Origin of the sequence: Planococcus chinensis, assembly GCF_042681545.1 — a bacterium.
GTDB lineage: Bacteria > Bacillota > Bacilli > Bacillales_A > Planococcaceae > Planococcus > Planococcus chinensis.
Genome location: NZ_JBHUFW010000004.1, coordinates 518,151 through 575,514, shown reverse-complemented (window position 1 = coordinate 575,514; position 57,364 = coordinate 518,151). Strand labels below are relative to the sequence as shown.

Sequence of the window (57,364 nt, the reverse complement as noted above, 5' to 3'; positions counted from 1 at the left end):
AATTTTTTCAAAAAACATCATCTGTCCATACTCTTGCCCATCGCTTTCGGTTTATATTTTCTCGCGTTCCAGAACGCTGCGACGTTTTGGTATATGTATACTTTTTCGCTGCTGGTGCTCATGTCTTTTTCCATGTTGTTCATCAAAATCTACGATGAGATGCCGACTTGGAAATCGCTCATCTACGGGCTGGGCTACGGAACGCTGATCTATGCCATCATAACTGGCGGCTATCAGGCCATCCGGTTCCTACCGTTCGATGCCGGAAGTTCAGTCAGCCGTTTGCTGAAAACGTTCGCTCCCACATCCATCTGGCATTTTCTGCTTTTGATGTTCGTGATAGTTCCTGGAGAGGAGATTTTCTGGCGTGGCTACATTCAGCAGAAATTGAAAAAGTATATGTCTGGCCCCATGGCTGTATTGGCCTCCTCAGTGCTGTTCGGCCTTGCTTTGGGATTGGGGGGATTTGTTTCCGGCTCCTTCGCGGCAGTGGCATCGGGCATTATCCTCGGCTTCCTGTATGAATGGAAAAGAAGCATGCCCCTTCTGATCGTTGCCCATTTGGTGATGATTGTTCTGCTATTTTTAATTAAGCCCTTATCGGGGTGAAATGAAACGTGTTAAGCTAGTTGTGCGTCAACTATAGGAAAGGGAGGTAATATTATGAAAAAGAATTTATTTTTAGCGGCAATCCTGTTTTCCGCCGGCGCTGTACTAGCTGCTTGCGGTACTGCTGAAACATCGGAAGAAAACAACAACTCGACAGCAGGTGAACAAACTGCAGAAGAAACGCCGGCAACAGAGACCGAAACGCCTGAAGAGCCGGCTGAAGAAACCGAGGCGCCTGAAGAACCTGCTACTACGGAAGAGACCGAGGAAACTGAAGAACCGGCAGAACAACCTGCTGAAACAACTACAGAAGAACCATCAAAGGCCGAAACGGAAGGCACGCTGACGCCAAGCGATGAACAGCCATACCAAATCAAGGTCGTCCGGGGCTATGAATTGACTTCAGAAGAACCCGGAAAAGATTCGCTTTTCCTGTCAGAGGACTCGGGCGTGTTTATGCGCATTGAAACTTTCTCTAAAGAGGACATTTCTTTCGACCAGGCAGCCGCTGTCATGAAAGAGACCGTACAAGCGTCAAATCCTGAAGCGGAAATTTCAGAAACAGCCGGCCCAGAAGGTGCTGCGTTCTTGAATTCGGCCGCCTACGAGGTCCCTTCTGCTGAAGGCAAAGTGACCGGCATCGTTTTCGAAAAAGAGGACATCATCGCTCGCCTGACCATTTTTGACAGCACGGAAGCAACGGCTACCGAAGACTTTATCGACATGGCCAAGACCATCGAACCGAAAGAATAAAATAAAGAGGCATGCAGGAAAAATTCCTGCATGCCTCTTTTTCACTCTTTTGTTTCAATAAGATAAATCTTTGATGGAAAGGCCCAGTTTTTTCATCAATTCGATGGCCTGGTCCTTCTCTTCCGGGGTCAGTGCATTCGTCAATTCATGCAGGTTCTGTTCGTGCTCCGGAAAGATTTTGCCCATAAATTCTTTGCCGTCTGCTGAAATCTCCGCATAGGTCACTCTGCGGTCAGTCGGGCAATTGACGCGGGTAATGAAGCCCCGCTTTTCCAGTTTGTCGATGACATAAGTGATCGAGCCGCTGGCCAAAAGGATTTTTCCGCCAATTTTCTGCAAGGGCTGCTTCCCTTTATGGTAAAGAAGCTCCAGCACTGCAAATTCAGTCGGATTGATGCCGTGGGCCTGGAAAAAATGGTTGGTCTGTTCCGTGATCGCTTTATGGGCGCGGGACAGCACAATAAAAAGCTTCAGCGATTGTTTGATATCTTCGTTCATAGTATCCACTCATTTCCAAATTAAAGATCTGCTATTTTCAATTATAGTCCTTTTGAATGAAAAAGGCACAAAAGATTGATTGTCCACCTTTAAAATGAACGATTATTAATGTTTTCCGGCCGTTTTAAAGCAGCATGGAGCTTTGCCACTCCGATGCACATTTTCTTAAGCAGAAAAGGATTTGGCCGCTTATCCGATGATTACACGCTCTTTCGGGTAATGGAATTTTGTCGGGTCCGTTTTTCCGCCTATGGTGAACAGGAATGAAATCAATCCCACCCGTCCGATGAACATCAGCACCATGATGACAACCTTGCCGAAGCTCGAAAGATCATCCGTTATGCCGAGCGACATCCCGCACGTTCCAAACGCCGAAGTAATTTCAAAAAGGATGGCGACTGCCGATGCATGCGGTTCGGAAATGATTAAAGCCATCGTTGCGGCTAGGACCATAAAACCCGCCAAAATGATGACGGCAAACGCCCGGAATACATCGATCAGCTCGATTTCCCGGCTGAAGATCTGGATGCTGTTCTTTCCGCGGGCAAAATTGATCAAGAACAGGACCGCTATCGCAAAGGTCGTCGTCCGGATGCCGCCGCCCACCGAGCTTGGAGAAGCGCCGATGAACATGAGGGCGCTCAGGAACACTTCTGTCGCTTCGCTAAAAGCGGTGATATCCATTGTCGTTAATCCTCCTGAACGCGAGGACACCGAGTGGAACAGCGAAGCAAAGAATTTCTCATGCCACGACATGCCCTTAAGCGAATTGGTGCTTTCCAGCGCCAAATTCCCGATGGTGCCAATCAGCAGCAGAATTCCGAACGTCGACGTCGTGATTTTCGTGAACAGCGAAAACCGGAAATTCTTGTTTTTGTTCGAAAGAAACTCTTTCAACTCGATCAGCACCGGAAAACCGATAGCACCGAGGATGATGAGGATCATGTTGATGATCTGGACGAAATAATCATTAAAATATGGCGCCAACGAGTTGCCTGTAATGTCGAATCCGCCATTCGTGGTGGCAGAAATCGAAGCAAACACTCCATGCAGCAGCGCTTCACTAAATGTATCGTAGTATTGGGTAAAGTAAACGGTCAGGATGATAGCTCCTACCAGTTCAATCAGCAAAAGAATTTTAATAATGTCTCGAATCAATTTTACGACACCCGACATATTGAACTGGTTATGATCAACCATGATCAGCTGCCGTTCACGCAGTCCGATCCGCTTTCCTACCAATAGCCAGAAAAAAGTGCCGATTGACATAATGCCGATTCCTCCAAGCTGAAGGATGACCATCAGCATGACAATTCCAAATACGGTATAGGTTTCTGAAACGTTGATAACGGTTAATCCTGTAACACTTACTGCACTGATTGCAGTGAATAAGGTATCAATATAGGATAGTTCCACGCCGGTCTGATGCACTTTAGGGAGCCTCAAAAGCAAAAAGGAAATAGCAATTGCGACAAAATAATAAGAGACAATTGCTTGCGCTGGTGTTAGATTGCGGATCTTTTGAAAAGATTGGTTCATGGAGCTCATTTCCTTTCGGCCTTCTGTTCTCTACTTATTCTATGAAAAGAAAATGTAAAAAGAAAGGGGCAATTCTATTTCTTTCAAAATCCAATGGAAAAAGGGCAGAAATATCACTTCTGCCCTTTTTTGCTGTTGCTGTTCTTTTTTTGTGAATCCTTGAGTTTTTTCTTCTGTTCTGGGGTTTTGCGGTTTTTCGTCGTTCCCTGTACCGGTGTTTTTTTCTTTGTTTCCGGCGGTTTTACTTTCTTCTCTTTCTTAGGTGGATTCACTTTCTTTTCCTTAACAGGTGGTGGTGTTTTTTCAGCTTTCGGCTTTGTTTTTTCAGAGTTCGCTTTAACTTTCGGCGTTGCTTTTTTCGCTTTCGGTTCTGCGGCCTGCGGGGCTGCTTTGGCAGGAGGTTGTACTTTTTTCCCTGCTGCAGGCGGATTCGCTTTCCGCTCCGATTTTGGCAGGTCCGCCTTCTTTTCCTGCTTTGGAGGATTCACCGGATTTGCGTTCACGCTGCCATCCAATTTTTTCTGCTGGCCAGGTGGCATAGTTTCCTTATCCTTTTTCACATCAGCATCCGCTTTTTTCTGTTGTCCGGGCGGTGCTGCAGGCTTAGGGTCCTCAGGATGGACATGTCCGGTAGGCGTTCCAAACCCTTTCGTTTTTAGCGTTCCCGTATTTTCTTCAACAGCTACAGGAGTGAACTTTTGAACTTTCTGGCCAACCGGCACATTTTCCTGAACCGACTTTTTCCATTGTTGATGCGTTGCTTTTTTCAGATGGATGTCGACGTTTTTTTTAACAGCGGCCACTGCCACCGCCAGTACTGCTTGCTCGACGGGCAGTTTCTCCGATCCCTCGACCTCGCCGGGAACTGTGGTAATGGTCACTTCTTCCGTTGTCGAACCGGCAGCCAAGTCAATTGAGCGCGCCAGGATTTCATCAAGGGATTCACCCTCCCAATCGCCCAGCTTCTCGATCATCCTCTTTCCGTCATCATTTAAATGCCGGACAGAAATCACTTCTATATCTTCATCAATCCCCAGCTCGATTCCCGGATTTGCTTCCAATTGGATGTAGGCATACGCCTCTTCTGACGGCATCATTGTCGAGAACAGGAGCATGAATGCCACAGCTAATGCAGCGGCAGGTGCCACGAGTTTCGCCCAGTGCATGCCAAAGCCGCGGGAGGCGGGTTCAAAATACCCTTCTTCGCCAACATCCGTCGCATTGACCGGTTTCCCTTCCAAAAAACGGCCATCTTCCAGGAGGAAAATGGAGCGGCTATTTTTCTTTTTAACACATATGCCTTTCTGCATTTTCATCAAATCAACCGCTCCTTTAAATAATCTTTCAAATAATGCAGCTCACTATTGATCAATAGAGCAACAGCAATAATAAATTTCCGATTCCGTTCAATGGTCTTCCGGGAAACGTCCACCATTTTTTCAATATCCTTGATCGGCAGCTTCTTCTTTTCCATCAAATACTGCAGGTACTCGTCCGTCTCAGCAACAAGCAAGGCAATCTGCATGCAGGATTTCCGGGAATCTTCATGCCCCGGGGAAACTTTCACCAAGGTCTCAAAGCTTAAATCAAAGGAAGAAAGCATTTCTTCATAAATCGCGATTTCCTCTCGGCGCATTACTGTCTGCTGTTCTATAGTAAAACTCTTGATAGCTTCTGAATCTTCGATCCACCCATTTCCTTCTTCTTCCTCAATAACGGAATTGAACGGGTGGCTGAATTCGTTTCGCTGGCTTTCCTTACGGATAAAATCGATGATCCGCCTGCGGATGATCATATGGGCAAATGTCAGGAACGAAGCATTCTTGCCCTTTTCATAGCTTTTGACCGCTTCGTGAAAAGCTGACATCGCAATGCTGAATTCATCATCATGGTCGTCTATGTACCGTTTACAGACTTGGGAAGCAGCTTTTTTCATGAACGGCGCGTAAGAATGCAGCAAGTTATTCAACGCATTAGTGTCGCCTTGTTGGGCAAGCAAAGCCAATTCTTCTGCTGAATACTTCTCATTCCGACCGAATAAGCCGCTTAATGCAGCAATTAACACACCGTTCACCTCTTCTCAACTTCTAGCTACATCTGATTGTAACGGCAGAAATTGTAAAAGAAAAGGTATAAAAGATATTACTTTATAGGTATTCGGCCTTCGCAGACTTTTTATGTCCGTATTTCCAAATTCTTTCACAAAAAAAATAAAGCCCCCAAAGGGAGCTTCATTTTTCACTCTGTTTCTTCTTCTTTTTTGTTTTGGCGCACTCCAAGAAGCGCTCCAACTACAACGATACCGATGAGCACTGTCCAGAAGGTCAATGTCCAAGGAGTCGAGTGCGGGAAATCATGCGGCAAGACATGGACATTTTCGTGAGATAATGTCATGACGAGGAGTTTAACCCCTACCCAGCCGACGATAACGAATGCTGCTGTTTCGAGCTGCGGGTATTTCTCCAATAGCTGAACAAATTTATGTGCAGCAAAACGCATAATGATGACACCGATCAAACCGCCGGCAAGCATGACGAAGAACTGTCCGGAGTTGATGCCGCCAATGTCGTCCATTCCGAATACGTTCAAATGCGGCAAGGTTACAGCAAGTGCAACAGCTGCCAGCATTGAGTCGATGGCAAACGCAATATCCGCCAATTCAACTTTCAAAACGGTCATCCAGAAACCAGAACCTTTTTTCTCGACTTTCTCACCTTTGTCATCAAGAATATGATCGCTGTCGCCTTTTCGCTGATCATAAATGCTCTTAATGGAAATGAACAAGAGATAAGCCGCCCCCAGCGCCTGGATCTGCCAGATGTTGACGAGCAAAGTAATCATGAATAGGGCGGCGAAACGGAAAATAAAAGCCCCTAATAAACCGTAGAACAATGCTTTCTTCTGTTGATCTTTCGGCAAATGTTTGACCATGACGGCCATTACGACTGCGTTATCCGCAGCGAGCAACCCTTCAAGCCCGACTAGTACTAGCAGGACCCAAGCGTACTCCAATAAAACTGCTTCCATTCTTTCTCCTCCTAATTTTTGCCAGCAAAAAAGACCCCTGCCTAATAAAAGGCAAAGGTCTCGCTAAGCAATTTAAATTGCTATCATAACCGATGGTTACTAACCATGTATTGACGATTATGAAATAGGTTTCCCTACAGCTACTCCCCCTTGACTGAAAGTCAAAGTGTATTGAGTTGTATTGCTATTATAGCATTATTTCTATTGAAGTAAAACATTAGCGTATGGCGATATGGTATTTTTTGTCCTTTTTATGTTCTTCATAGAAACGGACCATTGCAGGCATCGACTCCAGAAAATCGGCGCATTGGATGCCGCTCCCTCTAAGCAGTTCTTGCGCGGTAGAGGTATCGAAAGACGCCTGCCATGTCAGGTAATCCAAAGTTTCTTTTTCGACCCCTAAAAATTTCCGGACAGCAGGTACCGACAATGAAATCTCCGCTGCTTTATGAGGCAAGCGGGATTTGGGGAATTTACCGGTCATCTCAGCCACCATCTTGCGGTATACTTCCTCGACCGGATGAGGCTTTGGATCCGTCAAATGGAGCGTTTTTCCTGCAGCTTCAGGAAGCGTGCTGATATACATGCTGGCATCCAAAATATAATCGATTGGCACTACATTGATGAACGAAACTGAACTCCCCAAATAAGGGATAAATGGCAGCTTTCGCACCCGGTCGATCATATTTAGGAAAAAATACGGACCATCGAACTTTATCGTTTTCCCTGTTTTGGAATCACCTCGTACAATGCCCGGCCGGATGATCGTCAACGGCACCTTGCTCTTGAGCCCATTCACCAGCACTTCCGCTTCATACTTTGTTTCTTCATAAAAATTCTTGAATTGATCCGGCCGGATCAATTCATTTTCGTAGAGCGTCCCTTCCCTTTTACCCGCTACATACGCTGTGCTGAAATACATATAGCGCTGCAAGCCGGGGATCGTCTCGATAAAATCGTTGACATGTCCCGTGCCTTCGACATTCACTTTCCAAGCGATAGCGCGCGGCACAGCCAAATCATAGATGGCTGCCAGGTGCCAGAAGACGACGCTTTGCTGTTTACGGATAAACTCGGCATCCGCAGCGCTAAGCCCTAAACCGCTTTTTGTTATATCACCGGCCATCAGCCGAATCGGGCCGCATCCGCTTTCGTTCTGGATCTTCTCTACTTCTTTTTGCGCCTTTTCCATTTCGCTTGGCAAAACGATTGCTGAAACGGAGGACCCCTCTGCAATCGACCGCCGGATCAGTTGGCTTGCGATAAAGCCTGGAAAACCGGTAAAAATGCTTTCTCTCATCTTTAAACACCCCTTTCACTCATTATACATAATATTCCAACAAAATTCACAAAAGAAAAAGATGAGCCACTGGCTCATCTTTTGGACAATCTTCTCGTCTTTCGGTCGAATAAACTATAGACAATCGGCACGATATACAACGACAGGAATGTGGAACTGATCAAGCCGCCGATAACGGTGATGCCCATCGGCTGGTTGATTTCTGTCCCTTCGCCAATCCCCAAAGCCAGCGGCAAGAGTCCGAGGATGGTCGTCAGTGCGGTCATGAGGATCGGCCGCAGACGGTCCCGGACAGAAGTCACGATTGCATCATACGAATCCATGCCCGCAGCTTTTCTCTGGTTGATGTAGTCAACCAGAACAATCCCGTTGTTGACTACGATCCCGACCAGGACAAGGAGCCCGATCACCGCCGTGATGCTGATCGGAGTTCCTGTTACAAACCAGGCAATCGAGACGCCGATGACCATGAGCGGTACCGTGAACATGATGACAAATGGATACTTGAACGATTCGAACTGGGCAGCCATGACGATATAAACCAATACGACCGCCAGAATGACGGCAAGCATCATATCATTGATCGCATTCTCAAACAGTTCTCGGTCACCGCCGAAGGTGATCTGGGTGCCATCGTCCAAATCGAGGCTTTCGAGTGCAGCGTCCACCTCATCCGACATTTCACCCAGTGTGACATCGGAACGGTGCTGAAGCGTATAAGCAACGCTGTCAGCCTGGTCGACGCGCTTGATGTCGGCCGGTCCTTGAGACACTTCAATTTCAGCGAGATCCTGGAGTTCGACAAACCCGCCGGAAGGCGTACGCAGTTGAAGGACACGCAATTTATCGACATTGTCTCTGAACACAAGATCCAGCTCGGTGAAAACGGTCAGGACTTCATCCTCTTCCGTCAGCACCTGCGTCGTCAAGACACCGCGCGTCAGATTATTGACCGTTTGGGCAATTTGCGCTGGCGGCAGCCCGTTTTCCGTGGCTGCCTCCCGATCGACTCGCAGCTGGATTTCATCGATGGTCTCTTCCCGGTCATTCGTCAGCTCCGTGACCGCCGGCAATGCCCGAAGCTCGGAACTGATGCGTCCGATCGCTTCATCAAGACGCGCTTTATCAGTGTCGGTGACCGTGAAGGACAAAGTATTCGGCGAAGAGCCTGCCGCAGTCTGCAAATTAAAGCTGACCTCAGCCTTCTCGCCGATTTTCTCGATGATTCCCGGCTGGACATCATCGACGAATTCAAATACTGAACGTTCCCGTTCATCAAGCGGAATCATCTTAATATACAGTTCTGCTATATTCGTCTGGGTCGTCCCCTGAGCTTGGCCTTGCTGAGTGCTGCCAACCAAGCTGACAAATACATCGATGTCATCCTCTTTCTTCAATTCCTCTTCGATCGAATCGACTACTTCATTTGTTGCTTCAAGAGATGATCCGGTTTCGAGGGCAATCGATACACTGACGAACCCTTCATCGGTTGCTGGCAGGAATTCAGTACCGACTCTAAGCGCACCGAAGATGCCGATTCCCAGGAAGACCAATGCGGTTAGAATTACAATCAAGCGGTGAGCCAGTGCCCAGACAACGGAACGCTCAAAATTCTTCATGCCTTTTGAACGGCGCTGACGGGCTTCGAGGTTGCCTTTCGGCTTATCGAGCATGCGCGAGGCAAGCATCGGAATCACCGTCAAAGCGACAGACAAGCTGGCAAACAAACTGAAGGAAATTGTTACAGCGAATTCAAAGAAAATCTCCCCGATCAAACCGGTGATGAACACGACCGGCACGAAAACCGCAACAGTCGTCAGAGTCGAGGCGGTAATCGCTCCGGCCACCTCTTTTGTTCCTTCAGATGCAGCTTGTTTCGGGTTTTTGCCCATGGCCAGATGGCGCTCGATATTCTCTATGACGACAATGGCATTATCGACGAGCATCCCGATTCCAAGCGCTAAAGCACCCAGCGTCATGATATTTAACGCAAAATCGGCAAAATACATCAAGACGAACGTTACAATGACCGAATAAGGTATCGCCACGCCGATAATGATCGGACTCTTGATGCCGCGCAGGAAGAAAAACAGCACCAGCATGGCAAAGATCCCGCCATATACGAGCGTCTGCCCGATATTGCCGACAGCCAGGCGGACATAGTCCCCTTGGTCAAAAAGAACATCAGTCTCGACGCCTTCAAACCGTTCTTCCTCCAAAAGCTCATCCAGTTTTGACTGGAACGCGCTTGAAACTTCAGCTGTATTGGCACCCGACTCCTGGAGCGCCGACAGCAAAACGGCCGGCTCTTCATTGGCCCGGGTTTCACTGCTTTGTTCCTGTTCGCCGAGTTCCACTTGGGCTACATCACCGACCGTGATATTTTCACCGTCAAGCGGATTCACCGTCACCACCAGGTCACGGATTTCATCTACACTTGCGAGCGAAGACACAATGCGTGTCGTCAGCTGGCGGCCATCCTCTGTCTGGATCGGTTCGCCAGGCATTGAGACATTGTTCGCTTGGATCAACTGGACGATATCTGAAAGCTGGAGTCCTTCTTCAACCAATTTTTCCTGGTCAAGCGAAATGATGATTTCTTCGGTCAAGGATCCGGAAATATTGACGCTGGCCACTCCTTCTGTCTGAAGAAGCTCTTTTTCAAGTTCTTCTGCCAGGACACGGACATCTTCCCCGCCTTCAGCTGCACGGACTGCCAGCTGGATGACCGGGAACTGCGCCGGGTCGAACTTGAAAAACTGCGGGCGGTTGGAATCTTCCGGAATTGGAGTCTGGTCAATCCGCTGCATGATATCCGTCTGGACATCGTTCATGTCGGTGGACCAGTCGAATTCCAGCAGGATGAAATTCGAACCTTCTTCGGAGGAAGATTGGAGGGATTCAATTCCCGGCAGCGTCGCAAGATTCGCTTCCAGGGGCTTGGTCACTTTTTCGCTCACTTCCGTAGGGCTAGCACCCGGGTAGTTAGTCACCACGACGCCGACGGGCGGATTCAACTCCGGAATCAGTGTGACCGGAATTTTAAAAAACGATACCGCCCCTAACAGAATGACCAAAAACATGATGACGATGGTGAAAACCGGACGCTTTATGGAAAAATCGCTTAATTTCATTTGCTCCAAACCCTCTCTTTATCTCGTGCTTTTATCATAGAAAAAATCAAATGGAACCGCAAACTTTAATGACCCTTTTCACGGCCATTTTCCATTCAGAACGAGCACTTTTGCATAATTTGGACAAAAAAACCCGCCGAAGCGGGTCTGATTTTATAAAAGGCTATAAAGCTTGATTTCCGGATTTTTATCCTGGAACCAGCGTGTAGCAAATTCATTCTCAAACAGGAATACAAGGTTGTCGTAACGGTCCTTCACAAGCATTGAACGTCCGCTCGACATTGACTCTTTGACATCTTCTTCGTTTTCGATCCACCGGGCAATCTTATTGCCGATCGGTTCCATGCGGACTTCAACGTTGTACTCGTTTTTCATCCGGTGTTCAAACACTTCAAACTGAAGCTGTCCGACCGCCCCCAGAATCACTTCTTCCAAATGAAGGGTTTTGTAATACTGGATTGCGCCTTCCTGCACAAGCTGCAGGATCCCTTTATGGAAATGCTTCTGCTTCATGACGTTTTTCGCAGTCACTTTGACGAAAAGCTCAGGGGTAAACTGCGGCAGGTTCTCAAATTGGAACTTCTTCCCGCTCGTGATGGTGTCCCCGATTTGATAGTTGCCGACATCGTGCAGACCGATTATGTCGCCGGCAACGGCCTCATTGACCATTTCACGGTCATCGGCAAGGAATTGTGTCGTCTGCGTCAGCTTGAAGGACTTCCCTGTCCGCGCCAACGACACGTTCATGCCTTTTTCAAACTTCCCGGAAACAATGCGCACGAATGCGATGCGGTCCCGGTGGGCAGGATTCATGTTCGCCTGGATTTTGAAAATGAAACCGGAAAACGGCATTTCCAAAGGATCGATCAATTCTGATTCCTGCGTCAGCCGGGGCTGCGGGGGTGGTGCAAACTGGAGATAAGTTTCCAGGAAGGTCTCTACACCGAAGTTTGCCAGCGCACTGCCAAAGAATACAGGCGTCAATTCACCTTTTTTCACCCGTTCAATCGAAAAGTCATTGCCCGCTTCGTCGAGAAGATCGATATCCTCAAGCGCTTGCGTATAATAAGAAGTTTTGGTCATGTCGTGCTCACCTGCAAGACGGCCATTTTCATCCAAAGGCATGAAGCGGTCGCCTTCAGAACGGAAAGGCTCGATGCGTTTGTTGAAACGATCGTAAATGCCGAGGAATTCTTTCCCCATGCCAATCGGCCAGTTCATGGCATACGACTGGATGCCGAGCACTTCTTCCAATTCTTCCATCAGTTCAAGCGGTTCTTTTCCTTGGCGGTCCATTTTATTGATAAACGTGAAAATCGGAATCCCGCGCATTTTACAAACTTTGAATAATTTCACCGTCTGTGCTTCGATTCCCTTGGCCACGTCGATGATCATGACGGCACTGTCGACAGCCATCAGCGTCCGGTAGGTATCTTCACTGAAGTCCTGGTGTCCTGGAGTATCCAGGATGTTGACGCGGTGACCGTCATAGTCAAATTGCATAACGGATGATGTTACGGAGATGCCGCGCTGCTTCTCGATTTCCATCCAGTCGGATGTTGCGAACTTGCCGCTTTTCTTGCCTTTTACCGTACCGGCATCGCGGATCGCTCCGCCGAATAGCAAAAGCTTTTCTGTTAATGTCGTTTTCCCTGCATCCGGGTGGGAGATGATTGCAAAGGTTCTTCTATTTTGGATTTCTTCTTTTAATTGGTCTGGCATCATTATACGCTCCTTTAATTCTACTCTTCCCATATTAGAGAAGGGGGCCCGAAAAGACAAGAATTTTCAACAGCCCGCCAAGAAAAAAGAAGCCATTTCAGGCTTCTTTTCACATAAATTTCTTTATGGTTTCTTCGATGGCGATATCCTTGTCGCTATGCGGATATTTGGTCGAACCGATGATTTGGTAATCTTCATGGCCTTTGCCCGCGAGGATGATGATATCTCCCGGCTCTGCTTGCCGGATGGCGTGCCTCACTGCTTCCGCCCGGTCTCCGATGCAGGAAAACTCTTGGTGCTTCATGCCGGATTGGAGGTCGCGCAAGATGCTGTCGTATGCTTCATCCCGCGGATCATCCGTCGTCAAGACGACGTAATCGGCAACCGATGCTTTTTCCGCCATGATCGGCCGCTTGGTCTTATCGCGGTTCCCGCCCGTTCCGACGAGGAAAATGATGCGGTTTGTCTTAAAGTCCGCAACGGCGTCTATCGCTTTTTCAATCGCATCCGGTGTATGGGCATAATCGATGAAAATCGATATCGGCGCTTCCAGCTCAACTTTCTGCATGCGCCCTTCCACGGGTTCGATGCGCGACAATGCGGCAATGACCCCTTCGAGCGGATAGCCTTCCGCATAAAGCGCGGTGATGGCTGCCAGCGCATTGGAAACGTTAAAGCTCCCTAGAAGCTTCATCGAGACATCGAACTCACCTAGTGGGCAAACCAGGGTGAACTTCGTGCCGCTGTGCCCCAGTTCAATCCGTTCCGCTTTGAACTGGGCGGGCATCTCCACTCCGTATGTAAAGACCGGATGGGAAGTCATGTCAGCATAACGCTTCGACCAAGGGTCGTCGGCATTGAGCACCGCCTGCTTTTTCACTTGCAGATCTTGGCCGAGCTGTGAAAACAGCAAGCCTTTTGCGTGGCCGTATTCTTCCATCGTTCCGTGGAAATCCAAGTGGTCATGCGTCAAATTCGTAAAGACTGCCGTCTTGAATTCCACCCCGGCAAGCCTGCCAAGCACTAGGCCATGGGATGAGACTTCCATGGTCATATGGCTGCAGCCTTCTTCTTTTGCCCGCGCAATCATTTGCTGGGTCGTTAGCGCGTCGCTCGTTGTATTGGCCGACTGGTGCAGCTGGCCGTTCAAATTGAACCCGATCGTGCCGGACAACGCAGATTTTTCCCCAAGTTCCATCAGCATGGAATGCAGCATCCCGGCAACGCTTGTTTTGCCGTTTGTGCCGGTCACCCCGATCATATGCAAACTTTTAGACGGGTACTCATAAAACTTCGCCGCGAGGAGACCAAGCGCACGGTCGGTATCTTCGACAAGAACGACAGGCGTGTCCCCGACAATCAGAGGCCTTTCCGAAACGATCAGCGACGCCCCTTGTTCGGCCGCCTGAGCGGCAAAATCATGCCCGTCGACGGTATAGCCTTTAATGCAAACGAACAATGATCCTTGTAACGCTTCACGGGAATCCATGGTGATGCTGCTGACGGTTTCCGGCAATGAACCAATAATGCTGTTATAAGGAACATTTTCGAATAATAATTTTGTGTTCATGAAAATCCTCCTACTCTGTAACTAGCGGAGACAGGACATATGCATGGAGCAATGCTGCCGCTGCCTTCAATGAATCAGTATGGGTCCGCTCATACGAGTGGGATGCTTCGATGCCCGGCCCGAATAAAGCATGTTTGACATCGTGGCCGGCGCTGATGGCCGCTGAAGCATCCGAACCGTAATACGGATAAATGTCTACCTTATAATCGATGCTGTTTTTATTCGCGAGTGCGATCAGGTGGCGGGTCAATCCGTAATGGTAAGGCCCGCTGGAATCTTTGGCGCAGATGGACACCGTGTATTCATCCGAAGACTGGCCGTCCCCGATCGCCCCCATATCCACCGCAATATATTCCACCGTCTCGTCAGGAATGTTCGAATTGCCGCCATAGCCGATTTCCTCGTTGTTGGAAATATAGAAATGCGTGGTGTGCGGCAGTTTCTCGCCGGTTTCGCTCAAGTTCTTTGCCAACTGCAAGAGCAGCGCCGTACTGGCTTTATCATCCAGATGGCGGGATTTGATGAAGCCGGAAGCGGTCGCTTCGTAGCGTGGTGAGAACGATACAAAATCCCCCACCTCGATGCCTAACGCGCGTACTTCATCCGCAGAGAAAACTTTTTCATCCAAGCGCACTTCCATATTGTTTTCGTCCCGGTCAGCAGTTCCCGCGTCTTTATAAACATGGACCGTGGTCTGATGCATCAGGATGGTGCCGGTTGCGGTAGTGCCGTCCGCTTTATGTATCAAACAATTCTCGCCTTCGATGGCGTTGAATTTGAACCCGCCGACTAGCGACAATTTCAGGCGGCCGGAAGATTTGACCTCTTTGACCATGGCTCCGAGCGTATCGACATGAGCAGTCAACAGACGGTGCCGGCTTGTGTCTTTTCCCGGGATGGTCGCGATGACTGCCCCTTTTTTGGTGGTTTTAAACTCGACGTTCCAATTGTCCAAATGTTTTTTAATGGTTTTCATGATCTCCATCGTATATCCAGAAGGGCTAGGAATCTCCGCCAACTCTTTCAATAAATCGAGCGCTTCTTCTTTATTCCATTCAAATGACATTCTAAACGCCTCCTTAGTCCATTAATCATATCAAAATACACCATGTTCGCACAGGAAATTATATAGTAATATTAAATCATATCGACCAATCGAGGTGTAATATGGAAAGCTCCACAATCAAACGGAACAGGAACGGACTGTTTCTTCACCTTTTCGGCACAGCCATTTTCTTGCTGGTTCTTATCTATTTATTGGCCGGCCATGTGCTGCCTGTCTATGCCCTTGCTTTCAGCATACCGGCATATGCCCTTTTGGCGTTTCTGCAAATGCGTAATACTCCAGTTCTAATCATGCAGGCAGCCATCCTCGGCATGATGAACATTTCCGTATTCATCTTGAATATTGAAACCCTGGCGCCGGTCAATATTGTCTTTTTCGTTTTTCCGCTGATCGTATCTGCCATGTATTATGATACCATGCCTGCTATCGCACTTGGCATCATTACGGCAGTCGAAATAGCAATGCTGGCTTTTCTGTTTGGCGGTTTTTCCGAACGCGCTCCGATGAGCTATGTGAACGCACAGCTTTTCATTTTCATGTTCTTTGCCCTCAATTTATCCATTGTCCATTCAATTTTCTTTCGGCGCGTTATGTTGGAAGCCGAAGAAAAAAACAATTCCATGGAACGTGCGTTAAGTTCCAAGGAAGGCTATCTGCATCTGTTTTTCCAAACCGCAAAAGACGCCATCGCTGTTTTTGATTCCGACAATAAAATCATTGCAATCAACCCTGCTTTTGAAGAACTTTATGGCTGGTCGCTGCCGGAGAGCATCGGAAAGTCTTTGCCTCTGGTTCCGCCGGAGCGCCTCGATGAAGCCGCCATCAGGACAAAGGAAGTGCAAGCCGGAAAGAGCTATTCACTGCTCGAAACCGAAGATCTGAAAAAAGACGGTTCCCGTTTTGACGCCCAGATCACATTATCCCCCATTATTGGTCCTTCCGGAAATGTTTTGGCGACCTCTGTTATTTCCCGTGACATCTCCTACCGGAAAGAAGCGGAGAAATTGATCCTCCAAAGCGAAAAATTGAAATTGACAGGCGAAATCGCTGCCGGCGTTGCCCATGAGATCCGCAATCCCATGACGGTCATTTCAGGGTTTGTCCAGATGATGGAAAATGATGCAGTACATCCGCAAAAAGAATACATCGGATTGATCCGTTCGGAAATCGCACGCATCGATTTGATCATCAGTGAATTTCTGATGCTGGCGAAACCGCAAGCGACCGAACGCAAGGAAATCGGCTTTAAGAAGATGGTTGACGATATTGCACTGCTTTTCGGTCCTCAATTGAACCTGGATAACATCCTCTTCACCTCCCATATTGAGCGGGACGATTTTGTAGTCGTCGGAGAAGAACATCATCTTAAGCAAGTCGTGATCAATCTGATGAAAAACGCTGTCGAAGCGCTTGAAGGGATTGGCCGGCAAGGCCGCATCCGCATGGCGATTAGAAGTTCCAGCGGCCGTTCTGTTTCTTTATCTATCAAAGACAACGGCAACGGCATTCCAGACGAATCCGCCCCTTTTATTTTTGAACCCTTCTATACCACAAAAGCGACTGGTACCGGGCTCGGCCTGCTGATTTCACAAAAAATCATCCAAGAGCACGGCGGCACTTTAACAATTGAAAGCGAAGAAGGCCGCGGCACTGCTGCTACGGTTACGTTGCCGCTAAAATGAAAAAGGAGCCCATGGGCTCCTTTTTTTCAATCGTCGTCGCGGTCATCATCATCATCATCGTTGTCATCATCATCGTCTTCGTGGTCCTGTTCCTGTTTCAGAATCGTTCCATCCGCGGCATTCACGTAGACTTCATGTTCTGTGCGGCCGTCTCCGATTTTAACTTCGTAATAGACGGTGCCGTCCTCGCGTTCCAATTCCACTTTTTCCACTGTACCTTCAGCTACGGCTTGGGCTGCTTTTACCGCTTGTTCCGAGGAAATCAGATTTTCTGAAGCTGCCGGGCTATCTGCCCAGTCATCGTCGCGTCGGTCATCACGGTCTTCTTTTTCGCGTTTTTGTTCGAGCACTTTTCCAGAGTAAGCATCGATTTTCACATCGTATTCATAGCCTTCGTGGTCAATGTCGATTTCGTAATGCGGAGTCCGGCTGTCCCGGTCCAGTTCAACGTCTGTGATGGTGCCGTTTGCAATCGCCAAGGCTTTTGCCGTCGCTTCGTCAAAAGAAAGCATTTCCTCGCTGTTGGCCGCGGGTGCTACAGGCTGCTGCCCTCCCGTGCCAGCTTTTTGCGATCCATCGTCGCCGTTTGCCCAGACAATTCCTCCGAACGCTAAAGCTCCTGCAACTACCGGAATATAAATGTATTTTTTCATGTTGTTCTCCTCCTTCTATGTTATACCTTTACTTTAGCCTCCGCTTCTGAGAAGAGGGTTAAGGCATTATTAGAAAATGATGAGAATCCCATGAAAATCTTCTTATTTCAATCATCCCATTCGACTGTCAGCGTCTCTCCCCGCACTGCATGAATCTGAACGGTCACTTCCTTGTCCAATTGATCATTTTCGATTTCCACTAGATAAGAGCCGCCGTCGCTGTCTTCCGTGAAAGTGACTTCCTGGACTTCCCCGTCCAGTGTCTGCTTGGCAATTTCAATTGCTTGGGCTTCTGTCAAAACCGGATCCGGTTCCGGAGCTGGTTCTGGTTCCGGCTCAACTGTATCAGCAACAGGGGTGATTTTCCGGATTTCACCCGACACCGAAGACAGAATCACAATCTTTTCCCCAGTTTCTCCGGCTAAGCGGACTTCATACTCCTCCTGATCCTTCAAGTAGCGGATTTCTTCCACGGTGCCTCCGGTTTCTTCAGCAGCGATTGCGCCTGCCTGTTCTTCCGTCAGCAGCTCCGGTTCTTCAGGAGCCGCTCCTCCCAGTGCTTCCACTTTCTCCACGTCACCATTGCCGCGGTTGACCGTTGCGATGTATCTGCCGTCTTCTCGCACAAATTCCACTTTGAAATGCTGCCCATCAAGGATGGTCTTCTCGATTTGTCCGCCGTAGACAGAAGTCACCGCCTCTTCGGCTTGCTGTGCATCGACCGCTTCATTGGCGGGCCGCGGGTATAATAGATATGCCGCAGCCACCGCTCCAAGCAAAACTGTGGCAATCGCCATGAGCATCCATTTTTTCATCACGATCCCTCCTGATTCCATTGTAGGTCACGGACATTAAAATCTGATGAGAAAGTGATGGAAACAGTCGTCCCCATTCCTTCGATGCTTTCGATGCCCAGAACCACACCGATTGAGTCGGCCAGCTGTTTGGCCAGCGACAATCCGAGGCCGAAGCCACCGGACTCCCTGCTCCGCGCCTTGTCTACGCGGTAAAAGCGGTCGAACACATACGGTAAGGCTTCTTTCGGGATGCCAATGCCGTAGTCCTGGATTTTGATGGTTGGTGCGCCTTCCATCTTCAGCTTGACCTCTATCCGGTCCGAACTGTATTTTCGCGCATTGTCCAGAAGAATATAAAGCAGCTGTTTCAGTTTCGCCAGGTCAGTCGTTACAACCAGGCCAGGTTCTTGGCTGATCAGCACAAAATTCCGATTGAAGGAGGTTTTCATGACTTCCACTGTCCCTTGCAGCATTTGCTCAAGATTCACTTCAGACAATTCGAGCTGCGTTTCGCTTCTTCGGGCGATGTGGAGCAGCTGTTCGATCAATTTATTCATCCGGTCCGTTTCCGCCCTGATTGCCGAAAGCCCTTCCTGTGCAATCTTTTCATCCTGCATCCCGCGGCGCTCCAGTAATTTCGCATAACTGCCAATAACCGTCAACGGTGTTTTCAATTCATGGGAAGCATTTGAAACAAATTCCTCCTGCTTCCGGTAATTCTCTTCAAGCAATGCCATCATTTCATTGAATGTCCGGCCCATCTGCCCGATTTCGTCATTGGCCACATCTTCCATCGACAGTTTTTCATACTGTCCGCTTTTCTGGATATGCGTCATTGTCCGGGTCAAATCGGCAATGGGCCGGGTGACCAACCGGCCAAGAACCGCACTGGATACCACAATGGGAATCATGGCGATCAGGATGGCGGCAACCAGCACAAATCGGAGTGTCCGCAAGTTGCCGGTCACTTCTTCCATCGATTGGGCGATTGTCAGTTCTGCCACCTCGCCCCCCGACCAGATGACCGGCATGGAAGCATATGCGTAGCGGGTTTCCCCGGCAACTACCGTTCCTGCACGATCCGGCAATTCGGTCGGAAAATCCGCTGCCACGTCCGGGTCCCGGATTTCTGGAATCAGCTGGCCCGCTTCACCTGAAACACGTGCCAAACCATTCGCCGGGACATATCCTCGCACTACGGCCCGGGGATCGTCGGCCGGATTATCGCTTACCGCTTGGGCCACCGCATCCAGTTCTGCCTGCAGCTGGCTGATTTCCGTGTCGTAGGCAAGCCGGCTGAAAGCGAAATAGATGACGATGGCCAAAAGCAAAAGGATGACCAGCATCAACAACGTTGACCAAAGATGGATTTTATTTTTCAGCTTCATTGCGATGCTCCTTCAGGACATAGCCGACTCCGCGAACGGTCTGGATGTAGGTGGCAGGTTCGCCGGCGTCGATTTTTTTCCGCAAATAGCGGATGTAAACATCGATGACGTTTGTGTCTCCGTAATAATCGTAGCCCCAGACCGCATTGAGCACCTGTTCCCGGCTGAGCACCTGGTTGGGATGCTGGAGCAGATACAGCAGCAAGTCGAACTCGCGCGGGGTCAGTTCTACCGGGCGTTTGCCCCTGCTCACTTCCCGGGTGCTTTCATTGAGCTTGAGCTCCGCAAAACTATGGACGGCCGGATTTGCGCTCCCTTTTGCCAGGCGGAGGTTCGCCCGGATCCGCGCCAGCAGCTCCTCGATTTCAAACGGCTTGGTTATGTAGTCATTCGCACCCAGATCCAGCCCGGCCACTTTGTCTTTGACATCGCTTTTGGCTGTCAGCAAAATGACCGGTATGGCCGCGTCAGCCGAACGGATGCGCTTTAATACATCAAGCCCATGGATTTCAGGAAGCATCAAATCGAGAAGGATGAGATCCCACTCCTGCTCGCGGAACTGGATCAGCCCTTCCGACCCCGTATATGCCATTCCGGTCTCGTATCCTTCGAAGGACAGCTCCAGTTCGAGAACGCGCGCAATGCTTTTTTCATCTTCGACAATCAGAATTCGTTCAGCCATTGCCACCACTCCTTTTACTCATCATAGCAGGAGAAAAAAGAAAAAAGCGACCCGCAGGCCGCTTATTTCAATAGTCTTCTGACAAATCGCACTTTCTTCTTGTAAGGCGGGAATAAAATATTCGTCGATAGTTTTGTCGACTTTTTCAGAATGGATTTCGTATGGGTGAACGTTTCAAAACTATATTTCCCGTGATAAGAATTCACTCCGGAAGTCCCGATGCCCCCGAAAGGCAGATGCGCACTGCCAACATGCGAAACAGTATCATTGATGCAGCCGCCGCCGAATGGCAATTCGTCTAGGAAAAACTCAATCGCCCGGTCGTTCTCTGAAAACATATAGGCTGCCAGCGGCTTCGGCAACGTCCGGATTTTACGGACCAAAGCAGGCAGGTCGCTATAGGTGATGACCGGCAGGATCGGGCCGAACAATTCGTCCTCCATCGACGGGCTGTTGAAATCGATGTTATCCAAAACCACCGGTTCGATGTAAAGATCTTCCCGGTCCATATATCCGCCGGAAACCATGTTCGCTTCTTCCTGCTTGACGATGGCAGCCAGGCGGTCGAAATGCTGGACGCTGACAATGCGGCCGTAATCCGGGCTCGCTTGTGCATCTTTTCCGTAGAAACTACGGATGTTCTTGATCAATTTGTTCATGAACTCTGTCTTGACCGATTCGTGTACGCAGACATAGTCGGGGGCCACGCATGTCTGGCCTTTGTTCATCAGCTTGCCCCAGGCAATGCGCTTGGCCGCCAGGTCGATATTGGCTGTCTGGTCGACGATGGCCGGGCTCTTGCCGCCCAGTTCCAGTGTAATCGGCGTCAGCCGCTCAGCCGCTGCCTTCATGATGACTTTCCCGACGTTGACGCTCCCGGTGAAGAAAATATAATCGAACGGCGCGTGGATCAGCGCTGTCACTTCTTCCCGCTCTCCTTCAACGACGCGGACATAGTAAGGCGGGAACACATCTTCCAAGACCTTGCGGATGGCTGCTGCCACATTCGGCGTCGTTTCGGAAGGCTTGACGATGGCGCAATTTCCGCCGATGATCGCGCCGATGAGCGGTTCCATGATCAGCTGGAACGGATAATTGAAAGGCCCGATGATTAAGACCGATCCGTAAGGCTCCCGCATGATGAAGCTTTTGGCCGGCTGCAGGTGAATCGGTGTCTTGGCCGGTTCCGGCTCCATCCATTCCTCCAGGTTTTCACTCATATAATTAATGCTGTCAAGCACAAAACCGATTTCAGTCGCATAGGCCTCAAACTCGCTTTTGCCCAAATCCTTTTTCAATGCATCGACAATGATCTCGTCATTCGCCTGGATCGCCTTTTTCAGGTGCGCAAGCTGCGCTTTCCGAAAAGCAGCCGGCTTCGTAGCGCCGGTATAATAAAACTCCTTTTGCTCTTCAATCATCCGTTCAACATCAACCGCTGTAAAATTCATCTAATGACCTCCTGTTTTCAATTGCTTCTAAGTACTTTACCCTGCTGCACGGAAAAAAATCATTCTTGCAAGAGAAGGTCGATATAACGCTGCACCACCAGGCCTTCTTCAAACGGCACCAGGAAAGTCGATTGCTGCTGCATCGCGGCAAACAGCGAAGGCACTTCCGCAAAGCCGTCCAAGAGCTGGCGTTCCTGGTATTTCCGTTCTATATATAGGTCTGACCAATTCTCCAGCGTCAGCACCCCTTCTTTACCGTAGACCTTGAACTGAAGCAATTCTTTCTGCCCGGTGCCGCTGATGCCAGCAAGCAGGAAAGGAATTCTGCCGGCTGTCCGGCCATGGGCGATGATGCCTGTTTCACATAAGTCTGCTTGCTCGGGATAAGAAACGAGATGGGAATGGATATCCAGGTCCCCGAAAATGCGGTGGATCAGCTGAAGGTAATGCGGAAAGACTTCACGCACAAAGCCCCCTTGGCTTCTCGAAGCGATCCACGGGTTCTGCTGCCATAACCGCGGCCAGTCCGGAAAATGCGTCTGCAGTTCGACGCGGACCACATCGCCGATATCCCCGCTCCGAATGCGTTTCGCCATTTCGTGGACTGCCGGCTTGTACATCAGCGGAAAATGCATCGCCGTCTGGATGCGGTTTTCTTGTGCAGCCACCACCATCTTCTCCCCGTCTGCCGCATCATGCGCCAAAGGCTTTTCACTGAGGATATGGATGCCGGCGCTCGCAGCCAGATTTGCGACTTCCGCGTGGAAAGCGGGCGGCGTGCCGATATAAAGCCAGTCAATGCCTGCGTGCAGCACTTCATCAAGCGACCTTGCCACGGGCACCCCATACTCCGACGCCAGGAATTCCAGGCGCTCCGGCTGTTCATCATAAACCGCTTTGATGACGGCTTTTCCTTCTTGCTGGATTTGGTTGATGATCCGTTCCCCGACGATGCCGGCTCCGATAATGCCAATCGATATCACAAAGCATTCCTCTTTTCTGAAAGGCCCAAAGGCTTATTTTTGGTTTCTCTGTTTATTAGTGTAACCTTTCGGGGTATAGAATAGTCAAACAATTAGAACAGCAAAATTTGAGGAGGAATTACAATGCAAAAAGAAGCGAATTGGTGGGAACCTATTTTTTCCGGTGAACTGGAAGTTGGATTGAACAAAGAACGAATGGAAGACCTGGAACAGGAATCGTTCCTTTATTACGGATCTGCACCTGCTGAAATGGAGACTCACGCCTAATTGAACGCCTATAATGCCGCAACCCGACGCAGAAGTACATAAAAACGCCTTTCCAGTCATCCGACCATAGGAAAGGCGTTTTGTTGTGGAATTTTTTATTCAATGCTGCGCCATAGGTAGAGCGCGGCATATGACAAATACGGCGACCAATCCGGCAGATGCCGCATGATTTCTTCAGCTTTCGGCTTTTCCTGCAGCTGCCACTGGATCTTCAATGCATTTTGCAGGCCGATATCCGCAATCGGAAACAGATTCGGCCGGCCCAGGCCGAACAGCAAAAAACTCTGGGCAGTCCATGGGCCGACTCCCCGGTAGGATACCAGTTCTGCCGCGACCTCCTCATCGGCTTTTGATTCCATTCTGTCAAGATCGAGCTTCCCCGATGCGATCGCTTCCGACAAGCCGATAACGTACTCGGCTTTCCGCGTACTGAACTGCATCTCCCGTAAATCCTCCGGCCGGAGCCTGGCGATGGTTTCCGGTGCCGGATAAAACCAAACGCCGTCGTTTTCATGGCCGAATGTCCGGACAAACCGGCTTGTCAGCGTGTGGGCGAACGACAAGTTCAATTGCTGGTGGATAATGCTTTTCATCAGGGATCCATAAAGCGAAAATTCCCGGACGATCGGAGTGCCTTGGTGTTCGCTGAACAGTGCCGACAGGTTCGTATTGGCGAAATGCGCGTTGACCGCATCCAAAGAAGAGCCGAAATGGAAAATGTCCTTGATCCTGTCCAACTGCCCTTCTTCCAAGTTTTCCAGTTCGAAAACCGGCCGTCTGGAACTTCCTGCCGCCTTCACTACTACGACGTTCCCTGAAGCCATCGGCACTCGGATGCTTTTATCGGAAAGCGATACCGCATGCAGCGGATCCAGCGACAACCGCTCAAGCACCCTGTCAAAATCATAATGGAAAGGCAATGTAATCTGCATGGCGCTCCCTCCTTTTCCTCCACCGTAGCCCAATCGGATCCGGTTTGCAAGGGCTGCACCGACCAAATATAATAGAACTAACGAAAGCAGGGATGTTCATGAAAAAGATTATCGGTTTGGTTGCTTCGATGCTTTTAGCAGGCTGCAGCGCCTTCGATCCGACCGGTACAGGCGGCACACAGGACCAGGTTCCGGTCGAAGTGGTTTCTGTCATTGACGGCGATACCATCAAAATCGAGTACGACGGGAAAGAAGAAACGGTCCGTTATCTGTTGATCGACACACCGGAAACCAACCATCCCCGGCTTGGCGAACAGCCTCTTGGGCCGGAAGCGACCGCTGAAAACAAGCGGATCATTGAGTCCGGCGATGTCACCATTGAGTTTGATGTCGGCGGCCGGTTTGATGATTACGGCCGGATGCTCGCTTATATTTATGTCGACGGCGAAAGCGTACAGGAACAGCTGCTCGAATCGGGTTATGCCCGTGTCGCCTATGTGTTCCCTCCGAATACCCGCTACGTCGATGAGTTCGAGGAAGCGGAGCAGATTGCCAAAGAAGCCGGAATCGGCATTTGGGAGTACAGCAGTTATCCAACCGAACGCGGTTTTAATGAAGATGCATATGGCAATACCAGCCAACAGCCAGAAGCCGGCGACTGCCGGATCAAAGGAAATATAAACCGGAGCGGCGATAAGATCTACCACATGCCGGGCGAAGGCTCATACGACAATACCAACCCGGAGCAATGGTTCTGTTCCGAGCAGGAAGCCCGCGAAGCCGGCTTCCGGAGCACTGGCAATTGAGGAAAGGAGAAACCCATGCAATTACTCGTATTGAGGCTCGATTACCGAGCGTCCAATCAAATCGAATACCTGCAGCAGCAAGGGCAGATGGCTGCTCTTCAGACAGTAAAAGCTTTGCCGCCCCATATTTCGCTTCAGTCTTTCGAAGGAGCCAACCCGCTGGACTTAAAAGCGGCCGTCGCCCAATTGGCGGAAGGAGCCAAAGCGATTCCGTTGACGTTCGGCTCACTCGGTTTTTTCAAACAAAAAGGAACGTTCTACGCTTCGCCTACTGTAACCCCTGCACTGTCCGTCCTCCATCAGACAATCAATCTGGCTACACGCGATTTCTTCGGGCAGCAAGCTTATTACCAGCCTGGCAGCTGGGTTCCCCATGGCACCATTGTAAATAACATTGCCGCACCTTTCTGGGGGCCGATGTTTGCCCGGCTGTCGATGGAATTCGAACCATTTGCCGGGAAAGCGATTGCCTTGGAATGCTGGTCGATCGTCAATGGAAAAACAGCAACCGATTGGAGTATATTTTTAGCAGAATAAGTGTTGACTTTTGCCGTAGGCGCGATATAATTATATTTGTCCTGGTAATTGAGATTCCTTAGCTCAGCTGGGAGAGCGCTACCTTGACAGGGTAGAGGTCGCTGGTTCGAGCCCAGTAGGAATCATAAAATCTTCATGAACGTTGGGTTCAGAAGTACAAGAAGTCCGAAAGCATATGCTTTCGGACCTCTTTTTTTATTGCTGTTTTTTATCGTTATGAGATCTTCTTCAATCTTTCAAGCAATGGCATTCCGATGGATTCAACAAAGTTTTCGTCCGCCTTGCCTAACTCTTCCCCATGCATCGCGCCTGATGTTATTGACCAAACTTCGAGGATGGCATTTTGCATATTCGGTTCGAATACACCTTGTTGCCCCAAACTTCGCACTAGCTTTTGGACCGGTATCTGATTGGGGTCACTTATATAGTCTACCGCGATCCGCCGGATTTCCTTTTCCAGCAAATATCGGACGGCAAAGAAATTTACGACCGTTTTTTCAGCCAAGATAAACTCTTGGATTGCACTTTCTTCGGGTTGGGCCGCCGATTCAAAACGGTTCCCGTCTGGTACCTCTAAGCTTCTCTTGAGCTGCGCTCTTTGCTCCTCCGTCAGTTGTGGATCTGCGTTGAAGTAGACGACATTGCTGTTGGTATTGCTGATTACCAAAGACTTAAGGTCATTGACACTTTCTTCTACTGACTCGATTTCCCGCTTGAGCGAAAAACCGAACATGCTCATTTCCGAATAAAGGGGCAGGAAAACCAGGATGAACAATAAAATCAGGATGATGTAATCGAACAAGATCAAAGTGTTTGAAGTGAAGTGATCGAATCTGGCGATAAGGATGATTCCGAATCCAACTAGAAGCATGATCCACCAGCCAATAATGAATTTATTCGTAAATTTCATATGTCCCCCTTCCTGAAACCGTTTTGCTGAAGCATCCCCTAAATTTTATAAAGCTTGCCTTATTAGATTCTTCAAAGCGCTGCACCAATCCTGCAAATGCATCAGCCGTCTGGCTTCTCCTCCTAAAAATCCATTTCCAATTATCCTGATTTTAAGGATCACAGGGTGCCATGGTGTATTGTGGCCCTCCCCGCCCTTCCAATTTGAATGCCGCTCCACCAATCCCATTCTTTCATTTTGCTTGAAAAGAAATAGGAAAAGCCCTGACCGGCTGCAATTTGCAGCCGGTCAGGGCTTTTGGTTATGCTTCTGAAGTTTTCGGCTCTTTCTTATCGCGTGCCATCCACTGGATCGCAAACAAGATGATGAATGCGATGGCTCCGATTGTATCGGAAAGGCCTTCTGGATAGATAAGCGCAAGACCTGTTGCCAGGGCCAGAATCCGCTCGATCCAATTCAGTTTGCGGTACCAGAATCCGATCAGCCCCGCTCCGATGACTACCATGCCGCTAAGCGCCGTAATCAGCACCCAGATCAGTTCCGGCATTGTTGTATCGATCATCAAGAGAGACGGCGACAAGACGAACATATACGGTATGATGAACGCTGCTGCTGCCAGCTTCGCTGCGATAAAACCGGTTTTGATCGGCTCTCCGCCGGAAATCCCGGAAGCTGCAAATGCGGCAAGCGCCACTGGCGGTGTGATATCGGCGATGATGCCGAAATAGAATACGAACAAGTGTGCAGACAAGGCAACCACGAGCGGTACTGCTGCTCCAAGCGGTTCATCGATCATAAGCAATGTGATGATTGCCGGCGCTGCAATAGTCGACGTGATGACGTAGTTGGCGGTTGTCGGCGAACCCATGCCGAGCACGATGGCTGCGAGCATGGTGAAGAACAGCGTCAAGAGGATATTCCCGCCGGAAGCGGATACCAGGCCGTTCGCCAAACTTAAGCCGAGTCCGGTTTTGACCACCACTCCGACGATGATCCCTGCTGCAGCGGTTGCCGCTGCTACAGCCAATGCCGTTCTGGCGCCGTCCACCAACGCATGGATCATGTCTTTGAAATTCATCCGTGTTTCTTTGTTGAATGAGCTGACAAGAACCGTCAGGACGATTCCGTACAATGCTGCGTGCATAGTCGGAATCCCGACCAACAGGAAGACGATGATGGCGACAATCGGAAGCAGCAAGTAGATTTTCTTCAAGACTTCTTTGCGGTCAGGAAGTTCTTCCTTCGAGAGCCCTTTCAGGCCGATGCGTTTTGCCTCGAAATGCGTCATGATCCAAACGCCGGTAAAGTAGAGAAGTGCCGGGATTGCCGCTGCTTTGGCAATTTCCCAATACGTTACGCCCCCGATGAATTCTACCATCAGGAAGGCGGCAGCCCCCATGATTGGCGGCATCAATTGCCCGCCGGTGGAAGCTGCTGCTTCTACCCCGCCGGCAAATTCCTTTTTATAGCCCAGCTTTTTCATCATCGGGATCGTATAAGATCCAGACGTCACGACGTTTGCCACCGAACTCCCGGAAATCGTCCCTTGCAGGGCACTTGAGAAGATGGCTACTTTGGCCGGTCCGCCAATCAGGTGTCCGGCAAGCGATACGGCCAAATCATTGAAGTATTGGCCGACCCCGGTTTTCACCAGGAACGCACCAAACAGCAGGAAGACGAAGATGAACGTCGCGGAAACGCTGATTGGCGTCCCTAAAATCCCGTCTGTTGTATAGAACATCAGCTGGATGACCGATTCCAGGTCTTGCCCCCGATGCCGGAGGAATCCAGGAAAATAAGGGCCGAAGAACATATACGCCAGGAATACGGATGAAATGATCGTAATCGGCAGGCCGACTGCCCGTCGCGTCGCTTCAAGCACGAGGACGACGGCAAGTATTCCGACAATAAGGTCCATTTCTGTGACCCGTCCTAAGCGGAATACCAGGTCATTGTAGGCAATCGGCCAATACAACCCGACCCCGACCGAGAGCAGCGCCAATATAAAATCGTAGAACGGGACTTTTCGCCGGTCCCCTTTTCGCTTCATGGCAGGGAACAACAGGAAGATCAATGACAAAGCGAACCCTAAGTGGATGGAACGCTGGATGTAGGCCGTATACTGGCCAAAAATCGCCGTATACAATTGGAACAGCGAAAAAGCCAGCAATCCGAAGAAAACGATGTGTTTGACAATGCCACCCAAATCACGTGTATTGGATTCCGGATCGTATTTTTGCAGAATCTCTTTCTGCTTTTCTTCGGAGATAAAGCTGTCGTCTTCCGGCGGCAGCTTCATTTCTTCTCTTTCATCTGGCGGCAATTTATTGCTCATTAAGATTCACTCCTTCTAGTTGCTGAAAAAGGGACAGCCGCTGAACCCGGAACGTATAAGATTTCCCCCGTTCAAGCGTTTTCTTCAAGTCGAATTCGCTTCCGGCAGAAATCAGTGACAATCCCGCATCCACATCTCCGACAAACAAGCGGAAATCAGCAAGTTCCCTATCCATGTTTTTGATAAAGTATTTCCCGTCTTTTTCGACAAACGTCTCCCCTTCTCCTGCATTGGAAGGCATCCCGATATTAAAATCTTCGTACTGCAGTTCCAACAGTTTCAGCGTGCCGTCCGGCAGGGCCTTGTAGCTTTCCAGAACGTCGGAAAGATGGATGGAATGGGTATATTTGATCTGGAAAAACGGGCTTTCCATTCTTAAGTACGCCGCAATTTCATCATTGTCATTGTCGATAAAAACAAACGTTTTTTGAATCGGTGCAAAAACAAATGCGAAGAGAATGAGAATGAGGGCAATCAATAAAAGAAGAGAACGCTTCGCTGTCTTTGAATGCATCGTAGGTGTCCTCCATAGAAATAAATAACGACGATAAAGCTTGCGCTTTATCGTCTATTATTCCAACGCTTCTTTTAGTTTACTTCGTCAAAATACTTTTGTGCACCCGGGTGGATATCGATCCCGATGCCGTCAAGAGCTGTTTCAGACTTGATGAATTCAGCTTTGGCGTGTTGGATCTGATCCGTGTTTTCATAGATCGCTTTTGTAATATCATAGACCAACTCTTCAGACAGGTCATTTTGAACAACCAGCATCGCCAATACCGAAACCGTCGGCACGTCTTCAGTCAAGCCGTATGTCCCTGATGGCACTGTGTCGTTCGCGTAGTATGGATATTTCTCGATCAATTCAGCAGCTTTGTCTTCTGCCACAGGAACGATGACCACATCAGCCGTCGCGCTCAAGCTTTCAACAGCTCCAGTAGGCGTACCCGCTGTGATGAACGCTGCATCGATCTGTCCTGCCTGCAAGCTTTCCTGTGATTCGCCGAAGTCCAAGTTCTGCGCTTCGATGTCATCCATTGTCATGCCGTGGATTTCAAGAAGCTGTTCCGCATTGATATACGTACCAGATCCTGGTGCCCCGACTGAAATGCTCTTGCCGGCTAAGTCGTCGAACGTCTTGATTCCTGAACCTTCAGTTGTGACCAACTGGATTGTTTCAGGATAAAGTGCGCCGATTGCCGATACCGTATCGATTTTTTCCCCTTCAAACATGTTCGAACCTTCTGCAGCATAGAATGCTGTATCGGTTTGTACAAATGCGATCTGTGCTCCTCCGTCAGCAAGCGCTGTCATATTCGCAGCAGATGCCTGGGAAGATTCGGCCGTTGTATCGATGCCTGTCTCGTTTTCGATGATCGTTGCCATCGCTCCGCCGAGCGGATAATAAGTACCGGTTGTGCCGCCTGTCAGGATGCTCAGAAATTCAGGATTTTCTGAACCGCCCGATTCCCCTTCAGTAGCCGTTTCTTCTCCGCCGCCGCATCCAGCAAGAAATACCGATCCTGCCAAAGTTAGTGCCGCGAACAATCCAAATTTCTTTTTCTGCATAATTTGACCTCCCCTTTTTGTTTGATTAGATGGTGCCAATTTAATCATAGCATTACTTTCTATCCAATTGCCATAAGATTTTAGCAATTGGTCAACTCCTATTCTCCTAGAAAACCCGGTCCTTAAGTGTCAGCGCCTTCCACATACACTTCCGGCGCAGTCTCTTCCGGCTTGATGTCTTCGAATGTCATGCCTTTCTCTTCAAGGTCGCGCGTCCGGTGCGCAATGCGCGCTGAGGCACAAGCTGCAATGCTCGCCACCAGATCATCCAGGAATGTGTGCACTTCTTCGCCCACATGCGAATTCAGGCGGTGAATGATGCCCCCTTTGTTCTTGTCGAGATGCCCGAAAGTGGTCACTGCGATGCTGCCGTATGTAAGCACCGCTCCCAGCCCGATCATTTCGTCGACGCCAAACAGGCCTTCATCCGATTCAACGATCTGCTGAAGCGGCCGAGACAATTTTCCTTGTTCCGATAACTCGTCTAATTCAATGCCCACTAGCAGCGCGTGCTGCATTTCGCGCTTCTGGAGCACACTTTCAACCGACTCGATGCAATGCGCCACCGTCAAGCCTTCATTGAACGGCAATTGCATTTCCAGCACAATTTCAGCGATGTCTTTCACTGTGACCCCTCTGCGCTCAAGTGCATTATGCGCAGCTTTTGTAACCTCTTCTGAATGAATGCGTGAATTTCCTCCGTCCATAGAAACCATAGAAAAATCCCCTTTCGCTATTTCGTTGGCTTGCTCCTCCATTATACCTCCCGGCCGGGATATGTTACAATTTTCGTACAGAAAGCACGAGGAGGCAGAAAGATGGAAAGAGGAACTGTACAGGATATCAAGCTTTACAGCAATGCGCTGCAGGAGGAAATGCAATTGCTGGTGTATTTGCCGGCAAATTTTTCCCCTTTATATAAATACACCTTATTGATTGCATCGGACGGCAAAGACTATTTTCAGTTGGGGCGCATCCCGCGCGTTGCGGATGAACTCCTCGCGGACAACCAGATTGAAAACCTTATCATCGTCGGAGTGCCGTATAAGAATGTAAAAGACCGCAACAGCAAATACGAACCGACCGGCGAAAAGCATTCGGCTTATCTGCGCTTCTTGGCGCATGAGCTTGTGCCGTACCTGGACGAGAACTACCCGACCTACCAAGTCGGCATGGGGCGGACGCTGATCGGCGATTCACTTGCTGCAACGGTTTCCCTCGATGCCGCATTGAAATATCCGAATATTTTCGGCCGGGTGATCCTCCAGTCCCCTAAAGTCGGCAAAGAGCTTTTGGATGCTGTGGATAATTTCAGCTCCGCGCATCCGTTCACCGTCTATCATGTAATCGGCAAAGAGGAAACAGCCGTGAAATTGTCCAACGGCGGCACCGAGGACTTTGTCGAACCGAACCGCCAATTAAATAAATCCATGAAAAATAAAGGGTTTCCCATCTTCTATGAAGAATTTGATGGAGACCACACCTGGACCTATTGGCAGCCGGATTTGCGCCGGGCGCTGCTTCAAAACTTCGGAGTTTAATCCAGGGTTTTCAATTACCGATTCTTTTTTGATATAATAAAACAGAACCAGTTACTACTGACAAGGAGGCTATTTATATGAAATATGGTGTTGTTGTATTTCCATCCAAAAAATTGCAGGACTTGGCGAACTCGTATCGCAAACGGTACGATCCGCATTATGAACTGATCACGCCTCATATGACGTTGAAAGATGCATTTGAAGCAGATGAATCGGAGATCAAGGGAATAATCACGGAAATCGCGGAAATTGCCAAGCGGCACAAGCCCTTCACACTGCATACGACACGGGTGAGCACTTTTGCGCCTTTGACGAATACACTGTATTTCAAAGTGGATCCGAATCCTGAAATCATAGCTATCCACGAGGACCTCCATTCCGACTTTTTCGGCGGCCCTCCGAAGTTTTCCTATGTGCCCCATATTACGATCGCTCAAAAAATGTCCGACTCGGAACACGCTGATATTTTCGGACAATTGAAGATGGTCGGCGTCGACCACGAAGAAACGATTGACCGATTCCACATCTTGTATCAATTGGAAGACGGATCTTGGACTGTGTATGACACATTCCGTTTAACTGGAGATGAAGAGTAATTGCAGAAAGTCAAAATCGTCGAGACCCCTATTGAAAAAGAGCATGCTTTTGATGTCAGAAGAAAAGTTTTTGTAGACGAGCAAGGCGTACCGCTTCATGTCGAAATGGATGAATACGATGATTCAGCTGTCCACTTTATTGGCTATGACCTTGAGCAGCCCATCGCCGCTGCGCGGATCCGCGAAATCGAGTCCGGCATCGGAAAAATTGAGCGCGTCTGCGTCTTGCCGGACTTCCGCGGCCAGCATGCCGGTGTGTTGATGATGAACGAAATGGAAGAATACGCCCGTTCGGCCGGATTTTTCACATTGAAACTGAATTCGCAATCTTATGCAATCCCTTTTTATGAAAAGCTCGGCTATGAAGTGAGTTCCCCGGAATTCATGGACGCTGGCATTCCGCATCGCGCAATGACCAAAACTCTATAAATAAAAAAAAGCAGTTCCGCATTTTTTGCGGAACTGCTTTTGTTTTGCCTATAGAATATGGTAGCCGCTGTCGACGTGGATGGTTTCGCCTGTAATGCCGCGAGACATGTCGCTTAACAGGAAGGCGGCTGTATCGCCCACTTCTTCCGGCGTCGTGTTGCGATGAAGCGGTGCTTTCTCTTCGATTTCGTGCAGGATTGAATTGAAATCGCTGACGCCTTTTGATGACAGCGTGCGGATCGGGCCTGAAGAAATTGCATTGACGCGGATTCCAGCTCTTCCAAGGTCAGCTGCCAGATAACGGACAGACATTTCCAGTGAAGCTTTTGCGACACCCATGACGTTGTAGTTCGGCATGACGCGTTCGCCACCGATATAGGTCAGCGCCACGATGCTGCCGCCTTCTGACATCAACGGTTTCGCGTGCTTCGCGATGATTGTCAATGAATACGAGCTGATATTTTGCGCAAGCAAGAACCCTTCGCGTGAAGTGTCTGAGAAATTCCCTGCGAGTTCTTCCGTTTTCGCGAACGCAATGCAATGTGCGAGTCCGTCGATGCTGCCCGCCTGCTCTTTGATCGCAGCGAAACATTGTTCGACACTTTGGTCATCTGTCACGTCACACGGCAAAATCAGTTCGTGATTACCGTCAAGTGTTGCGACAAGGTCGCGAACCGATTTTTCAAAGCGCTCTCCTGCATATGTAAAGATCAACCGGGCTCCCGATTGGTCAAGCGACCGGGCAATCCCCCAAGCGATGCTTCGTTTATTGGCAACGCCCATGATGACGTACGTTTTTCCTGCTAATGAAATCGACATTTAAATTCCCCCTGCACCTATTATTATAACCTGGTACTAATAATACCTCATAAAAAAGAAAAGTGCAATTTGCACTTTTCTAAAGGCTGCCGAGGAATGTCGTCGCAAGTCCCAAGTAGATCAAAATCGAGATGATGTCATTCAAGGTGGTGATGAATGGGCCTGAGGCAACTGCCGGGTCAATTTTCAGCCGGTGGATCAATAACGGAATAAATGAACCCGCTAATGTCGCAACGAAAATCGAACCTGCTACAGCAGTTCCTACCAATAGTCCGATCAGCAATTCACCCTTCCAGAAATACACAAGGCCGACAACCACGACGCCGCAGACCAGGCCGGTGATCAGGCCGGTCCCGGCTTCCCGGAAGAGCAGTTTCACTTTGCTTTCTTCTTCAATGTCGCCTGTTGCAATCCCGCGCACCGCAACCGCAAGCGCTTGGGTTCCGCTGTTCCCGGCCATCCCGGCAATTAGCGGGATAAACACGGCAAGCAGCGCAACCTGGTCAAGCGTCGCTTCGAACATGCCCATCAAATTCGCTGTCAGCATCCCGAGGAATGTCAGTAAGATCAGCCACGGCAAACGTTTTTTCGCCGCCGTCAATGGCCCGCGGTCAAATGTATCCATGTCGGAGACAGCTGCCAGTTTGGAGTAATCATCAGAAGCCTCTTCATCGAGAACATCAATGATATCATCGACGGTGATAATCCCGAGCAAGTGATTCTGGAAATCGACAACCGGCATCGCCAGGAAGTCATAATCCTTGATCATCCGCGCAACCTCCTCCTGGTCCTCCCCAACCGAAACGCTGACGACCCGTTCATTCATAATTGAACTGATCAGGGTATCTTCATCGGAAATGATGAGATCCCGCAGCGTCACGATGCCGGACAGCCGGAGATCTTCATCGACGACGAAGACATAATAGATGGTTTCAGCATTCGGTGCTGCGTTCCGAAGAATATTCATGGCCGAGCGGACTGTGGAATTCATAGGGATCGAAACAAACTCGGTTGTCATGATAGATCCTGCCGTATACTCTTCGTAATGCAGCAAGTCCTTGATCTGCCGTGCAGATTCCTTGTCCATGATGGTCAAGTAAGTAGCGACTTGTTCTTTGTTCAATTTATTCAGCACATCGACCGCGTCATCCGTGTACATGGCAGAAAGCAGATCCGCCGCGTAATGCGCGTTCATTTCCTTAAAGAGGTCTTCGTATTCATCATCATCGAGCTCGATAGCTTCGTAGATGTCTGCCATCTCTTTAGGAGAGAGGTACTGGTACATCAGCTGGCGGATTTCAAGCTCCGCTTTTTCATAGAATGTCGCCTGGTCATACGGGTGGTGCGAAAGAAATTCTTCCCGGAAACTTTCAACGTCTCCAGTTTGGAGCAGATCATTCAGCAGCTCCTCATTCAATTCCTGTTCGTGCTGTATTTTTTCTTCCATCATGAGCACTCTCTCCTTTCCTTGCAGATTGCTATTGCTGGTACATTCTTTACGTTACACTATGAATAAAGATAATCAAGATTTGCGGGGTGAAATTAACATGAAATTTGATATTATCGGCGATATCCACGGTTGCTATGAAGAACTTTTGGAGTTGATCGCATTGCTCGGCTATGAAGAAAGCCAAGGGATTTACCGCCACCCTGAAGGAAGGCAGATGTCCTTTGTCGGGGATGCCATGGACCGCGGCCCTTATTCGCTGGAAGTGCTTCGGCTGTTGTTTCGGATGCAGGATGCGGAACTGCTCAACTACTCCCCAGGCAATCACTGCAACAAGCTTTACCGCTTCTTCAAAGGAAATCCGGTCCATGTTAACAATGGGCTCGAAACAACATTGGAAGAATGGCGTGCCTTGCCAAAAACTGAACAGCGCCATTTTCGTGCGCGCTACATCGAATTCTACAGCCGGCTGCCGCTGTATCAGAAACTTTCATTGGACCTTGTTGTCGCCCATGCTGGCATCCGTGAAGACATGTTGGGTAGGCCGCCGTCCAATGGAATTGCGAGCTTCGTGCTGTATGGCGATACCAACGGCAAGTTCCATGCTGATGGCCGCCCCGTCCGGCGCGATTGGGCAAAATCTTACAACGGCTTTCCCTGGATCGTTTACGGGCATACACCAACCGAAGAACCTTACCTGATCAACCGAACGGCAAACATCGATACCGGCTGTGTTTTCGGCGGTGCTTTGACGGCTTACCGCTTCCCTGAAAAGACGCTGGTTTCCGTCCCTTCACGGCAGCCTTACCAACCGGACCGGTTTCACCGGTTCACATAGACAAGGGAAGCCATGTCCGCTTTCAGCGGAGCTTCAAAACGCAATGGGTTCCCCGAAACGGGATGCACGAGTTCAAGAATCCGGCAATGAAGCGCTTGGCGCGCTAAAATATCCCGTTTGCCGCCGTATAGGTCATCTCCGAGAAGCGGATGGCCGATATGGGCAAGATGGACCCGGATCTGATGGGTCCGGCCGGTGTTGAGCTGAAGCTTCACATGGCTGAATTCTGGAAATTGATGCAGCACTTCCACTTCCGTCTCGGCGAACTGCCCGTCGCAACGGACTTCCCGCTCAATGATGCTTGTTCCTTTGCGGCCGATCGGTTCGGTGATCGTGAACCGCTGCGACTCGAAGATGCCGTGGGCAAAAGCTTCATACTGCCGCTTCATCCGCTTGTCCTTTTGCTGCATCGACAGCATATGGTGGATGTGGCGGTTTTTTGCAATGCACACAAGGCCGGAAGTATCCCGGTCGAGCCGTGTAGCGATATGGAGAGTGGCAGGAATTTTGTTTGCCGCAAAATGGCCGGCCACGAGATTCGCCAAGCTTCCTTCCGGATGCTCCCTTGACGGGATGGTGTTTTGCAAAGCCGGCTTATCGACGATCAGCAGCGCTTCGTCCTCATAGACGATATCAAGCGGCCCTGCTTCCGCCTGAAGTCCCGCACCCAATTCTTCAATCGGAAAAATAACGGTCACGGCATCGCCTATTCCCAGGACATGCCGGACCGTTACTTCTTCCCCGTTCACCAAAATCGTTCCTCCGCCATATTTGACGGAAGCCAAGGTTCTTTTGGAAATCCCCCAGCCATTAAGCGCTTCGCGGAGGATAACTGACTCATGGGCTGTATAAGTTAATTGAAATGGCTTTAATGATTTCACTTTTAAACCTCGCTATCGATAAATGAATCATGGACCCGTTTCCAGAACGGGAATGCCCGGAACCGCGCAAACCGGACTTTCTGGTCCGCTACCCGGTATTCGATTGATTTTACATCTTTATGGAGCAATTGCAAATGGTCGACTGTGACCATGAAATCCGGTGCTTTCACCGGACGCAAAGCACAGCGGTGATGCGCCGGCAGGACAAGCGGAGAACCAACTGTCCGGAAAACCCGATTATTGATCGAAGCCATCTCCGTAAGCTGCATCGACTCAAGTGACGGATGGATTATGGCGCCGCCGAGTGCTTTGTTATAGGCAGTGCTGCCGGAAGGCGTCGACATGCAAAGGCCATCGCCGCGGAACCGCTCAAAATGGCTTTCATTTAAAAAGACATCCATTACGAGGGTGACATCCGGCGATTTCACCGTCGATTCGTTCAAAGCCAAGTAAACGGCAGGAGTTTCCTTGTTTTGATAATGGATGCTCACCTCGACCAACGGATATTCGATCACTTCGTATTCCTTCTTCGCAATCGACAGGACCAGCTTTTCGATTTCAATCGGCTTCCAGTCTGCATAAAAACCGAGGTGCCCTGTGTGTATCCCGACGAATGCAACGCTTGCCAATTGGTCCCGGTATTTATGGAATGCATGGAGCAGTGTCCCGTCCCCTCCGATCGACAACACGACATCCGGTGATTCCTCGTTCCATTCCATGCCAAATTCCTGCAAGTACCCGCGTGCGGTCGCCATCAATTCGTTTGACAAATCATCGCTTCTTGATTGGATATAAAATTTCATGGCTTTGGTTTGCCCCCTTCCGGTTCTGTCGGATAATGCTTGCTTGTGGAGTCCTTGAATTCCGTAAAATAAGCTTGTGCTTCCTGGATTTCATCCCGGATCTGCGACATTTCCTCATCAAGCTGGAAAGCCGCTTCCGCTGCCCGCTGCAATCGGATCTTGATTTCCTCCGGGAACACCCCTTTGTATTTATAATTCAATGAATGCTCAATGGATGCCCAGAAATTCATTGCTAACGTCCGGATTTGGATTTCGGCCAGAATCAGCTTCTCGCCTTTGATCGTCTGGACCGGATATTCCACAATGACATGGTACGACCGGTAACCGCTTTGTTTTTCGTGGGAAATGTAATCTTTTTCTTCGACAATCCGCAAATCATTGCGCTGGCGCAGCAACTCCACAACCGTCTTTATATCCCCGACGAATTGGCACATCATCCGGAGGCCGGCGATATCCTGGAGTTGGTGCGCAAGGTCATCGGAAGGCTCAAAAGGGATACCCTTTTCCAATGTCTTGTCATAGATGCTCGCCAACGGCTTTACCCGCCCCGTGACAAATTCGATCGGCGAATTGGTGTTATCCGTTTCGAATTGCTGGCGCATACCTTTGAATTTTATCTTCAGCTCATCTACAGCTTGTTTATACGGCGCTAAAAACCGATCCCACTGACCCATGCTATGCCCTCCCCAAGTTCTTTACGCCCGCGAGTCGAAAACCTCACGGAATGCTTCTTCTACGGCCGTCCGGAACGGTACGCCGTAATTATCGTTGTCTTCTATATTCTCCAGAAGCATCCAAAATTCCTCGTGGAACGATGCAAGCGGCATGATCTGCTCTCCCCATTGCAGCAGCGGGACCCCTTCACGCTGCATAGCTGCTCCGAGGGCCTCCCAAACCGGTTGTTTGAACTGGGCATAAATATAGTCGGTGCCAGTATCAAGCAGATAGATGAAGGCACCTCCGTCTGAATCGGCAATCATCTGCCCTGCCGCTTCAATCGCTTCAGCTGGCTCCTGAGCCTCGATGGCAAATAAAATTTCGTTTTCTTGAACAATCGCTTTTTGGACTTCCACTAATTTGCGCACTGAGAGTCTCCCTTTCTTGCTATTTTTCTATAGTGACATTTTAACACAGCTCTGCCATTCGTTGCAGTTTGCCGGAAACTATTCAATAATAGAAAGAACAGAGAGGTGTTTTCCATGACAAAGGAACTTGAGATCGAATTCAAGAACATGTTGACTCAAAGCGAATACGAAGGGTTGCTGGCCCATTTCGGATGCAAAGCCGGAGAAGCCGAAACACAGCAGAACTATTATTTCGATACACCTGATTTCCAGCTGAAAGAGAAAAAATGCGCACTGCGCATCCGGCGTAAAGGCGAGGCCTTCGAATGTACGCTAAAAACGCCGGCTCCGGAAGGGAATTATGAAATCACGGACAGTCTCCCTTCCATACAGGCCTGGGAAATGATTGACGGGAAGTCTTTCCATTCCCCTGAAGTCGAAGCGGCATTGGCAGGTCTTCAAGTGGATCCCGCCAAGCTGCATATGATCGGGAAACTGACCACCCACCGGACCGAGCTGGAAATAGAAGGCGGATTGCTCGTCCTCGATCATTCCGAGTATGGCGAAAAGGAGGATTTCGAAGTCGAATTTGAAGTGGCGGAAGCCGTGGCAGGCAAGGCCCGATTCCTGTCTCTCCTGCAAAGCCATGCCATTCCCGTGCGCCCGGCTGACAAAAAAATCGCCCGCTTTATGGCAGCTGCAAAAGAACAGGCAGCGCGGAAAACGGAAGCTGATTGACTCTTGTGCCTCCTGCGCTCAATCGATTTGTTTGAGAAATTGCCGGTGCGTTGTTAGAATGAATTTACAGCTAAAGCAAAGGAGATACGATGATGACTGGAAAACCGATAATTCCGTACGAAGAAATTGGTGCGGAACGCTTGTCGCTGCTGATTGATGCATTTTATGCACGAGTGGCCGAGCATCCAAAGCTGAAGCCTATTTTCCCTTCTGATCTTTCTGAAACTGCGAGAAAACAAAAGCAATTCATGACCCAATACTTAGGCGGTCCCAACCTCTATTCGGAAGAACACGGCCATCCGCGGCTGAAAGCACGCCATCATCCGTTCCCGATCACTCCTGAACGTGCACAGGCATGGCTCGAATGCATGCACGACGCGATGGATGAAATCGGTCTGGAAGGGAAATTCCGGGAAGTCTTTTTTCAACGGCTTGTTATGACGGCTCATCATATGGTGAATGAGCAAGATAGCGAGGAGGAATTAGAGTGAACGATTTAGACCTGCTCCAACAGATCGACAATCCGGCAAGGACTCTAAAGCCCATGGAATTATATGTTTTTTTGGACCCGTTAAACCCGCAATGCTGGGAGCTTCAAGCCATTATCCGCAAACTGCAAATTGAATATGGCCATTATTTTTCTATTCGTTTCGTCCTTAGCACCAAACTCTTCAGTTTGAACGGATTGAACCAGACGCCGAACATCGATACCGATAACCTGTCACACCCTGTACTGGCTTCAGTCGCGGTAAAAGCGGCTGAACTCCAAGGCAAACGCGCTGGCAACCGCTATCTGCACAAATTGCAGGAATACTTGATGATTCAGGCTAAGGATGTCTCTTCCTATTCATTCCTCCTGCAGGTAGCTGAGGAAGCCGATTTGGACCCCGAAGAATTCAAAAAGGATTTCCATTCCGTACATACGGCAAGAGCTTTCCAATGTGACTTGCATATCACGCGTGAAATGGAAATTGACGAAGTCCCGAGCATCGTCTTTTTCAATGAATGCATCGAGGACGAAGGAGTCAAAGTATCCGGCCTTTATTCGTACGAGGTCTATCAGGCCATTTTGCAGGAGATGCTCGGCGAAGAAAACTTGAACCGCCAGTCTCCCCCGGCGTTAGATGAATTATTCTTAAAATATTCCACGTTGGCAACGAAAGAAGTTGCTTCGATATATAATATTTCCGAACAGACAGCAGAACGAGAATTGAAAAAACAGGTGCTCCAACAGAAATTGGAGCGTATCACGATGCCTGAATATACGTTATGGACGTTAAAATAGCCTTCCGGCTCCGGAAGGCTATTTTTTATCTGTAAATTTTTAATGCAGGTACGCCGCTTTGCCGGATCGCCTTACGCCGGCCCAAGCACATCCAGCGCTTACGCTTTTCTTATTGTCCAGCTTCTGCACCTAGCTCCTCGGGTCACAAGCCACTTTGGCTATGCGGCTGAACACACGCCGCTTCGCCAAATCGTCTTATGCCTGTCGGAGCTGACCAGGCGCTTACGCTTTTCTTATTGTCCAGCTTCTGCGCCTAGCTCCTCGGGTCACAAGCCACTTTGGCTATGCGGCTGAACACACGCCGCTTCGCCAAATCGTCTTATGCCTGTCGGAGCTGACCAGGCGCTTACGCTTTTCTTATTGTCCAGCTTCTGCGCCTAGCTCCTCGGGTCACAAGCCACTTTGGCTATGCGGCTGAACACACGCCGCTTCGCCAAATCGTCTTATGCCTGTCGGAGCTGACCAGGCGCTTACGCTTTTCTTATTGTCCAGCTTCTGCGCCTAGCTCCTCGGGTCACAAGCCACTTTGGCTATGCGGCTGAACACACGCCGCTTCGCCAAATCGTCTTATGCCTGTCGGAGCTGACCAGGCGCTTACGCTTTTCTTATTGTCCAGCTTCTGCGCCTAGCTCCTCGGGTCACAAGCCACTTTGGCTATGCGGCTGAACACACGCCGCTTCGCCAAATCGTCTTATGCCTGTCGGAGCTGACCAGGCGCTTACGCTTTTCTTATTGTCCAGCTTCTGCGCCTAGCTCCTCGGGTCATAAGCCACTTTGGCTATGCGGCTGAACATACGCCGCTTCGCCAAATCGTCTTATGCCTGTCGGAGCTGACCAGGCGCTTCCGCTTTTCTTTATAAAACGCGAAAGGCGCCTTCCACGTCCGGAAGGCGCCTTTCCATATTACACAAAGGGGATGGGAGAAATGTTCACGCTCAAACAAAGGGGTGTATGTTTGTATGTGATTTATTTCACAACCTTATAATATCACGGCATAATTGTTAATGCAATAATTCACAAAGGATTTCACAATTTTGTCATAAAGAAAAGCGCTTTCTTTTTTTTAGGTTTACTTTTAATTATATTGAAATAACTAAAAAAGAGAGCTGCTTGAAATTTCGCAGCTCTCTTTTGGCCTTATTATTTTTTCAGAAGCAGTTTTTCAAGTTCGTTCAGTTTTTCTTCAAAGACTTTGCACGCTTCTTCCACCGGCTGTGGCGAAGTCATATCGACACCGGCTTTCTTCAGCACTTCAATCGGATAATCCGAGCTGCCGGCTTTCAGGAATTCATTGATATAGCGGTCGACAGCCGGCTGCCCTTCTTCAAGGATCCCTTTGCTCAACGCAGTTGCTGCACTGAAACCAGTCGCATACTGGAAGACATAATAATTATAGTAGAAATGCGGGATGCGCGCCCATTCAAGGCCGATCTCCTTATCCACCGCCACTTCGTCCCCGAAGTATTTCTTGTTCAGCTCATAGTACACTTCTGTCAGGCGGTCAGCGGTCAACGCTTCGCCGTTTTGGTCCATCTGGTGGATGGTATGCTCGAATTCGGCAAACATCGTCTGGCGGAAAACTGTGCCTCGGAACCCGTCAAGCCAATGGTTCAGCAAGTAGATGCGCTCCTGGTCGTCTTCCGTAGTCTTCACCATGTATTCGTTCAACAGGGCTTCGTTGGTCGTAGATGCCACTTCCGCCACAAAAATCGAATAATCCCCGTATACATACGGCTGGTTGGCACGTGTGTAATAGCTGTGTACACTATGCCCGAACTCATGGGCCAATGTGAATAAATTATCGACATTGTCCTGCCAGTTCATGAGGATATACGGATTTGTGCCGTAAGCACCTGACGAATAGGCTCCGCTTCGCTTTCCTTTGTTCTCTTTGACGTCCACCCAGCGGCTGTTGATGCCTTGTTCAACAATGCCGGTATATTCATCTCCAAGTGCTGCGAGCCCTTGAAGCATCGTTTCTGTCGCTTTTTCATACGGGATCTCCATTGCCACTTCTTTTACAAGCGGCGTGTACATATCCCACATGTGGACCTTATCCAATCCGAGCACTTCTTTCCGCAAAGCTGCATATCGGTGCAATAAATGAAGATTGGCGTTGACGGTTTCTACAAGGCTGTCGTAGACGCTTTCCGGAATATGGTCATCGGCCAAGGCAGCTTCGCGCGCCGACGAAAACTTACGGATGCGCGCGTTCACATTATCGCGTTTGATGTTCCCGGCAAGTGTTGATGCGAAAGTGTTGCGGAACTTCCCGTACGTTGCATAAACCGCTTTAAAGGCATCTTCGCGCACACGGGGGTCGTCATTCTCCAGAAACCGGCTGTAATTGCCGTGCGTGATTTGGACCAGTTCGCCTTTTTCATTTTCAATTTCCGGAAACTCAAGGTCTGCATTGTTCAGCATGCCGAATGTTTCGGAAGCTGAATTGACGACTTCCGACATCTGGGCCAGAAGCGCTTCCTGTTCAGCCGGCAGAACGTGCGGACGGTGGTTGTTCAATTCCTCAAGCGCATGCTTGTACAAGCCCAGGCCTTCGTGCTCTTCGATATAGCTATTCAGCTTCGCTTCATCCAGGCTCAGAATTTCCGGCGTCAAGTAGGACAAGCCTGTTGAGACTTTCGCATAAAGCGATTTGATGCGGCTGTCCATTGCCTGGTATGTGGAGTTGGTCGTGTCTTGGTCATAGCGCATATGCGAGTACGTATAAAGTTTCTGCAAGCGCTGCAATAATTCATCTTTGTACACGAACACATTGTAAAGGGCTTCTGCGCCTTGATCCAATGTCCCTTTGAAGGACTCCGCTTTTTCGGACAATGCGGCTACTTCTTTGAACTCTTCTTCCCAAGCATTGTCTGTTTCAAAAATATCTTCCAGCTTCCAAGTCAATTCGGTTGGAACTTCGTTGCGCATCAATAATTTTTCAACCATTTCATTTCCTCCTTTGCTCCACTGTTTCGGGAGACGAACTACGTTCCATTTTCTCAATTTTCATACGGTTTTGCAATAGATAGCATATAAAAGTTCCAACGCTTCATCTTCTGCATGGTACCGGCTCTTCACTTTCGCAACGAACTCCAGGTAATCGGAGACGAGCCGCTTCCTGGCACTTTCTTCTGGCGAAGCGGGTGCTGGCAGCGTCATCTTTCCTTTAGCCTGATCGGCCAAGGACTGCAGCTGCCAAATAACGGCCTCCATGCCGAAGGCTTCCGCTCCCCTGATCGGCACTCCGATATACGTAGGCAGGCGGCTCCGGTCCAAACCCAGTTCATAGCAAAGCAGCCAGTATGGATTTCGATACCGGTTTTTGGCAAACTGCTGGCGGCGAATGAAACGTTCCCTTTCATTGCGAGCTATGGAAGCCACTTCAGCAAATTCGGTCGGAGACAATTTTTTCGGCACCCCGAACGGGAATGCCTGTCTGTCTGCCGGCAGGGCTTTCGTCTTGCCCATCCAAATCGCACCGCGGACAAAAAACAAGGCTGAGCGGTAAAAGAACCGATCGCTTCCGGGATGGTATTCGATCAAGTACGGATGGCCGGCTGACTCTTGGAGCATGGCCAGTTCGAACGCACGGAACCTCATCGGTGCGATGCCCTCTTTAGGCGCCTCGCTGATTCCCCGGATCCACAGCGCTGAAAGGCCGATAGAGGAATATCCTGCTGAACGGGTCCGGATCAGCGCCGGTGAAATGGCGCTGCACTGATATTCCAACGCAAATTTTTCTTCAACGAGCACGTCCGCCCTTTGTTTGATGGAAGGGAAAAATATTTCAAGTTCTGCCTGATGGTTTTTAGCTGAGAAGAATTGATGAAGAAGGGTTTTTCCGCTTAAATGCAAAGGGGTTTCCGGCTCACTGGATTTGTCGCATCCAGCAAGTGAAAGGTGCGCAAAATGGGGGATTTTCACGTCACCGGCTTTCAGGATCAAGGCACTGCCGCAGCCGGGACAATAAAACCGGTGCTGTTCCTTAAGGATGGCAATCCGTCCCTGGGCAGAGGCGGATGCAAGGTTTATGAGTTCTCCAGTGTGTGTCCTGGCGATTAAGATATTGACCACTCTCCTTTTCTTGATTGTAGAAAAGCAGAGCGGTTTTGGCAATAAAAAAAGACCTCCTAAGGGGAGGTCTTAGCCGAAATAATGCAGCACGTTGGACAATGCATCTTCTTTAAAGATCGGTGTGCCGTATTCTTCAAGGCGGTGGATCGTAATCGGCGATCCTTGCAAGTATTCTGCAAAGATGCTGTTGTAATTTTTGACGTCATCTTCAGTGTGCAATAGTTCATCAAAAGAGATATGCAGGTAGTATTTGTTTTCGAAATGGTAGATGGCCGATTCAATCGGAACATATTCCAAGCGCCGTGCCAGCGGTACCAGCTCTTCAATTTCCGAGAAGATGAATGTGTACTCCAGCTTTTTAATGGCATGTTCGTCGAAGACCGGCTCAAACTCGTCAAAGTCTGGCGCAATCGTATCATCGCTGCCGAACATTTTGCGGCGTTCTTCTATATCATCAGGCAAATCAAGCTTTTGTCCGTCTTTTGTCATTTGCGCTCGCGTAACCGTCACTTCAAGCCCTTTGTCCATCGCTTGGACTTGAATCCAAAGCGGGCCTTCCATAACAAAGTCTGCTTCTTCATTAACTTCATCCATCATTTCCCAAAAAAGCTCTTCGCTTTTATCTCTGTTAAACCATATTTCATCACGGCTGAAACCACGTTCTTCAACATCAAGATAGGAAATGTAAAATTTAACTGTGTTGTCATTGATTCTTTCAATCTCCATTTTACACCTCTCCTTTCGAAATGGGCTAAGAGGATCTTCCCCGTAGGCCGTGCCTTGTAGCTGTAGTGCTGCTTCCATTATATCCTGTTTGCGGCTATAAGAAAAAATTTATGCCTGCCACCTTATCCTAAAGAATATGGTCCTTAGATTGTAATGAATCCCAATGGATTTGGCAATGATTTGCGAGTAAAGAAAAGCTGCCCAGAATCCATTATGAATCGTCATAAGGGCCGGACAGCTAGTTGTTCAAGTTCAATTCACCATACGCTGAGCTTCGAGCAATTGATATGCTCTCACTTTACGAGGAAGGAATCGACGGATTTCGTCTTCGTTGTATCCAACCTGTAAGCGTTTCTCATCCATGATGATCGGACGGCGAAGCAGACCAGGGTATTCTTGGATCAATTCATATAAGCGCTGAAGCGGTAAGCTTTCGACATCCACATTCAGTTTTTGGAATATTTTAGAACGGGTAGAAATGATTTCATCTGTCCCGTCTTCAGTCATGCTCAGGATTTCTTTAATTTCACTGATTGTAAGCGGCTCTGAAAAAATATTGCGCTCTGTATATGGAATCTCATGCTCTTCCAACCATGCTTTTGCTTTGCGGCAAGATGTGCAGCTTGGAGAAGTAAATAGTGTAACCATCATTGTAAAGCACTTCCTTTCGGATTCAAGTTAATCATCATTAATTCTTAAATTAGAATCACTATAATTTAGAAGCTGTACATTCATTATACAATACTTGCGTTCAATTGCATATACTCTTATAAAAAAAAGATACATTTATTGTTGTCTTGTCACAAATCCGCAATAAAATTCAGTTTTACAGCAAAATTTATATATTAATAAAATACCCGTGCGGACTGCTGCTAAACCTGCTTTCTAAAAAAAAGATTCTCAATTACTTTTTCTTTTTGAAAATCGAATAGGGCGTATCCCTTCTTCTTTTAGGACGTATCGGCACCGAAAATGTTCCCTAAGCCAGCAAAGTGCTGGCCGCCTCCATTTCCCTGTACTTAAAGATGCTTCTACAACATCACACCAAAACCTATATACCTTATGTACATAGAAGAAAATCAAAAAGCCGATTGAGAAAAAGCATCGCTTTTTCTCAATCGGCTCCAAATGCTATGCTGCTGAATCACGGCGTATAATCCACTCCGCTAGAATATGTGTTGCCGGCATTCCAAAGCAAGTACTCTTCGATTCCATTTTCATTCAAAGCTTTGATCTGTGCTTCCACTTCCGCTTTCCTGTACTTCTTATAGTTCCCTGCCCCTAAATAAGAAGCAGTGAAATCCTGGAGCCATGGGCGTGAAACAGGGGGGCTTTTCAATTCAGCCAATTTCTTGTTCTCCATTTTCGCGTACTCCGTCACCAATTTATACGGCTCCAAATCGGGTTTTGCAATACCGAAATAAGAAGTCCAGTGGCTCGGATAGATCATTGAAGAAATCACATCAACGTTTTCCGAAATCTTAGAGAAGTTCTGGCCGATGCCCGGCGCTTCCGGCAGGGTAGCCGAATAACCGAAGATATCCACTGACACCTGGACGTCATAAGGCTTCAGCTGCTCTCTTGCGTAGGCGACAAAATCCGTTACGGCCGATACCCGGCGCTGCACAGGATCCAGCTCGGATTCCGTGTATTCACCCATGGAATATTTCAGCGTATCCGCCCGGTTTTCGAACCCTTCCGGAAAGCGGACATAATCAAACTGGATTTCCTTGAATCCGAGTTTCGCAGCTTCGATGGCAATTTGGACATTATAATCCCATACTTCCTTCAGGAACGGATTGACGAATGATTCTCCGCGCCCGTTCTTCCAGACCTTGCCGTTGTCGACAAATGATAGTTCCGGCTTCTTTTCGGCCAGTATGGAGTCTTTAAACACTACTACTCGGGCAATCGGATAAATCTGCTTTTCTTCCATGCGCTCAAGCACTGCGCGCGGATTTTTGATGAATGGTTTGCCGATTTCAAGTTTTGCGAGTTCTGATCCTTCCTCCGGCATATATGTCAGGTGGCCAAGATCTTCTTTGACATCAATGACCATTGCATTCAAATCGGTTGTATCAACCAGCTTTACGAGCTTTTCAAAGCGGTCCCCTCCGGCCGAGTTCCCGGTGACAAAAATTCCGCGTACAGCATCGGGATATTCGAAAGTCAGGCCTGAATCGTATGTATACAGTTTTGAAGAAGCAATCGCTTCCATATTGATGCCCGTTGCCTGATAGCTCCGCACCGCGAAATCGGGAGCCGCTTCTTCATTTCCTTCAGCGGCAACTGGAACTGCACCGAAGGAACTGATCAGCAAAGCGCTGGTAATTATCCAATTTTTTCTTTTCATAGCATTTACATCCTCTCGACTAATCTTCTTCAATTTTATCACTTTTTCGAAAAAAAGAAATAAAAAAACAGCAATACCATATGATGGCATTGCTGTTTATCAGTTATTGTACAGCTGCTGCTGCTTTTAATGATTCAAATTCCCGGTCTGAACATTGTACAAAATGGCCAGGCGTGATTTCTCTCATATAAACGTTGTCTTGCTCTGTGTAATTATGGCTCGCCGGGTCATAAGATTTCCGCACCCGGTTGCGCTCGTAGTTCGGATCCGGCAGCGGAATAGCTGACAGAAGCGACTGCGTGTATGGGTGCATCGGATTTTTGTACAAATCTTCAGCTGGCGCCAATTCCACCAATTTCCCGAAATACATAACTCCGATGCGGTCAGAAATATACTTGACCATTGAAAGGTCATGGGCGATGAACAAATACGTCAGGCCTTTTTCTTCTTGCAGCTCTTTCAATAAGTTGACCACCTGAGCTTGGATCGATACGTCCAGTGCAGAGATCGGCTCATCCGCAATGATGAAATCCGGATCTACTGCTAGTGCACGTGCGATTCCCAGACGCTGGCGCTGCCCGCCTGAGAATTCATGCGGATACCGGTTCGCGTGCTCTTTGTTCAGCCCGACAGTCTCGAGCAGGTCAAAGACCATCTTCTTGCGCTCATCCTGGTTCTTAGCCAGGCCATGGATATCGATGCCTTCTGCAATGATGTCCATGACTTTCATGCGCGGATTCAAGGAGGCATACGGATCCTGGAAAATCATCTGCATTTTGCGGTTGAACTTCTTCAAGTCGCTTTTTGATTTTTTGCCGTGCACGTTTTCGCCTTCGTAGAAAACGTCTCCAGACGTAGCATCATATAGACGGATGATCGAGCGGCCGGTAGTGGACTTGCCGCAGCCAGACTCTCCTACCAAACCAAGTGTTTCGCCGCGGTAGATATCAAAGCTGATGTCATCGACCGCTTTGACTTCGTTCGCTTTTCCTACATTGAAATGCTGTTTCAGGTTTTTGATTTCCAATAATTTTTCAGCCATTAGACCAAGCTCCCCTCATAATATCTGCTGCCTGGGAACTTTTTCATCCGCTCGATGACTGTTGCCGGCGGCTCTACTTGAGGAGCATCCGGATGCAATAGCCATGTTGCTGCAGAGTGGGTCTCGCTCACTTTGAAGAATGGAGGGTTCTGTTCCATATCAATCTGCAGCGCGTATTCACTCCGCAATGCAAATGCGTCGCCTTTAGGCGGTGCGATAAGATCCGGCGGTGTTCCAGGAATTGCATATAGTTTGGCATCTGCCGTATCCAATGAAGGCATGGAACTCAGCAAGCCCCACGTATACGGGTGTTGCGGATTGTAGAAAATCTCATCTACAGTTCCGATTTCGACGATTTTTCCGCCATACATGACGGCTACGCGGTCAGCAACGTTAGCGACGACGCCCAGGTCATGTGTGATGAAAATGATCGAAGTATCGATTTTCTTTTGCAGGTCTTTCATCAATTCCAGGATTTGCGCTTGGATGGTTACATCCAAAGCCGTTGTAGGCTCATCCGCAATCAGGATCTGCGGATTGCAAGCCAATGAAATCGCTATAACGATCCGCTGTCGCTGCCCGCCTGAGAATTGGTGCGGGTACTGCTTCATGCGAAGCTCTGGCTTCGGCATACCTACTAAGCGCAGCAAATCAATCGCCACTTTTTTCGCTTCTGACTTGCTGATTTTTTGGTGCTTCAAAAGCGGTTCTGTGATCTGGCGCCCGATTGGCATTGTCGGATTCAGAGAAGTCATCGGATCCTGGAAAATCATCGAAATGTCTTTTCCACGGATCTTCTGCATCTCTTTGTCCGATAGCTTTGTCAGGTCACGCCCTTCAAACAGGATTTCTCCGTTCTTGAATTCTGCCGAGTGCTCCGGCAGCAAACGCATGATGGATTTTGTCGTTACAGACTTTCCTGAACCCGACTCCCCTACGATTGCCAATGTTTCCCCTTTATATAAATCGAAGTTGACTCCCCGTATTGCTTTTACTTCCCCGCCAAATGTATTAAAGGAAAGTTCGAGGTCTTTGACTTGTAAGATCTTTTCCATTTTTAACTTTCCTCCTTAATCTTTCATCTTAGGATCAAGCGCATCGCGAAGGCCGTCACCGATCAAGTTGAAGCAGATCATGATCAAACTTAACAATGTCGCAGGAATCGCCAAGATGTGCGGCTGGTACTGGATCAGTTTGTAGCCGTCATTGATCAGCGTACCCAGTGATGCGTCAGGCGCTTGAAGGCCTAATCCGATAAAGCTTAAGAACGCTTCAAAGAAAATCGCTGTTGGAATCGTGAACATCGTGTTGATGATAACAATCCCTAACACGTTCGGCATCAAGTGTTTCCAGATGATACGGGAATCGCTCGCCCCAAGTGTTCTTGAAGCCAGAACGAATTCCTGGTTTTTGTATTTCAGGACCTGGCCGCGGACTACGCGCGACATCCCGGTCCAACCGGTGATGGTCAAGGCGATGATGATGGCCAGAATTCCTGGGTCCATGATCAGGATGAACAAGATAACGACTACCAAGTTCGGGATACCTGTCAAGATCTCAACAATACGCTGCATTACGTCATCAATGCGGCCGCCGAAATAGCCGGAGATCCCGCCATAGATGACACCGATGAACATATCGATAGCGGCAGCAACGAAGGCGATGAACAATGAAACTTGAGTCCCTGCCCATAGGCGGGAGAACATATCGCGTCCAAGGCCGTCTGTGCCGAACCAGTAGTTTACTTCAACGTTTTTCATTTCATACAAATCGACTTCCGTACCGCCGAGGTTGCCGACGCCGTCAAAGATTCCCAGGTTCTCGATCACTGGAATCTTCGGCGGCAAGTTTGCGTGGGTGATTGTTTGGGCATTTGGTTCGTAAGGGCTGATGACCGGCCCTAGGAATGACATGATGACAATCAGGGCGAACAAGACCAAGCTGACGATTGCCCCTTTGTTTTTTCTGAAACGGTACCATACATCCTGCCAGAAAGAGACGCTCGGTTTGGAGATTCGCTCAGCCGCCGCAGCGTCGATCGTGATTCTCTCAAACGAACCTTTCGGCAATTTTTCTAGATTTTGAGTCATTAGCTTTTACCTCCTGAAAGACGGATCCGTGGATCGATGATTCCATATAAGATATCTACAATCAAAATGACGGCAATCAGGAATACAGAGAAGAAGATTGTCGTGCCCATAATGATTGAGAAGTCATTCACCATAATCGATTTAACAAACTGCTCGCCGATTCCAGGAATCGCAAAGATCTGCTCAACAACTAGTGAACCTGTCAAGATTCCGACTGCCATCGGCCCTAGGACCGTAACCAAAGGAATCAACGCATTGCGGAATGCATGTTTGAAAGCGATTTCAGAACCGCTGGCGCCTTTAGCTTTTGCAAGCGTGATATAGTCTGATCCGAGAACTTCGATCATTTCGGTACGGATAAAGCGGGCTGCAGTGGCGAGCGGGAACATTGCCAAGGCAATTGATGGCAGGACACTGGACATGAAGCCCTCTTTCCAAAGAGCCACCGGGAACCATTCAAATTTGATGGCAAAGAAGTATTGGAGCATTGATGCGAATACGAACGACGGAATCGAAATCCCGATTATCGCGACCAACGTACTTGAATAATCGACCCAAGTATTTTGCCGCAGCGCAGCAATCATGCCTAATAATATTCCAAGGATCGTACCAATCACCATGCCTTGGAAACCGATTTGTGCGGATGGACCCATCCGGCTAAGGATCAGGTCAGTAACACTTGCACCTTTAAACTGGTTGATTGAAATTCCTAGATCCCCTTTTAAAAGGCCAAACATATAATTGAAATATTGTTCAGGTAAAGGATCATTTAAGCCGTATCTTTCTTCAACAACTTCTCGTTGTTCAACAGATAATTTGCTAGCGGATGCGATCGGAGAACCCGGTAAAACTTTCATCAAGAAGAATGTGAATGTAGCGATCAACGCTAAAGTGAGTATCATGTAGATTAAACGTTTGCCTATATATCTAGCCATGTTGCACCTCCAGAAAGAATAAATCTATTTTACAAAACTTTAGGACAAATGCAAAGCTTTGTTTTTTTCGAAAGTTAGCAGAAAATGTTCAATTTTCGGTGAATTTTAATACATTAGAAAAGAGAGTATATCGACCTTTAAAATGCGATATACTCTCTTTCTATTTGTTTTTCAGAGTGGCCAGTTAACGAATATTACTCTTTACCAGAAATGTAAGCCCACTTGTAGCTGTAATCTCCACCGAATGGGTGAGAAATGATGTTGTGGACGTAAGGTTTTTGAAGTGACATCAAACCGCGTTGGTAGATCGGCGCGATAGCAGCGTCTTCTTCAATAAGGATTTTTTCTGCTTGAGCCATTGCATCCCAACGGCCTTCTAGATCTTGAGCAAGTTCGCCTTTAGCAGACTCAACCAATTTGTCGAATTCTGGGTTAGAATAAGACATCAAGTTGTGTGAAGCACCAGTTACGAACAAGTCGATGAAAGTCATAGGATCCTGATAGTCAGGGCCCCAGCCAGAGTTTTGGATGTCATAGTCTTGAGCTTCGTCAAGTTCCAGACGAACTCCGAATGGTACTGCTTTAAGGCTTACAGTCAAACCTTCAAGGTTTTCTTCAAGCTGTGATTTCAAGTACTCATCCATCTTCTTAGCAAGTTCAGAGTCCCCGCCAAGCAATTCAAGTTCAACTTCAGTAACGCCTAGCTCTTTCAAGCCTGTTTCCCAGAATTTCTTCGCTTCTTCAGCGTTGAATCCAGTCAAGTCGCCATTCACTTCACGGAAATCTTCTCCAGCTTCGTTGAATGTGAACTCAGTTGGTACAAGGTAGTTAGCTGGAAGTGATCCGTTAGCCAAAACTACGTTTGTCAAATCTTCTTTGTTGAAAGCCATAGAGATCGCTTTACGGATGTTAACGTTAGCAAGTGGAGTTTTTTCTCCATTGCGTTCTTGGTTGAATTTCAAGTAGAACAATGTTGGTTCAAGTTCTTTCACAACTTCTTCGTTATCAGCATATTGCATTGCGAATTCACCAGAAAGTCCTGCGCGGTCTTTCTCGCCAGAAGTGTAAAGGTTGATCGCTGTACCAGTTTCTTTAACTACGTCAACATTGATTTTATCAAGTTTAACTGTTTCTGCATCCCAGTACTCAGGGTTTTTCTCCATTGACCAAGTCAGGCCAGTGCCATCCCAGTTCGTCAACATGAAAGGTCCGTTGTAAAGCAGGTTATCAGAGTTTGAAGCATAAGCTTCGCCTTTTTCAGTTACGAAAGCTTCTTTTTGCGGGTAGAAAGTTCCGAATGCCATCAATGACATAAAGTAAGGAACTGGACGCTCAAGTGTTACAACAAGCGTTTTTTCGTCAGTAGCTTCTACGCCAAGTTCTGCTTTGTCCATTTTGCCTTCAGAAATAGCAGTAGCGTTTTTAACTGTTCCGCCCATCATGTAAGGACCGTAAGGAGATCCAGTTGCAGGGTCAACTGCACGCTGCCATGAGAATACGAAATCTTGTGCTGTTACAGGTGATCCATCAGACCATTTTGCATCGCGCAATTTGAAAGTGTAAGTCAAGCCGTCTTCGCTGATTTCTGGCTCTGCTTCAGCAAGAGCTGGTTCAGCAACGTTTTCTTCGTTCAAACGGAACAAACCTTCGTTTACGTTATTCAAGATGTTGAATGCTACAGAATCTTCAGCGATAGCTGAGTCCATTGATGGAATTTCTGCGCCTTCCACAAGGTTAAGTTCTTGCACTGAATCCAATTCGCCTTCAGCGCCTTGCTCTGTAGTGCCTTCTTCTGGTTCTTTCTCTGTGTTTGTTTCAGATCCTTCTTCGCTTCCGCCGCCACATGCAGCTAAAAATGCGCTAAGAACCAAAACGAGGCTAAGTAGCCAAAAAATCTTGCTGTTCTTCACTTGCGTGACCCCCTTAAATTTTCTGAAAAATTGGTACACTGTTAATTATACATATTCTTTTTTTCTTGTACAGAGTTTTTTTTCAAGAATTTACATTTACATGACAGAGAGATTGCAATTACATTACCGGAAGTAGCGTGAATATTGGATTTGTAAGCGTTTTCTATTGGATTATTTTTTATTAAATTTTGATTTTTTTTAGGTTTTCTTCTACAATAAACAAGAACTGAGGTGCAAAAAAATGAAAAAAACCTTTATTGGAATATTAATTATACAAGTTCTTATCTTTCTGACGATGTTAGTGAGAAACGAACCTTTCTCTCTTTTGTCCTATATCAACAATTCCTTTATCTACGGAGGGACGCTCGTCTTTATCGGACTGTGGATCTTCGTCGTACGGACAGGCGTTTTTGATATTTTCACGATGAGCATGAGAAAAGTGTTCAAAGGAAAGTCTACATTAGAGGACGACGAAATGCGCCTGCCTTCCGAGATCCTGTCTTTCTCCAGCTCCCCTATCCTGATAATCGGCGGGGTTACGCTGGCAGCGATGGCAATTGGCCTTGCGTTTTATTGAGCCAGGGCATTGCAACAAATTTCCACTATGTATTATAATAGACTCAATATTGATAAGCGCTGAGAAAGAAGAGTAGGTGCCGTTCCTTCTATAGAGAGTCTGTGGGTGGTGGAAACAGATGCTGGGCGTCATCGAATGGGCTTTTGAGCTGAACCGGTGAACTTGGAGTAGCTGGTTCCGTGATCTTCACGTTATGAAGAAGAGTGGCCGGCAACGGCAACTAGGGTGGTACCGCGGAAAACACATGATTCGTCCCTTCTATACAGGGATGTGTGATGTGTTTTTTATTTTGAGGAGGAATGGTTCATGAAGAAAATTTTTTCAGGCGTCCAGCCTACCGGTACAGTGACACTCGGAAATTATATCGGTGCATTCAAACAATTTACGGAACTTCAGGATGAGTACGATTGCATCTTCTGCATCGTTGACCAGCACGCAATCACGATGCCGCAGGACAGCAAAGAACTGCGCAAGAACATCAAAGCGCTTGCTGCCCTCTACTTGGCGGTGGGCATCGATCCGGAGAAAGTGACGCTGTTCATCCAATCGGAAGTTCCCGCCCACGCCCAGGCAGGTTGGATGATGCAATGCATTTCCACGATCGGCGAACTCGAGCGCATGACGCAATACAAAGACAAGTCCGCTAAAAACGAATCCGTTTCATCCGGCCTGTTGACATATCCGCCGCTGATGGCTGCTGATATCCTGCTCTACCAAACAGATATCGTTCCAGTGGGCGACGATCAGAAACAGCATATCGAGCTGACGCGGGACCTGGCGGAACGGTTCAATAAAAGATTCAAGAAAACGTTCAAGATTCCTGATATCCGCGTCCCGAAAAACGGCGCACGGATCATGTCGCTTCAGGATCCCACCAAAAAGATGAGCAAATCCGATCCGAACAAAAAAGCGGTCGTGACATTGCTTGATGACTTGAAGACCATCGAGAAGAAAATCAAAAGTGCAGTAACCGATTCTGAAGGCGTTGTCCGCTTTGATCCGGAAAACAAACCCGGCATTTCAAATTTGTTGACGATCGAAGCTGCCTTGACCGGCAAATCGATCGAAGAACTGGTCGCAAAATATGAAGGAGCCGGTTACGGCGACTTTAAAGCTTCAGTGGCACAAGCAGTCACTTCCCACCTTGCACCAATTCAGGAGCGGTACCAGAAGTTGGTTGAATCCGAAGAGTTGGACGCCATTCTCGACCGGGGAGCCGAAAAAGCGAATATGCTCGCCGGCCGGACATTGCAGAAGATGGAAGATGCCATGGGCCTTGGACGCGCGAGAAAAAGATAAAAGAAAAGACTGCCGTTGGGGCAGTCTTTTTTCTATGCAGTCTAAAAGTAACGGCACTTTTTCGCCTTACTCTTATTTTGACCTTGATGATACATAATTGCTGATACCTGTTTTATTAATTCTACTTTCTTCCTAATTTCAAGGAAGCTAAAAAAGAGCTTTATTACACGGTTGCTCCTATATTTCATCTTTCACTGCTTTTACAAGATTACGATTTGTTGAAACCCGTAAATAGCGCAGCCATTTTTTGCACCTTTACGGTAGATCATTAAAGCAAGAATATCTGCTTCTTTTTCTAATTCTCAAAGAAAAAAGGGCTAAGTAATTTTGAGTTTCTTCTATATTAATAGTGATTTCGGGAATAAAAAAATCACCTTATCTTAAGACAAGGTGATCGAAGTATTTATCAAGCGTTATATTTTTTGAACACGAGCGATGCATTGTGTCCGCCGAAGCCGAGTGAGTTGCTCATGGCATACTGCAAATCCGCTTTGCGGGCTTCGTTCGGGACATAGTCCAAATCGCATTCTTCATCCGGTGTTCCGTAGTTTGTTGTCGGCGGCATGATGCCTTCCTTCAAAGCGAGCGCTGTGAAGATCGCTTCGATTCCGCCTGCTGCGCCCAATAGATGGCCAGTCATCGATTTTGTCGAACTCATTCCCAAATTATAGGCGTGTTCTCCGAAGACTGTTTTAACTGCCATGGTTTCGAAAAGGTCATTGTACGGTGTGCTTGTGCCGTGGGCATTGATATAGCCCACCGCGGTTTTTTCGACGGCAGCGTCCTTCAACGCTTGTTCCATCGCACGTGCCGCCCCTTCCCCGCCTGGCGCCGGTGCAGTGATGTGATGTGCATCCCCTGTAGAACCATAGCCGACAAGTTCCGCATAGATCTTCGCTCCGCGGGCTTTCGCTTGTTCGTATTCCTCTAGAATGACGATTCCGGCACCTTCGCCGATTACGAAGCCATCCCGGTTCTTGTCAAATGGACGGGAAGCTGTTGCCGGATCCGGGTTTGTCGTCAATGCCGTATTGGCTGTGAAACCAGCTACTGACAGGCGTGTGATCGGCGCTTCCGCTCCGCCTGTAATCATCGCATCCGCGTCGCCGCGCTGGATTACTTTGAACGCATCCCCTATGGAATTCGTTCCTGAAGCACAAGCGGTTACAGAGCAGGAGTTGATCCCTTTGGCACCGAAATAGATGGATACTTGACCTGATGCCATATCCGGAATGATCATCGGAATAAGGAATGGGCTGATGCGCCGTACGCCTCGGTCATTCATGACATCCATCTGATTTTCAATCGTTTCCATCCCGCCGATCCCGGATCCGATCCATACACCGGTGCGAAGGGCATTTTCTTCATTCAATTCCAAGCCAGAATCTTTCATCGCCATAATGGAGGCGGCCAACGCATAATGCGTGAAGCGGTCCATTTTTCTCGCTTCTTTCTTTTCAATGTATTCTTCGATTGAAAAGTCTTTTACTTCCGCAGCAATTTTCGCCGGATACTTTTCTGTATCCAGACGGGTCATCGGACCGATGCCCGATTGTCCGCTTTTCACTGCTTCCCATGTCGATTCGATGTTGTTTCCTAAAGGAGTCACTGCCCCAATGCCTGTAATTACTACTCGACGATTCGCCATTCTATATTCTTCCTTTCGCATACACTGTTATTTGCCCCATCGCATTGCAATTGCGC

Annotated in this window: 55 protein-coding genes, 1 tRNA gene and 1 other annotated feature (2 of these 57 only partly in view); of the genes, 16 read left to right on the top strand and 40 right to left on the bottom strand. The window is 48.5% G+C overall.

Annotated features, from left to right (window positions below):
• Together ACFSDB_RS05135 and ACFSDB_RS05130 are read left to right on the top strand one after the other, a co-directional pair.
• On the top strand, positions 1-609 hold the 3' portion of the coding sequence (locus tag ACFSDB_RS05135; protein ID WP_204892658.1) for a CPBP family intramembrane glutamic endopeptidase. The gene continues 6 nt to the left of window position 1, outside the view; 609 of the gene's 615 nt are visible here — the last part of the coding sequence; the start codon falls outside the window, past its left edge; its stop codon occupies positions 607-609.
• A gap of 54 nt (positions 610-663) precedes the next feature.
• On the top strand, positions 664-1,362 hold the full coding sequence (locus ACFSDB_RS05130; RefSeq protein WP_204892659.1) for a hypothetical protein: 699 nt from the start codon (positions 664-666) through the stop codon (positions 1,360-1,362).
• 54 nt (positions 1,363-1,416) lie between these two features.
• On the opposite strand, the gene ACFSDB_RS05125 is transcribed toward ACFSDB_RS05130, so the two are convergent.
• The 10 genes from ACFSDB_RS05125 to ACFSDB_RS05080 all read right to left on the bottom strand — a co-directional run bounded on the left by ACFSDB_RS05125 (position 1,417) and on the right by ACFSDB_RS05080 (position 15,218).
• Positions 1,417-1,860 carry a MarR family winged helix-turn-helix transcriptional regulator gene (locus ACFSDB_RS05125; RefSeq protein WP_204892660.1) on the bottom strand — a complete coding sequence of 148 codons (444 nt, stop codon included), beginning with the start codon at positions 1,858-1,860 and terminating at the stop codon, positions 1,417-1,419.
• Between the two features lie 189 nt (positions 1,861-2,049).
• Positions 2,050-3,399, bottom strand: coding sequence for a TrkH family potassium uptake protein (locus ACFSDB_RS05120; protein ID WP_204892661.1), 1,350 nt, complete (start codon positions 3,397-3,399; stop codon positions 2,050-2,052).
• A 113-nt stretch (positions 3,400-3,512) separates the two neighbouring features.
• Entirely contained in the window at positions 3,513-4,715 is a 1,203-nt protein-coding gene (locus ACFSDB_RS05115) for an anti-sigma-I factor RsgI family protein (RefSeq protein ID WP_204892662.1), read from the bottom strand.
• Entirely contained in the window at positions 4,715-5,464 is a 750-nt protein-coding gene (sigI, locus tag ACFSDB_RS05110) for an RNA polymerase sigma-I factor (protein WP_204892663.1), read from the bottom strand. The genes ACFSDB_RS05115 and sigI overlap by 1 nt, the downstream gene beginning before the upstream one ends.
• 173 nt (positions 5,465-5,637) lie before the next feature.
• Positions 5,638-6,426 carry a TerC family protein gene (locus ACFSDB_RS05105; RefSeq protein ID WP_204892664.1) on the bottom strand — a complete coding sequence of 263 codons (789 nt, stop codon included), beginning with the start codon at positions 6,424-6,426 and terminating at the stop codon, positions 5,638-5,640.
• Positions 6,427-6,643: 217 nt separating this feature from the next.
• Positions 6,644-7,726, bottom strand: coding sequence for an SDR family oxidoreductase (locus ACFSDB_RS05100; RefSeq protein ID WP_204892665.1), 1,083 nt, complete (start codon positions 7,724-7,726; stop codon positions 6,644-6,646).
• Positions 7,727-7,800: 74 nt separating this feature from the next.
• On the bottom strand, positions 7,801-10,860 hold the full coding sequence (locus ACFSDB_RS05095) for an efflux RND transporter permease subunit (protein WP_204892666.1): 3,060 nt from the start codon (positions 10,858-10,860) through the stop codon (positions 7,801-7,803).
• A 153-nt stretch (positions 10,861-11,013) separates the two neighbouring features.
• Entirely contained in the window at positions 11,014-12,582 is a 1,569-nt protein-coding gene (locus tag ACFSDB_RS05090) for a peptide chain release factor 3 (RefSeq protein ID WP_204892667.1), read from the bottom strand.
• 109 nt (positions 12,583-12,691) lie between these two features.
• A complete protein-coding gene (locus ACFSDB_RS05085) occupies positions 12,692-14,152 on the bottom strand; it encodes a UDP-N-acetylmuramoyl-L-alanyl-D-glutamate--2,6-diaminopimelate ligase (RefSeq protein WP_204892668.1) in 1,461 nt (486 codons plus the stop codon).
• A gap of 10 nt (positions 14,153-14,162) precedes the next feature.
• Positions 14,163-15,218 carry a M42 family metallopeptidase gene (locus ACFSDB_RS05080; protein ID WP_204892669.1) on the bottom strand — a complete coding sequence of 352 codons (1,056 nt, stop codon included), beginning with the start codon at positions 15,216-15,218 and terminating at the stop codon, positions 14,163-14,165.
• 101 nt (positions 15,219-15,319) lie between these two features.
• On the opposite strand from ACFSDB_RS05080, the gene ACFSDB_RS05075 reads away from it, so the two are divergent.
• On the top strand, positions 15,320-16,900 hold the full coding sequence (locus tag ACFSDB_RS05075) for an ATP-binding protein (RefSeq protein ID WP_204892670.1): 1,581 nt from the start codon (positions 15,320-15,322) through the stop codon (positions 16,898-16,900).
• A 26-nt stretch (positions 16,901-16,926) separates the two neighbouring features.
• Here ACFSDB_RS05075 and ACFSDB_RS05070 read toward each other — a convergent pair whose 3' ends face one another.
• The 6 genes from ACFSDB_RS05070 to ACFSDB_RS05045 form a co-directional block, all read right to left on the bottom strand.
• Positions 16,927-17,553, bottom strand: a complete 627-nt coding sequence (locus ACFSDB_RS05070; RefSeq protein ID WP_204892671.1) for a PepSY domain-containing protein — start codon at positions 17,551-17,553, stop codon at positions 16,927-16,929.
• Between the two features lie 107 nt (positions 17,554-17,660).
• A complete protein-coding gene (locus tag ACFSDB_RS05065; RefSeq protein WP_204892672.1) occupies positions 17,661-18,368 on the bottom strand; it encodes a PepSY domain-containing protein in 708 nt (235 codons plus the stop codon).
• A complete protein-coding gene (locus tag ACFSDB_RS05060) occupies positions 18,368-19,738 on the bottom strand; it encodes a sensor histidine kinase (protein WP_204892673.1) in 1,371 nt (456 codons plus the stop codon). Before ACFSDB_RS05060 ends, ACFSDB_RS05065 begins: the two co-directional genes overlap by 1 nt.
• The gene (locus ACFSDB_RS05055) at positions 19,722-20,420 is read right to left on the bottom strand and encodes a response regulator transcription factor (protein ID WP_204892674.1); all 699 of its coding nucleotides are present in this window, start codon (positions 20,418-20,420) and stop codon (positions 19,722-19,724) included. Before ACFSDB_RS05055 ends, ACFSDB_RS05060 begins: the two co-directional genes overlap by 17 nt.
• Positions 20,421-20,482: 62 nt before the next feature.
• Entirely contained in the window at positions 20,483-21,871 is a 1,389-nt protein-coding gene (locus ACFSDB_RS05050) for an aldehyde dehydrogenase (protein WP_204892675.1), read from the bottom strand.
• A 59-nt stretch (positions 21,872-21,930) separates the two neighbouring features.
• Positions 21,931-22,854 carry a Gfo/Idh/MocA family protein gene (locus tag ACFSDB_RS05045; RefSeq protein ID WP_204892676.1) on the bottom strand — a complete coding sequence of 308 codons (924 nt, stop codon included), beginning with the start codon at positions 22,852-22,854 and terminating at the stop codon, positions 21,931-21,933.
• Between the two features lie 123 nt (positions 22,855-22,977).
• On the opposite strand from ACFSDB_RS05045, the gene ACFSDB_RS05040 reads away from it, so the two are divergent.
• A complete protein-coding gene (locus ACFSDB_RS05040; RefSeq protein ID WP_204892677.1) occupies positions 22,978-23,121 on the top strand; it encodes a hypothetical protein in 144 nt (47 codons plus the stop codon).
• Between the two features lie 95 nt (positions 23,122-23,216).
• Here ACFSDB_RS05040 and ACFSDB_RS05035 read toward each other — a convergent pair whose 3' ends face one another.
• Positions 23,217-24,053, bottom strand: coding sequence for a DNA-3-methyladenine glycosylase family protein (locus tag ACFSDB_RS05035; RefSeq protein ID WP_204892678.1), 837 nt, complete (start codon positions 24,051-24,053; stop codon positions 23,217-23,219).
• 98 nt (positions 24,054-24,151) lie between these two features.
• Between ACFSDB_RS05035 and ACFSDB_RS05030 the strand changes: the two genes are divergently transcribed.
• From ACFSDB_RS05030 to ACFSDB_RS05020, 3 genes are all read left to right on the top strand, one after another.
• Positions 24,152-24,859: a thermonuclease family protein gene (locus ACFSDB_RS05030; RefSeq protein ID WP_204892679.1), complete on the top strand. Its 708-nt coding sequence runs from the start codon at positions 24,152-24,154 to the stop codon at positions 24,857-24,859.
• 15 nt (positions 24,860-24,874) lie between these two features.
• Positions 24,875-25,396 carry a 2'-5' RNA ligase family protein gene (locus tag ACFSDB_RS05025; protein ID WP_204892680.1) on the top strand — a complete coding sequence of 174 codons (522 nt, stop codon included), beginning with the start codon at positions 24,875-24,877 and terminating at the stop codon, positions 25,394-25,396.
• A gap of 52 nt (positions 25,397-25,448) precedes the next feature.
• Positions 25,449-25,521 (top strand) — tRNA-Val (locus ACFSDB_RS05020).
• An 89-nt stretch (positions 25,522-25,610) separates the two neighbouring features.
• Here ACFSDB_RS05020 and ACFSDB_RS05015 read toward each other — a convergent pair.
• The 5 genes from ACFSDB_RS05015 to ACFSDB_RS04995 form a co-directional block, all read right to left on the bottom strand.
• Entirely contained in the window at positions 25,611-26,306 is a 696-nt protein-coding gene (locus ACFSDB_RS05015; RefSeq protein ID WP_204892681.1) for a hypothetical protein, read from the bottom strand.
• A gap of 301 nt (positions 26,307-26,607) precedes the next feature.
• Entirely contained in the window at positions 26,608-28,641 is a 2,034-nt protein-coding gene (locus ACFSDB_RS05010; RefSeq protein ID WP_204892682.1) for a TRAP transporter permease, read from the bottom strand.
• Complete coding sequence (locus ACFSDB_RS05005; RefSeq protein ID WP_204892683.1) at positions 28,631-29,155, bottom strand: DUF1850 domain-containing protein; 525 nt, start codon at positions 29,153-29,155, stop codon at positions 28,631-28,633. The genes ACFSDB_RS05010 and ACFSDB_RS05005 overlap by 11 nt, the downstream gene beginning before the upstream one ends.
• Positions 29,156-29,229: 74 nt before the next feature.
• Positions 29,230-30,210, bottom strand: coding sequence for a TAXI family TRAP transporter solute-binding subunit (locus ACFSDB_RS05000; protein WP_204892684.1), 981 nt, complete (start codon positions 30,208-30,210; stop codon positions 29,230-29,232).
• Between the two features lie 122 nt (positions 30,211-30,332).
• On the bottom strand, positions 30,333-30,917 hold the full coding sequence (locus tag ACFSDB_RS04995) for a phosphatidylglycerophosphatase A family protein (protein WP_204892706.1): 585 nt from the start codon (positions 30,915-30,917) through the stop codon (positions 30,333-30,335).
• Positions 30,918-31,028: 111 nt separating this feature from the next.
• Between ACFSDB_RS04995 and ACFSDB_RS04990 the strand changes: the two genes are divergently transcribed.
• From ACFSDB_RS04990 to ACFSDB_RS04980, 3 genes are all read left to right on the top strand, one after another.
• A complete protein-coding gene (locus tag ACFSDB_RS04990; RefSeq protein WP_204892685.1) occupies positions 31,029-31,751 on the top strand; it encodes an alpha/beta hydrolase in 723 nt (240 codons plus the stop codon).
• Between the two features lie 77 nt (positions 31,752-31,828).
• Positions 31,829-32,347: a YjcG family protein gene (locus ACFSDB_RS04985; RefSeq protein ID WP_204892686.1), complete on the top strand. Its 519-nt coding sequence runs from the start codon at positions 31,829-31,831 to the stop codon at positions 32,345-32,347.
• The gene (locus ACFSDB_RS04980; protein WP_204892687.1) at positions 32,348-32,776 is read left to right on the top strand and encodes a GNAT family N-acetyltransferase; all 429 of its coding nucleotides are present in this window, start codon (positions 32,348-32,350) and stop codon (positions 32,774-32,776) included.
• A 48-nt stretch (positions 32,777-32,824) separates the two neighbouring features.
• Here ACFSDB_RS04980 and fabI read toward each other — a convergent pair whose 3' ends face one another.
• The gene (gene fabI / locus ACFSDB_RS04975) at positions 32,825-33,595 is read right to left on the bottom strand and encodes an enoyl-ACP reductase FabI (RefSeq protein ID WP_204892688.1); all 771 of its coding nucleotides are present in this window, start codon (positions 33,593-33,595) and stop codon (positions 32,825-32,827) included.
• A gap of 79 nt (positions 33,596-33,674) precedes the next feature.
• Positions 33,675-35,045 carry a magnesium transporter gene (gene mgtE / locus ACFSDB_RS04970; RefSeq protein WP_204892689.1) on the bottom strand — a complete coding sequence of 457 codons (1,371 nt, stop codon included), beginning with the start codon at positions 35,043-35,045 and terminating at the stop codon, positions 33,675-33,677.
• A gap of 97 nt (positions 35,046-35,142) precedes the next feature.
• Here mgtE and prpE point away from each other — a divergent pair, with 97 nt between their 5' ends.
• On the top strand, positions 35,143-35,880 hold the full coding sequence (gene prpE / locus ACFSDB_RS04965) for a bis(5'-nucleosyl)-tetraphosphatase PrpE (RefSeq protein ID WP_204892690.1): 738 nt from the start codon (positions 35,143-35,145) through the stop codon (positions 35,878-35,880).
• On the opposite strand, the gene ACFSDB_RS04960 is transcribed toward prpE, so the two are convergent.
• The 4 genes from ACFSDB_RS04960 to ACFSDB_RS04945 are packed head-to-tail and all read right to left on the bottom strand — an operon-like array spanning position 35,865 to position 38,649.
• Positions 35,865-36,761, bottom strand: a complete 897-nt coding sequence (locus ACFSDB_RS04960; RefSeq protein ID WP_204892691.1) for an RluA family pseudouridine synthase — start codon at positions 36,759-36,761, stop codon at positions 35,865-35,867. The genes prpE and ACFSDB_RS04960 overlap by 16 nt on opposite strands.
• Positions 36,762-36,763: 2 nt before the next feature.
• A complete protein-coding gene (locus tag ACFSDB_RS04955; protein ID WP_204892692.1) occupies positions 36,764-37,564 on the bottom strand; it encodes an NAD kinase in 801 nt (266 codons plus the stop codon).
• The gene (gene yjbM / locus ACFSDB_RS04950; protein WP_204892693.1) at positions 37,561-38,238 is read right to left on the bottom strand and encodes a GTP diphosphokinase; all 678 of its coding nucleotides are present in this window, start codon (positions 38,236-38,238) and stop codon (positions 37,561-37,563) included. The genes ACFSDB_RS04955 and yjbM overlap by 4 nt, the downstream gene beginning before the upstream one ends.
• 21 nt (positions 38,239-38,259) lie before the next feature.
• Positions 38,260-38,649 (bottom strand): UPF0738 family protein, encoded by a 390-nt coding sequence (locus ACFSDB_RS04945; protein ID WP_204892694.1) that lies wholly within the window; start codon positions 38,647-38,649, stop codon positions 38,260-38,262.
• Positions 38,650-38,763: 114 nt separating this feature from the next.
• Between ACFSDB_RS04945 and ACFSDB_RS04940 the strand changes: the two genes are divergently transcribed.
• From ACFSDB_RS04940 to ACFSDB_RS04930, 3 genes are all read left to right on the top strand, one after another.
• On the top strand, positions 38,764-39,366 hold the full coding sequence (locus tag ACFSDB_RS04940) for a CYTH domain-containing protein (RefSeq protein WP_204892695.1): 603 nt from the start codon (positions 38,764-38,766) through the stop codon (positions 39,364-39,366).
• 92 nt (positions 39,367-39,458) lie between these two features.
• Positions 39,459-39,857 (top strand): globin domain-containing protein, encoded by a 399-nt coding sequence (locus ACFSDB_RS04935; RefSeq protein ID WP_204892696.1) that lies wholly within the window; start codon positions 39,459-39,461, stop codon positions 39,855-39,857.
• Positions 39,854-40,651 (top strand): ClpXP adapter SpxH family protein, encoded by a 798-nt coding sequence (locus ACFSDB_RS04930; protein ID WP_204892697.1) that lies wholly within the window; start codon positions 39,854-39,856, stop codon positions 40,649-40,651. The genes ACFSDB_RS04935 and ACFSDB_RS04930 overlap by 4 nt, the downstream gene beginning before the upstream one ends.
• 1,140 nt (positions 40,652-41,791) lie before the next feature.
• On the opposite strand, the gene pepF is transcribed toward ACFSDB_RS04930, so the two are convergent.
• The 10 genes from pepF to ACFSDB_RS04880 all read right to left on the bottom strand — a co-directional run bounded on the left by pepF (position 41,792) and on the right by ACFSDB_RS04880 (position 53,784).
• Positions 41,792-43,600, bottom strand: coding sequence for an oligoendopeptidase F (gene pepF / locus ACFSDB_RS04925; protein WP_204890702.1), 1,809 nt, complete (start codon positions 43,598-43,600; stop codon positions 41,792-41,794).
• Between the two features lie 60 nt (positions 43,601-43,660).
• Positions 43,661-44,728: a competence protein CoiA gene (locus ACFSDB_RS04920; protein ID WP_377339301.1), complete on the bottom strand. Its 1,068-nt coding sequence runs from the start codon at positions 44,726-44,728 to the stop codon at positions 43,661-43,663.
• Between the two features lie 69 nt (positions 44,729-44,797).
• Positions 44,798-45,454: an adaptor protein MecA gene (gene mecA / locus ACFSDB_RS04915; protein ID WP_204890704.1), complete on the bottom strand. Its 657-nt coding sequence runs from the start codon at positions 45,452-45,454 to the stop codon at positions 44,798-44,800.
• A gap of 252 nt (positions 45,455-45,706) precedes the next feature.
• The gene (spxA, locus tag ACFSDB_RS04910; protein WP_204891158.1) at positions 45,707-46,102 is read right to left on the bottom strand and encodes a transcriptional regulator SpxA; all 396 of its coding nucleotides are present in this window, start codon (positions 46,100-46,102) and stop codon (positions 45,707-45,709) included.
• A 496-nt stretch (positions 46,103-46,598) separates the two neighbouring features.
• Positions 46,599-47,807, bottom strand: coding sequence for a putative glycoside hydrolase (locus ACFSDB_RS04905; RefSeq protein ID WP_204890705.1), 1,209 nt, complete (start codon positions 47,805-47,807; stop codon positions 46,599-46,601).
• 103 nt (positions 47,808-47,910) lie between these two features.
• Complete coding sequence (locus ACFSDB_RS04900) at positions 47,911-48,849, bottom strand: ABC transporter ATP-binding protein (protein ID WP_204890706.1); 939 nt, start codon at positions 48,847-48,849, stop codon at positions 47,911-47,913.
• Positions 48,849-49,904 carry an ABC transporter ATP-binding protein gene (locus ACFSDB_RS04895; RefSeq protein WP_204890707.1) on the bottom strand — a complete coding sequence of 352 codons (1,056 nt, stop codon included), beginning with the start codon at positions 49,902-49,904 and terminating at the stop codon, positions 48,849-48,851. Before ACFSDB_RS04895 ends, ACFSDB_RS04900 begins: the two co-directional genes overlap by 1 nt.
• Before the next feature lie 15 nt (positions 49,905-49,919).
• Entirely contained in the window at positions 49,920-50,939 is a 1,020-nt protein-coding gene (gene opp3C / locus ACFSDB_RS04890; RefSeq protein ID WP_204890708.1) for an oligopeptide ABC transporter permease, read from the bottom strand.
• Positions 50,939-51,874, bottom strand: coding sequence for an oligopeptide ABC transporter permease (opp3b, locus tag ACFSDB_RS04885; RefSeq protein WP_204890709.1), 936 nt, complete (start codon positions 51,872-51,874; stop codon positions 50,939-50,941). Before opp3b ends, opp3C begins: the two co-directional genes overlap by 1 nt.
• A 194-nt stretch (positions 51,875-52,068) precedes the next feature.
• Positions 52,069-53,784 carry a peptide ABC transporter substrate-binding protein gene (locus ACFSDB_RS04880; RefSeq protein WP_204890710.1) on the bottom strand — a complete coding sequence of 572 codons (1,716 nt, stop codon included), beginning with the start codon at positions 53,782-53,784 and terminating at the stop codon, positions 52,069-52,071.
• 295 nt (positions 53,785-54,079) lie between these two features.
• Here ACFSDB_RS04880 and ACFSDB_RS04875 point away from each other — a divergent pair, with 295 nt between their 5' ends.
• Entirely contained in the window at positions 54,080-54,361 is a 282-nt protein-coding gene (locus ACFSDB_RS04875) for a DUF3899 domain-containing protein (protein ID WP_377339605.1), read from the top strand.
• 50 nt (positions 54,362-54,411) lie between these two features.
• Positions 54,412-54,621, top strand: a binding site (T-box leader).
• Between the two features lie 46 nt (positions 54,622-54,667).
• On the top strand, positions 54,668-55,660 hold the full coding sequence (gene trpS, locus ACFSDB_RS04870) for a tryptophan--tRNA ligase (RefSeq protein ID WP_204890712.1): 993 nt from the start codon (positions 54,668-54,670) through the stop codon (positions 55,658-55,660).
• 406 nt (positions 55,661-56,066) lie between these two features.
• Here trpS and fabF read toward each other — a convergent pair whose 3' ends face one another.
• Positions 56,067-57,308 carry a beta-ketoacyl-ACP synthase II gene (fabF, locus tag ACFSDB_RS04865; RefSeq protein WP_204890713.1) on the bottom strand — a complete coding sequence of 414 codons (1,242 nt, stop codon included), beginning with the start codon at positions 57,306-57,308 and terminating at the stop codon, positions 56,067-56,069.
• A gap of 27 nt (positions 57,309-57,335) precedes the next feature.
• A protein-coding gene (locus tag ACFSDB_RS04860; RefSeq protein WP_204890714.1) for a beta-ketoacyl-ACP synthase III crosses the window boundary here: on the bottom strand, positions 57,336-57,364 show its 3' end. 904 nt of this gene lie beyond the right edge of the window; the window shows 29 of its 933 coding nt (coding positions 905-933); its start codon lies off the right edge, out of view — the gene reads right to left on this strand; it ends in the stop codon at positions 57,336-57,338.

Excerpts from the sequence above, each read along its gene's own strand:
- ACFSDB_RS04905 (WP_204890705.1), bottom strand. The coding sequence starts at position 47,807 with ATGAAAAGAAAAAATTGGATAATTACCAGCGCTTTGCTGATCAGTTCC.
- ACFSDB_RS05085 (WP_204892668.1), bottom strand. The coding sequence starts at position 14,152 with ATGAACACAAAATTATTATTCGAAAATGTTCCTTATAACAGCATTATT.
- ACFSDB_RS05005 (WP_204892683.1), bottom strand. The coding sequence starts at position 29,155 with ATGCATTCAAAGACAGCGAAGCGTTCTCTTCTTTTATTGATTGCCCTC.
- ACFSDB_RS04935 (WP_204892696.1), top strand. The coding sequence starts at position 39,459 with ATGACTGGAAAACCGATAATTCCGTACGAAGAAATTGGTGCGGAACGC.
- mgtE (WP_204892689.1), bottom strand. The coding sequence starts at position 35,045 with ATGATGGAAGAAAAAATACAGCACGAACAGGAATTGAATGAGGAGCTG.
- ACFSDB_RS05095 (WP_204892666.1), bottom strand. The coding sequence starts at position 10,860 with ATGAAATTAAGCGATTTTTCCATAAAGCGTCCGGTTTTCACCATCGTC.
- ACFSDB_RS05120 (WP_204892661.1), bottom strand. The coding sequence starts at position 3,399 with ATGAACCAATCTTTTCAAAAGATCCGCAATCTAACACCAGCGCAAGCA.
- ACFSDB_RS05070 (WP_204892671.1), bottom strand. The coding sequence starts at position 17,553 with ATGAAAAAATACATTTATATTCCGGTAGTTGCAGGAGCTTTAGCGTTC.
- ACFSDB_RS05125 (WP_204892660.1), bottom strand. The coding sequence starts at position 1,860 with ATGAACGAAGATATCAAACAATCGCTGAAGCTTTTTATTGTGCTGTCC.
- ACFSDB_RS05065 (WP_204892672.1), bottom strand. The coding sequence starts at position 18,368 with ATGAAAAAATGGATGCTCATGGCGATTGCCACAGTTTTGCTTGGAGCG.
- ACFSDB_RS05035 (WP_204892678.1), bottom strand. The coding sequence starts at position 24,053 with ATGCAGATTACATTGCCTTTCCATTATGATTTTGACAGGGTGCTTGAG.
- prpE (WP_204892690.1), top strand. The coding sequence starts at position 35,143 with ATGAAATTTGATATTATCGGCGATATCCACGGTTGCTATGAAGAACTT.
- ACFSDB_RS05080 (WP_204892669.1), bottom strand. The coding sequence starts at position 15,218 with ATGTCATTTGAATGGAATAAAGAAGAAGCGCTCGATTTATTGAAAGAG.
- spxA (WP_204891158.1), bottom strand. The coding sequence starts at position 46,102 with ATGGTTACACTATTTACTTCTCCAAGCTGCACATCTTGCCGCAAAGCA.
- ACFSDB_RS04940 (WP_204892695.1), top strand. The coding sequence starts at position 38,764 with ATGACAAAGGAACTTGAGATCGAATTCAAGAACATGTTGACTCAAAGC.
- yjbM (WP_204892693.1), bottom strand. The coding sequence starts at position 38,238 with ATGGGTCAGTGGGATCGGTTTTTAGCGCCGTATAAACAAGCTGTAGAT.
- ACFSDB_RS04985 (WP_204892686.1), top strand. The coding sequence starts at position 31,829 with ATGAAATATGGTGTTGTTGTATTTCCATCCAAAAAATTGCAGGACTTG.
- ACFSDB_RS04995 (WP_204892706.1), bottom strand. The coding sequence starts at position 30,917 with ATGGACGGAGGAAATTCACGCATTCATTCAGAAGAGGTTACAAAAGCT.
- ACFSDB_RS05050 (WP_204892675.1), bottom strand. The coding sequence starts at position 21,871 with ATGAATTTTACAGCGGTTGATGTTGAACGGATGATTGAAGAGCAAAAG.
- ACFSDB_RS05055 (WP_204892674.1), bottom strand. The coding sequence starts at position 20,420 with ATGGCTGAACGAATTCTGATTGTCGAAGATGAAAAAAGCATTGCGCGC.
- ACFSDB_RS05030 (WP_204892679.1), top strand. The coding sequence starts at position 24,152 with ATGAAAAAGATTATCGGTTTGGTTGCTTCGATGCTTTTAGCAGGCTGC.
- ACFSDB_RS05015 (WP_204892681.1), bottom strand. The coding sequence starts at position 26,306 with ATGAAATTTACGAATAAATTCATTATTGGCTGGTGGATCATGCTTCTA.
- opp3b (WP_204890709.1), bottom strand. The coding sequence starts at position 51,874 with ATGGCTAGATATATAGGCAAACGTTTAATCTACATGATACTCACTTTA.
- ACFSDB_RS05115 (WP_204892662.1), bottom strand. The coding sequence starts at position 4,715 with ATGAAAATGCAGAAAGGCATATGTGTTAAAAAGAAAAATAGCCGCTCC.
- ACFSDB_RS05100 (WP_204892665.1), bottom strand. The coding sequence starts at position 7,726 with ATGAGAGAAAGCATTTTTACCGGTTTTCCAGGCTTTATCGCAAGCCAA.
- ACFSDB_RS05060 (WP_204892673.1), bottom strand. The coding sequence starts at position 19,738 with ATGAAGCTGAAAAATAAAATCCATCTTTGGTCAACGTTGTTGATGCTG.
- trpS (WP_204890712.1), top strand. The coding sequence starts at position 54,668 with ATGAAGAAAATTTTTTCAGGCGTCCAGCCTACCGGTACAGTGACACTC.
- ACFSDB_RS04990 (WP_204892685.1), top strand. The coding sequence starts at position 31,029 with ATGGAAAGAGGAACTGTACAGGATATCAAGCTTTACAGCAATGCGCTG.
- ACFSDB_RS05090 (WP_204892667.1), bottom strand. The coding sequence starts at position 12,582 with ATGCCAGACCAATTAAAAGAAGAAATCCAAAATAGAAGAACCTTTGCA.
- ACFSDB_RS05040 (WP_204892677.1), top strand. The coding sequence starts at position 22,978 with ATGCAAAAAGAAGCGAATTGGTGGGAACCTATTTTTTCCGGTGAACTG.
- ACFSDB_RS05010 (WP_204892682.1), bottom strand. The coding sequence starts at position 28,641 with ATGAGCAATAAATTGCCGCCAGATGAAAGAGAAGAAATGAAGCTGCCG.
- ACFSDB_RS04955 (WP_204892692.1), bottom strand. The coding sequence starts at position 37,564 with ATGAAATTTTATATCCAATCAAGAAGCGATGATTTGTCAAACGAATTG.
- mecA (WP_204890704.1), bottom strand. The coding sequence starts at position 45,454 with ATGGAGATTGAAAGAATCAATGACAACACAGTTAAATTTTACATTTCC.
- ACFSDB_RS05075 (WP_204892670.1), top strand. The coding sequence starts at position 15,320 with ATGGAAAGCTCCACAATCAAACGGAACAGGAACGGACTGTTTCTTCAC.
- ACFSDB_RS05130 (WP_204892659.1), top strand. The coding sequence starts at position 664 with ATGAAAAAGAATTTATTTTTAGCGGCAATCCTGTTTTCCGCCGGCGCT.
- ACFSDB_RS05000 (WP_204892684.1), bottom strand. The coding sequence starts at position 30,210 with ATGCAGAAAAAGAAATTTGGATTGTTCGCGGCACTAACTTTGGCAGGA.
- ACFSDB_RS04900 (WP_204890706.1), bottom strand. The coding sequence starts at position 48,849 with ATGGCTGAAAAATTATTGGAAATCAAAAACCTGAAACAGCATTTCAAT.
- fabF (WP_204890713.1), bottom strand. The coding sequence starts at position 57,308 with ATGGCGAATCGTCGAGTAGTAATTACAGGCATTGGGGCAGTGACTCCT.
- ACFSDB_RS05025 (WP_204892680.1), top strand. The coding sequence starts at position 24,875 with ATGCAATTACTCGTATTGAGGCTCGATTACCGAGCGTCCAATCAAATC.
- fabI (WP_204892688.1), bottom strand. The coding sequence starts at position 33,595 with ATGTCGATTTCATTAGCAGGAAAAACGTACGTCATCATGGGCGTTGCC.
- ACFSDB_RS04895 (WP_204890707.1), bottom strand. The coding sequence starts at position 49,904 with ATGGAAAAGATCTTACAAGTCAAAGACCTCGAACTTTCCTTTAATACA.
- pepF (WP_204890702.1), bottom strand. The coding sequence starts at position 43,600 with ATGGTTGAAAAATTATTGATGCGCAACGAAGTTCCAACCGAATTGACT.
- opp3C (WP_204890708.1), bottom strand. The coding sequence starts at position 50,939 with ATGACTCAAAATCTAGAAAAATTGCCGAAAGGTTCGTTTGAGAGAATC.
- ACFSDB_RS04875 (WP_377339605.1), top strand. The coding sequence starts at position 54,080 with ATGTTAGTGAGAAACGAACCTTTCTCTCTTTTGTCCTATATCAACAAT.
- ACFSDB_RS05105 (WP_204892664.1), bottom strand. The coding sequence starts at position 6,426 with ATGGAAGCAGTTTTATTGGAGTACGCTTGGGTCCTGCTAGTACTAGTC.